This window comes from Sporolactobacillus vineae DSM 21990 = SL153 (assembly GCF_000377985.1).
GTDB classification, from domain to species: domain Bacteria; phylum Bacillota; class Bacilli; order Bacillales; family Sporolactobacillaceae; genus Sporolactobacillus; species Sporolactobacillus vineae.
The window spans coordinates 184,013-241,683 of the sequence record NZ_KB899045.1 but is presented as its reverse complement, the minus strand read 5'-3'; the positions used below and the strand labels follow the sequence as shown (position 1 = coordinate 241,683).

General features: G+C 50.8%; 53 protein-coding genes, 1 pseudogene and 3 riboswitches. Of the genes and pseudogenes, 20 read left to right on the top strand and 34 right to left on the bottom strand.

All coding sequences use genetic code 11. The annotated features are described in order from the left end of the window. Nucleotides 1–191 precede the first annotated feature (191 nt). Complete coding sequence (locus D889_RS0107250) at nucleotides 192–827, top strand: hypothetical protein (RefSeq protein ID WP_010631891.1); 636 nt, start codon at nucleotides 192–194, stop codon at nucleotides 825–827. Nucleotides 828–849: 22 nt separating this feature from the next. Here D889_RS0107250 and D889_RS0107245 read toward each other — a convergent pair whose 3' ends face one another. Next, nucleotides 850–1,101, bottom strand: a complete 252-nt coding sequence (locus D889_RS0107245; RefSeq protein ID WP_026039085.1) for a DUF6429 family protein — start codon at nucleotides 1,099–1,101, stop codon at nucleotides 850–852. A gap of 492 nt (nucleotides 1,102–1,593) precedes the next feature. Between D889_RS0107245 and D889_RS0107240 the strand changes: the two genes are divergently transcribed. From D889_RS0107240 to D889_RS0107210, 7 genes and pseudogenes are all read left to right on the top strand, one after another. Further along, on the top strand, nucleotides 1,594–2,460 hold the full coding sequence (locus tag D889_RS0107240) for an aldose epimerase family protein (RefSeq protein WP_010631889.1): 867 nt from the start codon (nucleotides 1,594–1,596) through the stop codon (nucleotides 2,458–2,460). Nucleotides 2,461–2,588: 128 nt separating this feature from the next. After that, nucleotides 2,589–3,036, top strand: a pseudogene (locus D889_RS15955) (cupin domain-containing protein); the annotation flags it as partial. Between the two features lie 177 nt (nucleotides 3,037–3,213). Beyond that, entirely contained in the window at nucleotides 3,214–3,762 is a 549-nt protein-coding gene (locus D889_RS0107230) for a DUF6944 family repetitive protein (RefSeq protein WP_010631887.1), read from the top strand. 868 nt (nucleotides 3,763–4,630) lie between these two features. Further along, nucleotides 4,631–5,410: a hypothetical protein gene (locus D889_RS0107225; RefSeq protein WP_010631886.1), complete on the top strand. Its 780-nt coding sequence runs from the start codon at nucleotides 4,631–4,633 to the stop codon at nucleotides 5,408–5,410. A gap of 174 nt (nucleotides 5,411–5,584) precedes the next feature. Beyond that, nucleotides 5,585–5,926 (top strand): DUF4064 domain-containing protein, encoded by a 342-nt coding sequence (locus tag D889_RS0107220; protein WP_010631885.1) that lies wholly within the window; start codon nucleotides 5,585–5,587, stop codon nucleotides 5,924–5,926. Nucleotides 5,927–6,060: 134 nt separating this feature from the next. Continuing rightward, nucleotides 6,061–6,468, top strand: coding sequence for a DUF6978 family protein (locus tag D889_RS0107215; RefSeq protein WP_010631884.1), 408 nt, complete (start codon nucleotides 6,061–6,063; stop codon nucleotides 6,466–6,468). Nucleotides 6,469–6,481: 13 nt separating this feature from the next. Beyond that, nucleotides 6,482–7,252 (top strand): DUF1828 domain-containing protein, encoded by a 771-nt coding sequence (locus D889_RS0107210; protein WP_010631883.1) that lies wholly within the window; start codon nucleotides 6,482–6,484, stop codon nucleotides 7,250–7,252. Between the two features lie 95 nt (nucleotides 7,253–7,347). Here the strand turns inward: D889_RS0107210 and D889_RS15595 are convergent, their stop codons facing one another. From D889_RS15595 to D889_RS0107155, 11 genes are all read right to left on the bottom strand, one after another. Further along, nucleotides 7,348–7,494, bottom strand: a complete 147-nt coding sequence (locus D889_RS15595; RefSeq protein ID WP_018962235.1) for a hypothetical protein — start codon at nucleotides 7,492–7,494, stop codon at nucleotides 7,348–7,350. 205 nt (nucleotides 7,495–7,699) lie between these two features. After that, nucleotides 7,700–8,041, bottom strand: coding sequence for a hypothetical protein (locus D889_RS0107200; RefSeq protein WP_010631882.1), 342 nt, complete (start codon nucleotides 8,039–8,041; stop codon nucleotides 7,700–7,702). A gap of 13 nt (nucleotides 8,042–8,054) precedes the next feature. Then, nucleotides 8,055–8,147: riboswitch (SAM riboswitch) on the bottom strand. Between the two features lie 88 nt (nucleotides 8,148–8,235). Beyond that, nucleotides 8,236–8,339: riboswitch (SAM riboswitch) on the bottom strand. A gap of 55 nt (nucleotides 8,340–8,394) precedes the next feature. Further along, the gene (locus D889_RS0107195) at nucleotides 8,395–8,664 is read right to left on the bottom strand and encodes a LysR family transcriptional regulator (RefSeq protein WP_010631881.1); all 270 of its coding nucleotides are present in this window, start codon (nucleotides 8,662–8,664) and stop codon (nucleotides 8,395–8,397) included. A 121-nt stretch (nucleotides 8,665–8,785) separates the two neighbouring features. Further along, nucleotides 8,786–8,889: riboswitch (SAM riboswitch) on the bottom strand. Nucleotides 8,890–9,011: 122 nt separating this feature from the next. After that, a complete protein-coding gene (csrA, locus tag D889_RS0107190) occupies nucleotides 9,012–9,248 on the bottom strand; it encodes a carbon storage regulator CsrA (RefSeq protein WP_010631880.1) in 237 nt (78 codons plus the stop codon). Between the two features lie 4 nt (nucleotides 9,249–9,252). Next, nucleotides 9,253–9,687, bottom strand: a complete 435-nt coding sequence (gene fliW / locus D889_RS0107185; RefSeq protein ID WP_010631879.1) for a flagellar assembly protein FliW — start codon at nucleotides 9,685–9,687, stop codon at nucleotides 9,253–9,255. Nucleotides 9,688–9,696: 9 nt separating this feature from the next. Then, a complete protein-coding gene (locus D889_RS0107180) occupies nucleotides 9,697–10,290 on the bottom strand; it encodes a DUF6470 family protein (RefSeq protein WP_010631878.1) in 594 nt (197 codons plus the stop codon). A 39-nt stretch (nucleotides 10,291–10,329) separates the two neighbouring features. After that, entirely contained in the window at nucleotides 10,330–11,223 is an 894-nt protein-coding gene (flgL, locus tag D889_RS0107175; RefSeq protein WP_010631877.1) for a flagellar hook-associated protein FlgL, read from the bottom strand. Nucleotides 11,224–11,254: 31 nt separating this feature from the next. Beyond that, nucleotides 11,255–12,763, bottom strand: a complete 1,509-nt coding sequence (gene flgK / locus D889_RS0107170) for a flagellar hook-associated protein FlgK (RefSeq protein ID WP_010631876.1) — start codon at nucleotides 12,761–12,763, stop codon at nucleotides 11,255–11,257. Between the two features lie 63 nt (nucleotides 12,764–12,826). After that, nucleotides 12,827–13,324 carry a flagellar protein FlgN gene (locus D889_RS0107165; protein ID WP_010631875.1) on the bottom strand — a complete coding sequence of 166 codons (498 nt, stop codon included), beginning with the start codon at nucleotides 13,322–13,324 and terminating at the stop codon, nucleotides 12,827–12,829. A 43-nt stretch (nucleotides 13,325–13,367) separates the two neighbouring features. Next, the gene (gene flgM, locus D889_RS0107160; RefSeq protein ID WP_010631874.1) at nucleotides 13,368–13,634 is read right to left on the bottom strand and encodes a flagellar biosynthesis anti-sigma factor FlgM; all 267 of its coding nucleotides are present in this window, start codon (nucleotides 13,632–13,634) and stop codon (nucleotides 13,368–13,370) included. A gap of 133 nt (nucleotides 13,635–13,767) precedes the next feature. Further along, nucleotides 13,768–14,160 (bottom strand): TIGR03826 family flagellar region protein, encoded by a 393-nt coding sequence (locus D889_RS0107155; RefSeq protein ID WP_010631873.1) that lies wholly within the window; start codon nucleotides 14,158–14,160, stop codon nucleotides 13,768–13,770. 336 nt (nucleotides 14,161–14,496) lie between these two features. On the opposite strand from D889_RS0107155, the gene D889_RS0107150 reads away from it, so the two are divergent. Further along, a complete protein-coding gene (locus D889_RS0107150; RefSeq protein ID WP_010631872.1) occupies nucleotides 14,497–15,291 on the top strand; it encodes a C39 family peptidase in 795 nt (264 codons plus the stop codon). Between the two features lie 16 nt (nucleotides 15,292–15,307). Here the strand turns inward: D889_RS0107150 and D889_RS0107145 are convergent, their stop codons facing one another. The 4 genes from D889_RS0107145 to D889_RS0107125 all read right to left on the bottom strand — a co-directional run bounded on the left by D889_RS0107145 (nucleotide 15,308) and on the right by D889_RS0107125 (nucleotide 19,986). Further along, complete coding sequence (locus D889_RS0107145) at nucleotides 15,308–16,075, bottom strand: ComF family protein (RefSeq protein ID WP_010631871.1); 768 nt, start codon at nucleotides 16,073–16,075, stop codon at nucleotides 15,308–15,310. Then, the gene (locus D889_RS0107140) at nucleotides 16,075–17,514 is read right to left on the bottom strand and encodes an ATP-dependent helicase ComFA (RefSeq protein WP_010631870.1); all 1,440 of its coding nucleotides are present in this window, start codon (nucleotides 17,512–17,514) and stop codon (nucleotides 16,075–16,077) included. The genes D889_RS0107145 and D889_RS0107140 overlap by 1 nt, the downstream gene beginning before the upstream one ends. A gap of 339 nt (nucleotides 17,515–17,853) precedes the next feature. Then, nucleotides 17,854–18,558, bottom strand: a complete 705-nt coding sequence (locus tag D889_RS0107130; protein ID WP_026039083.1) for a response regulator — start codon at nucleotides 18,556–18,558, stop codon at nucleotides 17,854–17,856. Nucleotides 18,559–18,813: 255 nt separating this feature from the next. Then, nucleotides 18,814–19,986: a sensor histidine kinase gene (locus D889_RS0107125; RefSeq protein ID WP_010631867.1), complete on the bottom strand. Its 1,173-nt coding sequence runs from the start codon at nucleotides 19,984–19,986 to the stop codon at nucleotides 18,814–18,816. Nucleotides 19,987–20,329: 343 nt separating this feature from the next. Between D889_RS0107125 and D889_RS0107120 the strand changes: the two genes are divergently transcribed. After that, complete coding sequence (locus tag D889_RS0107120) at nucleotides 20,330–20,992, top strand: YigZ family protein (RefSeq protein ID WP_010631866.1); 663 nt, start codon at nucleotides 20,330–20,332, stop codon at nucleotides 20,990–20,992. Nucleotides 20,993–21,102: 110 nt separating this feature from the next. After that, nucleotides 21,103–22,176 carry an LCP family protein gene (locus D889_RS0107115; protein WP_010631865.1) on the top strand — a complete coding sequence of 358 codons (1,074 nt, stop codon included), beginning with the start codon at nucleotides 21,103–21,105 and terminating at the stop codon, nucleotides 22,174–22,176. A gap of 232 nt (nucleotides 22,177–22,408) precedes the next feature. On the opposite strand, the gene D889_RS0107110 is transcribed toward D889_RS0107115, so the two are convergent. Further along, a complete protein-coding gene (locus D889_RS0107110) occupies nucleotides 22,409–23,467 on the bottom strand; it encodes a glycosyltransferase family 4 protein (protein WP_010631864.1) in 1,059 nt (352 codons plus the stop codon). Nucleotides 23,468–23,899: 432 nt separating this feature from the next. Here D889_RS0107110 and D889_RS0107105 point away from each other — a divergent pair, with 432 nt between their 5' ends. From D889_RS0107105 to D889_RS0107095, 3 genes are all read left to right on the top strand, one after another. Then, nucleotides 23,900–24,640 (top strand): WecB/TagA/CpsF family glycosyltransferase, encoded by a 741-nt coding sequence (locus tag D889_RS0107105; RefSeq protein WP_238537652.1) that lies wholly within the window; start codon nucleotides 23,900–23,902, stop codon nucleotides 24,638–24,640. Between the two features lie 225 nt (nucleotides 24,641–24,865). Beyond that, nucleotides 24,866–26,128 carry an aminopeptidase P family protein gene (locus D889_RS0107100; RefSeq protein WP_010631862.1) on the top strand — a complete coding sequence of 421 codons (1,263 nt, stop codon included), beginning with the start codon at nucleotides 24,866–24,868 and terminating at the stop codon, nucleotides 26,126–26,128. 118 nt (nucleotides 26,129–26,246) lie between these two features. Then, nucleotides 26,247–27,191: an aldo/keto reductase family protein gene (locus tag D889_RS0107095; RefSeq protein WP_010631861.1), complete on the top strand. Its 945-nt coding sequence runs from the start codon at nucleotides 26,247–26,249 to the stop codon at nucleotides 27,189–27,191. Nucleotides 27,192–27,341: 150 nt separating this feature from the next. On the opposite strand, the gene D889_RS0107090 is transcribed toward D889_RS0107095, so the two are convergent. Beyond that, nucleotides 27,342–28,310, bottom strand: coding sequence for a nuclease-related domain-containing protein (locus tag D889_RS0107090; RefSeq protein ID WP_010631860.1), 969 nt, complete (start codon nucleotides 28,308–28,310; stop codon nucleotides 27,342–27,344). A gap of 175 nt (nucleotides 28,311–28,485) precedes the next feature. Here D889_RS0107090 and D889_RS0107085 point away from each other — a divergent pair, with 175 nt between their 5' ends. Further along, nucleotides 28,486–29,631 carry a glycerate kinase gene (locus D889_RS0107085; protein WP_010631859.1) on the top strand — a complete coding sequence of 382 codons (1,146 nt, stop codon included), beginning with the start codon at nucleotides 28,486–28,488 and terminating at the stop codon, nucleotides 29,629–29,631. 44 nt (nucleotides 29,632–29,675) lie between these two features. On the opposite strand, the gene D889_RS0107080 is transcribed toward D889_RS0107085, so the two are convergent. From D889_RS0107080 to D889_RS0107070, 3 genes are all read right to left on the bottom strand, one after another. After that, nucleotides 29,676–30,458 (bottom strand): hypothetical protein, encoded by a 783-nt coding sequence (locus D889_RS0107080; RefSeq protein ID WP_010632648.1) that lies wholly within the window; start codon nucleotides 30,456–30,458, stop codon nucleotides 29,676–29,678. Nucleotides 30,459–30,556: 98 nt separating this feature from the next. Then, complete coding sequence (locus D889_RS0107075) at nucleotides 30,557–31,336, bottom strand: flagellar motor protein MotB (RefSeq protein WP_010632647.1); 780 nt, start codon at nucleotides 31,334–31,336, stop codon at nucleotides 30,557–30,559. Continuing rightward, nucleotides 31,329–32,174, bottom strand: a complete 846-nt coding sequence (locus D889_RS0107070; RefSeq protein ID WP_010632646.1) for a flagellar motor protein — start codon at nucleotides 32,172–32,174, stop codon at nucleotides 31,329–31,331. The genes D889_RS0107075 and D889_RS0107070 overlap by 8 nt, the downstream gene beginning before the upstream one ends. A gap of 367 nt (nucleotides 32,175–32,541) precedes the next feature. Between D889_RS0107070 and D889_RS0107065 the strand changes: the two genes are divergently transcribed. Then, nucleotides 32,542–34,272, top strand: a complete 1,731-nt coding sequence (locus D889_RS0107065; protein WP_010632645.1) for an HD domain-containing phosphohydrolase — start codon at nucleotides 32,542–32,544, stop codon at nucleotides 34,270–34,272. Nucleotides 34,273–34,382: 110 nt separating this feature from the next. Here D889_RS0107065 and D889_RS0107060 read toward each other — a convergent pair whose 3' ends face one another. From D889_RS0107060 to D889_RS14895, 5 genes are all read right to left on the bottom strand, one after another. Then, the gene (locus D889_RS0107060) at nucleotides 34,383–35,294 is read right to left on the bottom strand and encodes an LCP family glycopolymer transferase (RefSeq protein ID WP_010632644.1); all 912 of its coding nucleotides are present in this window, start codon (nucleotides 35,292–35,294) and stop codon (nucleotides 34,383–34,385) included. Nucleotides 35,295–35,631: 337 nt separating this feature from the next. Next, nucleotides 35,632–36,639: a tagatose-bisphosphate aldolase gene (gene lacD / locus D889_RS0107055; protein WP_010632643.1), complete on the bottom strand. Its 1,008-nt coding sequence runs from the start codon at nucleotides 36,637–36,639 to the stop codon at nucleotides 35,632–35,634. A 245-nt stretch (nucleotides 36,640–36,884) separates the two neighbouring features. After that, nucleotides 36,885–38,165, bottom strand: a complete 1,281-nt coding sequence (locus tag D889_RS0107050) for an Nramp family divalent metal transporter (protein ID WP_010632642.1) — start codon at nucleotides 38,163–38,165, stop codon at nucleotides 36,885–36,887. A gap of 248 nt (nucleotides 38,166–38,413) precedes the next feature. After that, nucleotides 38,414–39,439, bottom strand: coding sequence for a YkvI family membrane protein (locus tag D889_RS0107045; RefSeq protein ID WP_010632641.1), 1,026 nt, complete (start codon nucleotides 39,437–39,439; stop codon nucleotides 38,414–38,416). Between the two features lie 237 nt (nucleotides 39,440–39,676). Beyond that, on the bottom strand, nucleotides 39,677–39,775 hold the full coding sequence (locus D889_RS14895) for a YjcZ family sporulation protein (RefSeq protein WP_010632640.1): 99 nt from the start codon (nucleotides 39,773–39,775) through the stop codon (nucleotides 39,677–39,679). A 132-nt stretch (nucleotides 39,776–39,907) separates the two neighbouring features. On the opposite strand from D889_RS14895, the gene D889_RS0107030 reads away from it, so the two are divergent. After that, on the top strand, nucleotides 39,908–41,140 hold the full coding sequence (locus tag D889_RS0107030; RefSeq protein ID WP_010632639.1) for an aminopeptidase: 1,233 nt from the start codon (nucleotides 39,908–39,910) through the stop codon (nucleotides 41,138–41,140). 175 nt (nucleotides 41,141–41,315) lie between these two features. Here the strand turns inward: D889_RS0107030 and D889_RS0107025 are convergent, their stop codons facing one another. Continuing rightward, nucleotides 41,316–43,469: a methyl-accepting chemotaxis protein gene (locus D889_RS0107025; RefSeq protein WP_010632638.1), complete on the bottom strand. Its 2,154-nt coding sequence runs from the start codon at nucleotides 43,467–43,469 to the stop codon at nucleotides 41,316–41,318. A gap of 256 nt (nucleotides 43,470–43,725) precedes the next feature. Then, nucleotides 43,726–44,280, bottom strand: a complete 555-nt coding sequence (locus tag D889_RS0107015; RefSeq protein WP_010632636.1) for a VanZ family protein — start codon at nucleotides 44,278–44,280, stop codon at nucleotides 43,726–43,728. A 197-nt stretch (nucleotides 44,281–44,477) separates the two neighbouring features. Between D889_RS0107015 and D889_RS0107010 the strand changes: the two genes are divergently transcribed. Continuing rightward, nucleotides 44,478–44,873 carry an OsmC family protein gene (locus D889_RS0107010; protein WP_010632635.1) on the top strand — a complete coding sequence of 132 codons (396 nt, stop codon included), beginning with the start codon at nucleotides 44,478–44,480 and terminating at the stop codon, nucleotides 44,871–44,873. A gap of 89 nt (nucleotides 44,874–44,962) precedes the next feature. Here D889_RS0107010 and D889_RS15590 read toward each other — a convergent pair whose 3' ends face one another. The 5 genes from D889_RS15590 to D889_RS0106985 form a co-directional block, all read right to left on the bottom strand. After that, complete coding sequence (locus D889_RS15590; RefSeq protein ID WP_018962231.1) at nucleotides 44,963–45,136, bottom strand: hypothetical protein; 174 nt, start codon at nucleotides 45,134–45,136, stop codon at nucleotides 44,963–44,965. 414 nt (nucleotides 45,137–45,550) lie between these two features. Next, entirely contained in the window at nucleotides 45,551–48,748 is a 3,198-nt protein-coding gene (locus D889_RS0107000) for a coiled-coil domain-containing protein (RefSeq protein WP_010632634.1), read from the bottom strand. Further along, nucleotides 48,745–49,461, bottom strand: a complete 717-nt coding sequence (locus tag D889_RS0106995) for a hypothetical protein (RefSeq protein ID WP_010632633.1) — start codon at nucleotides 49,459–49,461, stop codon at nucleotides 48,745–48,747. The genes D889_RS0107000 and D889_RS0106995 overlap by 4 nt, the downstream gene beginning before the upstream one ends. Then, on the bottom strand, nucleotides 49,424–50,869 hold the full coding sequence (locus D889_RS0106990) for a hypothetical protein (protein ID WP_010632632.1): 1,446 nt from the start codon (nucleotides 50,867–50,869) through the stop codon (nucleotides 49,424–49,426). The genes D889_RS0106995 and D889_RS0106990 overlap by 38 nt, the downstream gene beginning before the upstream one ends. Continuing rightward, on the bottom strand, nucleotides 50,845–52,149 hold the full coding sequence (locus tag D889_RS0106985; protein WP_010632631.1) for a DUF2399 domain-containing protein: 1,305 nt from the start codon (nucleotides 52,147–52,149) through the stop codon (nucleotides 50,845–50,847). The genes D889_RS0106990 and D889_RS0106985 overlap by 25 nt, the downstream gene beginning before the upstream one ends. A 155-nt stretch (nucleotides 52,150–52,304) precedes the next feature. Here D889_RS0106985 and D889_RS0106980 point away from each other — a divergent pair, with 155 nt between their 5' ends. Both D889_RS0106980 and D889_RS0106975 read left to right on the top strand, forming a co-directional pair. Then, nucleotides 52,305–53,732 (top strand): C69 family dipeptidase, encoded by a 1,428-nt coding sequence (locus D889_RS0106980; RefSeq protein WP_010632630.1) that lies wholly within the window; start codon nucleotides 52,305–52,307, stop codon nucleotides 53,730–53,732. A 468-nt stretch (nucleotides 53,733–54,200) separates the two neighbouring features. Beyond that, nucleotides 54,201–54,593 carry a toxin-antitoxin system HicB family antitoxin gene (locus D889_RS0106975; RefSeq protein ID WP_010632629.1) on the top strand — a complete coding sequence of 131 codons (393 nt, stop codon included), beginning with the start codon at nucleotides 54,201–54,203 and terminating at the stop codon, nucleotides 54,591–54,593. A 448-nt stretch (nucleotides 54,594–55,041) separates the two neighbouring features. Here D889_RS0106975 and D889_RS0106970 read toward each other — a convergent pair whose 3' ends face one another. Beyond that, a complete protein-coding gene (locus D889_RS0106970; protein WP_010632628.1) occupies nucleotides 55,042–57,411 on the bottom strand; it encodes a TOTE conflict system archaeo-eukaryotic primase domain-containing protein in 2,370 nt (789 codons plus the stop codon). Nucleotides 57,412–57,671 lie beyond the last annotated feature (260 nt).

Below are 57,671 nucleotides of genomic sequence, written 5' to 3'. Positions count from 1 at the left end.
AAATCTATCTCCCTTCTTATATTTGCGACAGTGTGCTCCAGGCCAAACGGCTAGATATTCCTTACTCATTTTATCGACTCGATGAAAACTTTTTGCCACTTCTCAGCCAAGAGCCGGAAGAAGATGCAAGTTTCTTGTACGTTAACTACTTTGGCTTGAATCGTTTAAATGTGCAGAAGCTTTGCAAGGAAATGAATCATGTGATCATCGACAACACACAGGCGTTCTTTGAGCGGCCGCTGCCTCATGTCGATACGGTTTACTCGCCGCGCAAGTTTCTCGGTGTTGCCGATGGTGGGTATCTCTATACTGATGCTGAGGAACGGCTTGATCTTGAACCGGATCCTTCCTATTATCGTTACGATGCACTGCTGAAACAGATTGATCTCGGTAGCACGGCGGCTGAGCCGTTGTTCGAGCAGAATGAGGCGTATCTTGATACGTGCGGGATGCATGCGATGTCGCGTCTGACCCGGCGAATTTTAGAGAGCATCGATTATGCGAAAGTGATCGAGCGGAGGAATGCCAATTTTTTGTATCTGCATCAGCAAATTGGCCGGTGGAATCAGCTGCACCTTGATTTCAGCCATCCAAATGGGCCATTATGCTATCCTTTGCTTATCGATCATGGAGCGGGATTGAAAGACATTTTGCTTCAACATCACATTTACTGCAATGATTATTGGGATGACGTTCTGTCTCGGGTTTCACCTGCCAGTTTTGAGCATCATCTGGTCAGGGATCTGATTGCCCTGCCGATTGATCAGCGATACAACGAAGACGATATGCGTGTGATCGCGAAGATTATCCGGGAATTTCTGAACTGAACAATAGTGATTCGGTCAATCATTAATCTTCCAGCCGATATTTTTGCAGCAGTTTTTTTGCTTTGTTGATGCCTTCATCTGAGAAGTAAACGGATTTGGATTTTCTGCTGCCGCTGATTAGGCCTTGAGCCTCAAGTTCGTTTAGGCTGTTAAAGTTATATCCTTTCCAGCTCCTGAACGTTTTCAGCTCATTCTTGGCTTCTTCCCATGAAGTCAGATAGAGCAGGATCAGGGTAAGGTCCTTGATCTGCTGATTTCTTCCTTCCTGTGTCATTTTTTCCGCTCCCTTAAAATCCGTTTTTTGGGAAGTCTCCATGTGTTGACTACCCCATTATTTTATTTCATTATATAACGCGTAGGAACAGTAACACGAGGGCAAGGTGATTAATCATGATTCAACCAACTGAAACTTACATTTTTCGAGGACTCTCATCCGCCAGTCTGTTTGCGTATTGAGCAGACAGTAAGATGAATTTTGAAAAACTGCATGAACTCATCTAGTCTGCCTGGCAATGGGACAATCTGACACCGAATTCTTTTGAAATGCCGAATCCATCCTATAGTACTCTTGGAAAAAGGTTCCCTGTCAATTAAAACGATATCGACCGCTTTGCTCGAACTTATCTCGTACCAACCGTGATGATCCATCCAGTTGATCCTGTAATTGTTGTGGTTTTGTTAACTTCCCGGGAATCCTGTGTAAGCGCATTAATTATTTGTTAGAGTAGTGGATGGAAGAAATTTATCAGACAACCGAGGGACAGACATGTATCAGATTGAACAATTTGATAAACGGAACTTGCATTTTTACAGACTTAAAGGCAACGCATCATACGTGGATGTTTGCCCGGAGCGCGGCGGCATGGTGACGGCGTTCCATACGGCAGATGAAGATGTGCTGTTTATGAATGACGCGACACTTTTTGATCTCAGTAAGAATGTCCGCGGTGGGATTCCGGTGCTGTTCCCGATCGCCGGACAGCTGACGGATAAAAAGTATGCATGGCATGGCAAGACGTATACAATGGCCAATCATGGGCTCGTCCGGACGCGGGCGCTGACGGTTGCCGGAAAGACGTCTGATGCGCAGCGTGCTGCATTGACGCTTTCATTTTCGGCTACGGCAGAAACGAAAGCATCCTATCCGTTTGACTTCGAACTGCTGCTGACCTATGAACTAGCCGGCGGAAAACTGTCAATTCATGAAAAAATCAGCAATAAATCTTCAGAGCAGATGCCAGTCTACCCCGGCTATCACCCGTATTTCAACATCGGCAGCAAGCAGGTCAGTCTGAAATCGAAGGCAACCAAATATCTGGATTATAACGACAATAAGGAAAAGCCGTTTAACGGAGCGATTGACTTGAACGGCTTAAAGGAATCCGTGGTGCTCCTGGACGGCGCAGACACACAGATCGTTGCGGCATTTAATGAAGGTAAAAAGCTTGTCATTGATCAGGATCCAAAATATAAATACACGGTGCTGTGGGTCCAGGGCGATGCACATTTTGTCTGCATCGAACCATGGACGGCAAAGACCAATGCACTGAACGATGATCCGGACGGTTTGATTCTGGTCGATCCCGACGAGCCGTTGAATTTAGCCGTATCCTTCCATCTGGAAAACCGGTGAATGGATTTCACTGCTAGAGTTACTGATAGCCGCCTCGTTTTTTGAAGCGGCTTTTTTGATCCATCATGCACGCCTGTAACTGGGCGGCATACGCTGATATAATTAAAATCTGAACGGGAGTGCTGCCGATGGTTACCTCATATATGGATTACACGGATCCGAATGTCCAGTATTTTTTCGACTTGAACGAGAATCGGAGTATCACTCGTAATGCGCAAAATTATATTAACCGCCTTGGCCGCGACAATCTGAATACGTTGGGGAATGTCTCCCTGCTGGACATTTTTTTGAGCCGGGGCAGAGTCGTTGAGCCGCATTACCATCAGAATGCGGCTTTCCAACATCTCGGCAATTGTGTATCTGATCAATCTTTATCAGTCAAGTGATACAGATCCCTGTATCTCCCGGGCAAGTAGCTAATGTGCCCCAAGGCTGGTGGCACTGGGAAATTGCTTCACAGGACCGGACACATCTTCTGGCAATTTTCGATGCGCACCATACTCTGAAGTGATTTTCGGCTCCGAGATCCTGAGGAAGACGCCGGTCGAAGTGCTTGCCTATACCTATTGTCTCAACCCCGAACTGCTTCGCAGGCACTTGCCCTGCTGAACAACCAGACGATCGGAATCGGCCCGACTGATGAATGTCTGGCCTGTTTGAATACAGTTGAAACCAATGTACTGCACTGACAGTAACATTCCCAAGCTTTTTCGAATAGAATATGCGGGATGTTACTGGATTGGGGCTGGCCGTATGAACGAGAAAGAAGCAGCTGCGTCTTATGCGCTTCTCGGTGCGTTGGGAACGGCGACCGCGGCACTGGGAGCAACACCAACCATCCGATTAACGAAATCCGTAAAAACAGATTTAAGCATTATCGGTAATGCACTTCAGGCCGCAAGCAGCGGACTTCAGGCAAATATATCGGATACTGCTCCGGGCATATACGGGAATGGTCTGCAGTCGGCGGGAAACACTTTGGTCATTTATGGATTGATCGGCGATACAGAGAGTGATTTTCATCAACGCGTGCAGATCACCGGAAACTGGTTTCAGGCACTCGGCGGGAGCTATGCGTTAAAACCAAATTTTGACTCTGAGGAAAGAAATCTGGACCAGGCTTTGACAGTAATCGGCGGTCTGATGCAAGTGATTGGAAACTCCCTGCAGGCCGTGTCCGGTACCTTTTCACTGAGACAAGTCATGAATGAACGGGATACGAACGCAATTAATGCGACCGGAAGCTGGATTCAGGCAGCCGGTGCTTCTCTTGAATTTCTCGTTTCCGTCAGGCAGAGTTAAAAAGGTCACGACGCTCAAGCAGCCGCCACGGTAACACCGGTTCCATGAAAGCTTCAGAATTCCTGATTCAGGAAGGTGAATCCCATGGCGACCCATTGGACGAGTGATGTGCTTTACCTATGGAAAAACTCCCTTCAGTACTGATTTGCAACCTGCCTATGATTGATGATTCTATTTTTTTCGTTCTCATTTCGATACACTTATTCTTTCTTATATCGCCAAAAAGCAGAAAAAAATGTCTCTCATCGATTCAAAAACGATAAGAGAGGATCGCCTTCTAATTAGTAACTTTAATACTTATTGATATGTTCCTAATAAAAACAGATAAATAGATCTCCTTCTTTTAATAACATTTTATTTTAAGTTTCTGAAAGTAGCATTATAATTAAATAAATAATATAAGTTGGTGTTAATATGGATGATTTTTCATCCCGCTCTAGAGAAGAGAGCGCGAAGGAAAAGCAAAAACTCCAAAATGGACACAAGAATACATAGCAGACAAACTTGGAGTTGCAAACGTTACTTATACTGGCTTAACTAAAACGGAGCAGCTCCCACTTAATACAGCAGGTAAGATTGCAGATTTGTTTAGTGTAGCTCTGAATTATTTATCTGGGCATTCTGATGTTAAAAATCCTGAGCAGAAATCCGAAGAACACTTCTTTCATGACTTAGATAATGTTTTTTAAGACAATCTGGATGAACTAGAGAACTACTTTAGATATTTTTAGGAGCGAAGAAAAAAAGAGAAAATTAAGGACAGCAGAGTAAACCACACCTTAGATTGAATTTAGAGATTCCGTCTTAGTGTGGGATTTTTTATAATTATAGATAGAAATATAATACATATTTTCCAGGGGGAAGCATCATGGATTTTTTTTGGGGAACGATTGAATTCTTATCATTGGTCGCTTTAATCATTGGCTTGTTCTGGAGATTTTCCAAAAAGAATAAGGAAAACGTCGTAAAAAAGAAGCAAGGGCGCAATATTGCAATCATTGGCTTTGTTGCCCTTTTTGCGTCAGGGCTAATCATGTCAAATATACAGGATAGCAAAGCTCAGCAGACAAATATCAAAGGAAAAACTTTAACTTACAAACAGATGACTAAAGATATATCAGAATTGAAGGCAACAAAAAATGATTTAAATGATCAAAAGCTCCAATTGCAAACTGATATTTCGTCATTAAGCTCTAATCTTTCTGATCTAAAAAATAACCACAAGGACGTCATGAATGCTATTAAACATAAGGACACGCTAAGCCACCAGGTAGCTGCTGCTGAAGATTCGCTTTCAGGATTGAAAAGCGACATCAGCGATGCGAAAGATGAACTAAGCTCAGTAAACAATCAAATAAAATCTGCAAACGATAATCTGGCAAAAGCCAAGGGACAAGTAACCGCAGCAAAAGGAGCTCCGAAAGTATTACAAGCCGGCCAGTATGTTACAGGAAATGACGTACCTGCAGGCAGATACAAAGCAACACCAGTTGGATCAGGAAGCAACTTCATTATTCATGATTCTGACGGCATGCCGGTCGTCAATACCATACTTGGCAGCGACGGAGAAGCTTCTTACACATTTGAAACTACCGATGGTGATCAGATTCAAACTGAATCAGCCGTTAAATTGACACCGATAAAATAACAAATATTCTTGAACAGCCTTTTTCACTTTTAGCTAAAGAAGACTTTGATAATAACTATAGCGGTCTAAGTATCCGCTTTTATTTGATGACAACGCTTGAATAGTTGACACATTTTATTTGATGTTAACTCTCTATGAGTTTACATAAAAAAGATAATTTTGGGGGATTGCATCATGGCAGAGAAAAGTATGACCAGCCGAGTCGCAGAAATGGTGCTCGGCATTATTGGTGGCGTGTTTGGCGTCATCGGAGGAATTATCGCCCTGGCGATCGGTGGAGTTTCTGAAGCCATTTCAAAAGGAAGCTCACAAGGAGTTGGTGGACTAGGAGTCGCCTGCATTCTTGTTTCCATTCTTGCCATTATTTTTTCCTGCATCATCAACAAGAAACGGGTATTGTTTGGCATTCTCATTCTGCTATGCGGTATTCTGAATATTGTCTTTATCAGTTTCTACGGTATTCTGAGCGGCGTACTGATCATTGTCGCCGGTATTCTAGCATTGATAAGAAAATAAAGCTTTACCGCCCTTTTTGGGCGTACATACTGGAGAGCGGATCCCACAACTCAGACATTAAGTGGCACGTCGAAATATTTGTATGTGAAATGATTGCCAAATTACACAAACCATTTGGTTAGGAAGTGATTACTGTGGATGATCACTTGCAATTCTTATATACTTGTGATAAAGAACTATGTCATGGAAAGTTGGAATGGAAAGAAGAAAGAAATTTTATGCGTATTGAGAGCGATGTTATCGCTCAAAATGGAGAACATATTCTCTTTAAAGGAACTTACAGCCCACGAAGCCATGATTTCAGCTTTATTTTATTGTACAGAAGAAAGTACGTTATTCGTCGCTTTGATATGGAACCAAGGCATTGGAATCCGGGAAAGAAAGTTCTGATTACTGGAGAACATAAGCACTTTGATGATGGCACTGCGTACAATGTCCATGACATAAATACCAGTGATGTGAATCAAGCTATCTTTGACTTCTTTGAAGAATGTAATATCGATTATAAAAAGATTGAATATCACACGCTTATGATGATATGAAGAGGTGAGTTTAGTGACATATAAAACCCAGATCAAAGATTATTTAAGTTGGTTGAATAATGAAATAACCTTTAGGGAGACGGATCATGGATTATATGTCATCACTCCCTTTTTAACTATCGATAATGACTATATTGTACTAAGGATAGACTTAGATGTGTCTAATAAAAATAAGATCATTATCAGCGATGATGCAAAAACTATGCAGTATTTATTTTTACGTGATTATGATCTTAATCCTGACAGATTGAGAATAATAAATTCCATCGCCAATAAATTAGGATTAGACATAGAGAATAATGAATTAACTGCAAGAACTGATGCAAATAACTTTGGCCGAATGTTCACGAATATTATCAGTGGAATAAACAATGTAAGTAACTTGAGTTACACTGTTCGTGCAAGAGAACCTAGAACATTTCGTGATGATGTTAATGAATTTTTAATCAAAAATAAGGTAGTTTTTGATACCAATTATAAAATAATGGGAAAATCAGCTGAATATTATTATGAATTCATGATCCCCAAAAAAGCGGGCTTGCTTATTGACCCATTATCTGCACGATCCATTTCCAGTGCTCGTCGAATATCTAAATCTGTAGCATTTAAAACCATGGACATTAAACAGGCTTCTTCTTCAAAAGCAGAATTTGCTGTAATAATTGATGATATTGGAGAAGAAATTTGGGATGACAAAGAAACGCGAAATGTTTTGAGCAACTATATGGATCGTACTTTTAAATGGAAAAGAGACAAAGAAGAAATACTTAAATTTGTTTCGTAAGCTAATTATTGTAGATGCCCTTTACGGGCTTTTCTTTGGGCTTTAAGAGGAACATACGTTCTCATTAATCATGGAGATGGTCATAGGAAAGCGCCTTATAGCCCCCCACTTGTTGAAAAATGGGTGTCAGATACCTTTATCAAGGCATCACTGATTTTATTGAAGAGTGGCTCCATCATCATCATCATGTTCATCGGCATCATCATTGATTTGTTCATGTTCATCATGTCCATCTTTTCCATCTGAAGTCCCTCCGTAATGTGCTCTATTGTCGGAGATGATCGGATCTCTCCGCATTTTTAATGTAGCATGAACAGGGGACAAGGACAAAGCGATTCTGCATTTCAGGAAATTCCGGACACAGCAAACAGACGTGGATCGCTGATCTCACGCCAATTGTTCTGCTCAATTTATAAAAAAATTCAATGAATCCGTCTTACTGCCGACTCAGTGAAAGATCTGCTGATCCTTGTGTTTCAATGCATCGATCTCCCGTCCCAGTTCCAGTCTTCTCTCCTTCAATGCGTGAAGTCTGATCGAGACATCAACAGATGCCTGAATCGTGTGGCAGCGCAGTCGCTGATACAGGGTCAGTATCTGGCGATTGACTTCAATAAACTGCTGCTGCAGCTGATCCTCCTGACTGCCTTCTGTTTCAGCATCGCCAAGCTGCAGTCCCTTCAGCCGGTTAAGAATCTCGCCCTGCCATGCTGCATCATTCAGACTGCCTGCGAAGCGGTAAAGATCAAGATAATTATCAATCTGTGCGTATCTCGCCTGATTCAACATTTTGAAAATCCCCTTCTTATCTTCATTCCGGAATTAGCACGGTACCCTCATCGAGCCTGTTGCTGAGTGTTCATCGGGCCGGTCCCTCCGACTCTCTTGATAAGAATGTCCGGCAGTCATTTAACTTTACAAAATGAAAAGCGGTCATTTTTCTCAGATCAAGAAAAATAATCGCTGCAGTCGTCGCCTTATTTTTCTTATCTCTCAGATTACTCTGCTGGAATTAACACCATGCACCATTTTATGTGTTGGTTGTCGGGTTTCATCGGGCCAGTCCCTCCGCCACTCTGGATAAGATAATTATTCGATTAACGTTATCATACATTGCATTGGCCGGTCTGTCAATCAATAATTTAACAGCCGTTAGAATTGAGGCGCAGGTCGGACTGTGCCTTCTGATAGACCCTTCTCATCCGCTTCGCATAGGGGATAAAGATCCGTCCCTGTTCGGAAAGAACCACACCCCGGCCGTTGCGATTAAAAAGTGAGGTGCCGAGTTCACGCTCCAGCACCTGGATTCTTGACGAAAGCGATGGCTGAGAAATGAACAGTTTCTCAGCCGCCGCACGATAACTTTTGTATTCGGCCACAGCCAGAAATGCTTCAAGCTGATCCGTTGTCATTGGCTCCACTTTCCTTTACTTCTAAGCCCTGGGTGCCGTACTTTTCCCCGGAAGCAGAGACAACTGGAAAATAAGAGTGTCAATGACCCGCTGAATACTCTTTGAAGTCAAGTCCGATCCGTTCTTATCTTCCAGAATCTCTCTGCCGGAATTGACACCATACACCTGGACAGTGCTGGTTGTCGGGCTTCACCGGGCCGGTCCCTCCGCCACTCTGGATAAGAATCAGTAATTGACTTGATTTTAAATAAATAAACGTGATCAGTCAAGACTTTAATACAACTATTTTTCTATGTATTTAGGTTAATGGGACAGATAAAAAAGATGCAGCCTGTCTGATCACATTATTATTTCTTTTTCCGCAAATTTTTCATCGCCTGCAGCAGATCCTCGGAGAGCTTCTCTCGGGCTGCCTGGCTGTTTTGTTTCCTAATCGCCTCATAGATCTCGGAGCGGTGGATGTCGACAGACTTCGGGGCATTGATGCCCAGCTTCACCTGATCCCCTTCAACCGAAACAACCTTAAGCTCGATGTCGTTTCCGATTCGGATCGATTCGCCGGGTTTTCTGGTCAGAACAAGCATCTGCTCACGCCCTTTGTTCCGCTGCGGATACGAGCGGTTCATGGAGAGAATACGGCGAGTGGTCGGCAATGTACTGGGCACCGGTCTTCTTCACGCGGTTAATGACCACAGGCGCTTTCAGGTTTGCGGTCGACAGGGCGAAGGGGCGGCATACATTGACGATCACCTGGATTGACACATCCTTCTCCGAGGTAATCGCCAGCCGGCCGGTAAAATGTTCCGGCAGGTCCACACTGTAATTTTCAAAGAAGAGGAACGGGGACGTGACAATGAAGGCGACATTTACATGGTCTGCGGACTGGAGGACAGAAAAGGCTTCGCCGAACGGCTGAAGAATAAACCGTCTGTCGTCCGGAAAACCGGGGAGCCCGCTGGAAAAAGTGATGAGCTCCGCGCGGTCAATCTCCTGCACGCCGAAATACTTCGTCTGAATGTTCATATGGACACCTTACCCTCTCTGATCAACATAAAGGCCGACCGCCTGCATTTCCAGCCCGGGATACTGCTGCATCGACACCGCCACGCTGCCCGGGTGATACACGTACTCGGGCGGCTGCCCGGCCGACCGGATCTCCGGATCGTGCGTTTCCCAGCTGATGGCAAACTGCGCCGGCGTGACTTGATAAGTAACCGACTGAGACGCCGGCGTATCGCCTGTACTGTAGCGGGTTCCGATCACCGCTGCGGCCATATGTTCCTTAGCCTGTCTGGCGAACAGATTGACCCCTTTGTTCTTTTCAATATGTAAAAGTTCCCGGCCTTCCGTACTGCGGCGGGCAATGCCGTCCAGAACAGCCTGCTGTCCCGCCCGGGCGGCTTCGGCAATACGGACGCGGGGCGATTTCAGGTCGAGATTATGCCACGCCGCGCTCTGGTCGATCGCTACGGTCGCCGGGGTGCTGTGCACGGTCATCTGTGCCGGCGCCTGGCGGATCGTCAGGCCGGCACGCGGCTGCCGGATTTCCTGCGACGCATTGTTTGTCCGGATCGCGATCCTGCCGAAGACCTGATGCATCTCAAGATGCGGAAAAATTTGCGGCATTGCGGCACGACCTTCCGTTCTGTTCCGGTTTCCAGGCCATTATTTCAGAAAGTCGACGAGCGACGTCTGAATGATGCGGGCGCCGACAGACAGGGCAGCATTATACACGTTCTGCTGCTGATTCAAATCCACAATCGTCTGCGCATAGTCCGCATCTTCATTATTCGCCATCACATTGGTCGCCATCGTCTTCTGTGAATCCAGCCGGTTGCTGATCATCTTCACCCGGTCTTCTTTCGCCCCGACATCCGCCTGGGCGCTGGCTACTTCGTCGAGATGTCCGTCGACGGTACCGAGGAATCCGCTGATCCCGGCACTGGTCGATGAACTGCTTTTAAGTGCGGTGCTCAGGCTGTTTAAGTCGGAAAAAAGTGACGGCGTAAAGACCTTGCCCGGGTCTACATTGACGGAAATTTTCACGCCGTCGTTGACCTGAATCGGAACGTCCGGGCTGGTCATTTTCGCCGTCAACGTCACTGTTCCGCCGGCATCCTCGCTGAGCAGCGGGGTCGCCGTATCATTGCCGCTGAAAATATACTGGCCGCCGATCTGCGTGTTGCCGAGGGTGACCAGCTGCCGGGTGAGCTGATCAACTTCGACACCGGCTGCCGCCCGCTGATCGGCAGTATATGTATCATTGCTGGCTTCCGTCACCAGTTCGCGGACCCGCTGCAGCACATCATTCACCTGGCCGAGCGCACTGTCCGAACTGTCGAGCCATTTTTGAGCGGTGGTCACATTTTTCTGATACTGCGCGACATGGCTGACGTCCGTCCGGTAGGCAATGCCCATGGTCGCAACCACAGGATCCTGAGACGGGCGCGTGATCTTCTTTCCCGACGCCAGCTGATTCTGAAGGTCGGCAATCTTCCCGTAGCCATCGGAAAGATGCTGCAGAATGCCGTTTGTCATCATATTCTGTGTCACACGCATGATCATTCACTTCTTTCCGTTAATATCGCTGTCAGGACATTTTATTAATCAGCGTGTCCAGCAGGCTGTCGAGCGTCGTGACCACCCGGGCCGCCGATTCGTACGTGTGCTGATACTGGATCAGGTTCGTCAGTTCCTCATCCATCGACACGCCGCTGACCGACGACTGACGATTCTTTGCCGCCTGAAGCAGGGCGTTTGAGTTGTCTGTAAACTGCTGAGCAGACTGCGCATTCACACCGATCCGACCAATCAGGCCCTGAAGATAATTTTTCAAAGTGACCGGTGTGCTCGTCGTTCCGTCCACTGCATAGGTGTTCACTGCGATCACGTCGGCCATGTTCTGCGCACCGGTGTTGTCGCCGCTCGGACTGCCCTTCTCGTTTGAAAGTACAGCCTCACCGGTCAGGTTCGCATTGACGTGAATATTCGCCGCAGTAACCGTCCCGGAATGCGCCGGATCGGCTGAGTCGCCAATGAAAAAGGTGCCCTTTGTGCCGTCATAACCGGCATTCTGAGCGTACACCTGGTTGAAATTCTCGGCGAGTGTGTCGGCCATATGATTCAGGCTGTCTGTGACTTCCGAAAAATCGATCGTATAAGCATCGATCAGGCCCTGGAGTTTCCCCGACAAATGACCGAGGGATGCGGGACCTGCGGGTGTTTTGTCATCGGCTGCAGTCATGTTCAGCGTGACATTGGGATTATCGGATGGCGTTCTCTGAAGATGATTATTGGTCAGTCCGGTGCCGTCGACCAGCGTTGCAGCCGGCGAAAAAGAAGCGCCGTTTTTATCGACAATCTCAATCGTGTACAGACCTTCCGCCAGTGCCGACGGATTCCCGCCGCTCTTCGTTGTTGTCACTTGAATCGGAACAAGCTGCGCAAGTTTTTCCGTTAGGGCGTCGCGCTGGTCGTAGAGATCATTCGCCAGCAGTCCGTTGGCTTCCTGAGCGTTGATTTCCTTGTTTAATTCATTAATCTGATCCGAATAGTTATTGATCAGTCCGACATTTTCCGTGATCTGCTGGTTCAGGTTGTCCTGAACTTTTCCAAGCGACAGCGACAGATAGTTGAACGTGTCGGCGACCTCCGCGCCGTTCTGAAGCACCACAGTACCGGTGCCGGACGTGCCCGAGTTGCCGGCCAGATCCTGCAGCGACTGCCAGAAGTTGTCGAGCACGGCGGAAATCCCGGTGTCGGTCGGCTCATTGATGATGTCCTCCATCTGGCTGTACGCATCGCTGACCGCCGACCAGTAGCCGTTCTGGTTCGTATTATCCCGGACCTGAAGATCGACGAACCGGTCGCGGATCCGGACGACCGAATCGGCGTTGACGCCGGTACCCACCTGTCCGGCCCCGCGGTCGGCATTGATGCCGATTGCCGGGTAAGGCGTGGCCGCCGACAGGTTGACCCGCTGCCGCGAGTAGCCTTCTGTATTGGCGTTGGACACGTTGTGGCCGGTCGTCTGGATGGCTTCCTGAGCCACTTCAAGTGCCCGCTGCATCATATTCAGGCTTGAAAAAATCGGAATCATCGTGTCAGCCTCCATCTTCTTCTGTGAAAAAATTCAGGCATCGCCGGCGCTCCGGCCCAAAAATCACGCCCGGGAATCGATCCGGCCGCTGAAGCCCTGACCCGGATTCTGTCCGCTGCGCGGGTCTGTGTAGTTTCCCGGCTGCGGCTGCGGGCGAAGCAGATTCATGCTGAGCCGCACCCACTGAATCGACTGGCGGAGCAGCTCCTGATTAAGCGCATTCGCCTGTTTGAGCCGGAGCACACTGCCGGCCAGCTCCAGATATAGTTTCTTCCATTCCGGCCGCTCCCGTTCGGAGACGGCAACTGCTTCCCAGTCGCTGAACGTCGGCGCCGGATCGGTCGGTGCCCGGTCCGGAAGATCCGCGGCAACTTCAGCAATCCGCCGCTCTTCCAGCCGCTGCAGGCGGCTCACGAGCGGCATTTCCTCTTTTGAAAGCCGGGCCACCGCCTTCCCGTCGCCGGTCTTGATCGCTTCCGTTTTGGCCGCCGCGATCGTATACAGCTCCCGGTGAACAGAAATCAACTGGTTTATGAGTGCTTTCATGGATGAGACCGGCATCAGCTTCGCCCCCTGTCTGTGTGACTGAATCGACGTTTCATCGTCAGAATTTGTTCCAGTAGGCATACATCTTTTTCGCAATATCTTCTGCAGCGACGTGATAGGTTCCTGCGTCGACCTGTGCCTTCAGATCCGCGACCCTGGCTTTCCTGGCCTGACTGAATTTCTGAACATCCTGCATTCGCCGGGCTTCGGGTGAAATCTCGACCTGGTCGCTCTTCACCGGTGCCGCGCCCGGTTTCGTCTCCGCCGGCTTCGACGCGGGATAACCGGCATACGGCTGAATCGGCTGATAGCCATCGATTTTCATGATCCGCACTTCCTTCCTGAATCTCTTTCGGGGCAGGCATGATCCGATGCCGCCCGCTGTGCTTTCCAGTAACTAATATCGGCTGAAGCCGCTTTATGTTTAATAAGGCGATCGTCCGGTGCCGATCGGAGGATCACCGTGTATGATAGGTTTTGTTGTTCAGGCTCTGACGGACGTTCTCCTCTGCCTGCTCGCGTTCCAGATCACGCTTGAGCCCGCGGCGGCAGTCTTCGCAAATGGCGCCTTCGGTGATCAGTTTTCCGCACGACTTGCACGGGTAGCCGAGATTCGGGAAAAGCGTCGTGACCAGCCGTCCCTCCCGCACCCACTGGTAGATCAGTTCCGTTTCCACGCCCGTCGCTTCATGAACCTGAGGAACCGTCGCCGTCCGGTTACGCTGCTGGCGGATATAGGCGTAGACTTGATCAAATTTCTGATCCTGTTCCTTCAGGCATTCCGGACAGTACGGCGAACCGGTCCGGACGAAAAGCCGCCCGCAGCTCTTGCAGTTGGCAAGTTCCCCCATTCTGAAGTCACTCCTTTGCATGATTACATTCATTATAATGGAATCAGGGATCGAATACACCCTGCAGATTTATATCGGCATCGTTTGGAAAAATGTGAGCCGATTTCAGAGGAATTAAGGGATTTTTTTGACAGCTGCAGCAGCAAATTATGATAAAATGTGCTGGATATAAGGCTGATTTTCAGCGAAGGATGCAAAATAAACAGCGGGGCGGCGTCTTGCGTGTCGTATTGCCGGCACCACGCTTCGCGCAGAGGGCCGGCCCGCGCCGGGTGCGCCTTCAAATGAAAATCGGCACATGCCTTTTACCGGGCCTTTCTGGAAGGAGTTTTCGGCGTGCACTTTCTTCGAACCCACTGGATCCGGCTGTTTCTGATGCTGGATCTTTTTCTTCTGGCGGTGATCGCCGGACTTTATGCAAGCGGGCAGCCGGTTGTTTCCGGCGTTCTGAACAAAATAAGCGGGACGGTATCCGGAGCCGTCCGTCTGGCGCAAAGCGATCTGACCCATGCCAGCGCGGCGCAGCAGGAAAAATCGGTGCATCTTGACGTGCCGCTGATCCTTCAGAAGCCGGAGCTGCCGCGCGGCTGTGAAGTCACGTCGCTGGCGATGATGCTCGCTCAGGCCGGCGTCCGCGTCGATAAAATGGAGCTGGCTGCCAACCTGAAAAAACTGCCCTACCGTTCCGACGACAGGTACGGCGATCCGGATGACGGCTTCGTCGGCAACATGTATCATCTTAACCAGCCGGGATTCGGCGTCTATCACCGGCCGCTCGCGGACCTTGCCGGGCAGTATCTTCCGTTCCGGATTGACGACTTGAGCGGAAAGTCATTTGACGCCGTGCTGGCCAGTCTTGATAAAGGACGTTCCGTGGTCGTCTGGACAAACGTGACGTTCCGGCCGCTGCCGGACAGCGCTTTTGAGACGTGGCGGACCGGCAACGGCAAAATCCGGGTGACCCGCAGCGAACATGCGGTGCTCGTCACCGGTTATGATGGCGGCCACATTTATTTTAACAATCCGCTCGGCGGAAAAAATGAACGCGCCGACCGGACCGCGTTTATCCGGGCCTGGGAACAGATGGGCAGCCAGGCAGTCACCTACCGGACGATCCCGTTTATCAATTAGAAGTGGAGTCATACGCTCACCCGTGCGCGAGAGTCAGGGAGCGGATCCGCTGCGGACCGGCCGCTTCCAATACGGCTGCGGCATGGCGCAGCGTAGCGCCGGTCGTATAGATGTCGTCGATCAGCAGAATATTCTTCCCGCCAGGGCCTGTGCCGCAGTCCGGATTCAGCGCAAACGGACGCTCCGTCTGCATGATCCGCTCGCGGCGGCTGCGTTTACTCTGCCTCTGCTCGCCTCCGGTCCGGACGAGCACCGGCACAACCGGTTGTCCGGTCAGTCCGGCCAGGATCTCCGCCTGATTGAAGCCGCGCTCGTTCAGCCGCGCCGGACTGAGTGGAATCGGTACAATGAGCCACTGTTTCCGCCCTGAACCGAAAATCAGGCGTCGCCAGTGATTCTGCGCGTCGCCGCAGCACATTTTCCGGTATGCTTTTTGAAATGCGGCGCGAAATCCTTCGGCGAGAACGGCGTCGCCGCGGAATTTGAAGCGGGTGACGAGTTCTTTCATCGGCCCGGTATAGGTGAACAGGGCGACGTTTCCCTGGTAGGTGCCATCATGTCCGCGCGCTTTCCAGCGGATGCAGTCGGTACAGATGCCGTCCCGGATGAATTTGTCCTCAGTCAGAGTGAGATCGCGGCCGCAGAGCGGGCAGCTGTGACGGGGGTCGATCGGGGACAGGCTCGCCCGGCAGGACGGGCAGAATCCCGGTGCCGCGGAAGGCGATAGAAACGTGCGGAAGGCGGGCGGCTCCTGACGGTCGCCGCCGCAGATCAGGCAGGCCATCAGAATCCGCCCTCCCGGTTCATTTTCTCGATGTGTCGAACGGCGCGGATCATCTCCAGCGTCCGGCCGTTGTGAAAGAACACGATTTCGCCGTCGGGCTGATCGGCTGCACGCCCGGCACGGCCGGAGATCTGAACGAGCGCCCGCTCGTCGAAGACCGGATCATCGGCGCCAAAAACGGCAATGTCGACGCCGGGCACAGTGACGCCGCGTTCGAGGATCGTTGTCGTCACGAGGATGCGCAGCCGGCCTTCGCGGAACGCCGTGACTTTTTCATGCCGGTCCGGATCCTGCGCGTGGACACCGGCGGACGGCGACAGACCGGCTTTCTGAATCAGGCCGGTCAGTTTAAGGCAGAGCGCCACCGACGGCACGAAACAGAAGAGCTGCTTCTGCTCCTCGCTCTTTTTCTGAAGCCAGGCAAAGAAGCTGCGCGGGAGGCGGGATTTGCGAACGGCATGCGCCCAGTTTCCGGCCCATTGGCAGCGGGGCACCGGCAGCGGATGGCCGTGGTAGCGCCGGGCAATCTTCGTCCCGGCCAGGCGTCCGGATTCGTACGCATATTTCAGGTCATGAGGCGGCGTTGCGCTGAGGTAGCCGATCGGCGCACCGGGTTTGCCTGCTTTCCGGACGGCAAAATCAAGCATCGGATCAAAGTGAAACGGAAAAGCATCAACTTCATCGATAAAAATTTTATCAAAGCAGTGGTAATAGCGGATCAGCTGATGCGCCGTCGCGAGCACAAGCGGTGCGCCGGGTACCAGATGCTCGCTGCCGCCGTACAGCGCGCTGACCGGCACATCGGGAAACGCCGCCCGGATCCGCGGGTACAGTTCGCGCACGACGTCGATGCGCGGTGCGGCGATCGTGACGCTTTCCCCGCGGCGCAGCGCATGACCGATTGCCGGGAAAAGGAGCTCCGTTTTGCCGGCACCGGTAACTGCCCAGACGAGGAACGAATCACCGGCGTTCAGCGCCTGATCGAGACGGATGGCAGCCTGCTCCTGTTCCGGAGACAGCCGGCCGTTCCAGACGCAGAGCGGTTTGCCGCTTTCCAGATAGCTGTGCGGCTGTTCCGGCTCAGGGCCGCTCCAGCTTGCCAGCCGGGTGCAGCTGCGAATCACACCCATCGGCAGGCAGTGGCGGCAGTAGACACAGGCTTTGCCGCAGTGCGCGCAGGTGCAGGTGCCGAACCCGTTTTCCCGGGTGTTGCCGCAGCGCCGGCAGATCCAGGATTTTCGTCCGGTCAGTGCGGTGATCAGCCCCTCATCGCGCGCCTCAATTCCGGGTCTCAGACTGATCCAGCCGGCGCGGATATGGCTGTTGATGATTTCCGGCGGAAAGGGCAATTCTTCAAGCGGCAGTTCTTTTCCAAAGAGAAAGCTCTGAAGCGTTGGGTTGATCGTTCGTTTTGCGGAAAATTCCTGAGTAAACAGCATCGTGGTTAAGCCCTCTTTCGTGGTTTGGAGTTGGGGCTCTGAAATTGACCGGGGAAATGGTTCGGTTCAGGATCGGGGAACACTCTTATTAAATTCGCCGCAGTGACTGAATCTCCTGCTTTTTATTTTGTAAAAAGACGTGCGAGCCATGGATTCGGAGCACTTTTTCGCTGATTCGGAGGAACTTTCCAGTGTTTCGGGTAAACTGTTTCCTGATTCGGGGGAACTCTCCGGCATTTCGGGTGAACTTTTTCCTGATTCGGGGAAACTTTGCGCGATCCGTCCGACCATTAATCAAAAAGAGCCTTCTCGCTTCTGCAAAAAGGCTCTCTCATGGGGTTAATTCAATTTTACCCAGCCGTTCTTAATGGCGATGACGACGGCCTGAGTTCGGTCATCGGCATTCATTTTCTGGAGAATGTTGCTGACGTGGTTCTTGACTGTTTTTTCGCTGATGTAAAGTAGTTCGCCGATTGCCCGGTTGCTCTTGCCGTCGGCCATCAGCTGCAGCACTTCGCATTCGCGGCGAGTGAGCAAATGAAGCGGCGGCCGGTATTCGAGATCGCGGAAGCCGGACGGCTCGCTCGTGTATCCCTGGGTCGCGAGCCGGCGGAATTCGTTGACCAGATTGTGGGTGACTTTCGGGTGGATATAGGCGCCGCCCTGGGACACAATGCGGACGGCGTTGACCATCGAATCGGCATCCATTTCTTTAAGCAGATAGCCCAGTGCGCCGGACTTGAGCACATGGGTGACGTAGCTTTCATCATCGTGAATGGACAGAATGATGACTTTCAGTCCGGGATGGTTCTTAATCAGCTGCCGGGTGGCTTCAACACCATTGAGCTTCGGCATGTTGATATCCATCAGAACCACATCCGGGTTGGTTTCCTCGATCAGTTTCTCCGCGACGCTGCCGTCATCGCCTTCAGCGACAACCTGAAAATCCGGCTCCATATCCAATATTCGTTTGACGCCTTCCCGGAACAACCGGTGATCGTCAACCAGCGCAATTGTTGTAATCTTCGGACGTACATTTGTCACGATCTTCTGCCGCAGGAGCAAGGAGTCACAATGCGCAGCGTTAAGGCGGCCTCCTCTCCCGAATCATCGACGGCCCGGGGGACGGCCGGAATTCCGGAAAAACGCTGTCATTATGAAACACAAAATTTCTCTTCCCGCTTTCTCCGTGCATCCCGGTCTGCGGCAGTGGCTCACCTCACTTTTTTTATCGATCAATATCTGCAATGCTGCACGGGATACGCGGCACCCGATAAGTATTCTGATTGCTGCTTGCCGTTATTCGCCGACAATATCGCCGGGCTGAAGCGGAATCTCCACCATGACGGATGTGCCTTTACCGGGCGTCGACAGGATGGTCAGCTCGCCGTTAAGGAGATCGGCCCGTTCGTGCATGCCGATCAGGCCATAGCTGCCTTCCTTTTTCAAAGATGGATCAAATCCGTCGCCGTCATCCTTGACCAGGATGACGATCTTGTCCTTCCGGTAGTCGATGCGGATCCGGATTGCCTTAGGGCGGGCGTGGATGCAGGCATTCTGAACCGCTTCCTGAATCAGCCGGAACAGTGCCGCTTCGATGCGTGACTGAAGACGGCGGACCGTGCCCATACTGTTAAAACTGATGGCGATTGCCGGATAATCGCTGTCCACACGGTGAAAATATTTCTGCAGTGTCGGGACAAGGCCGAGATCGTCCAGACTCATCGGCCGCAGATCATAGATGATCCGCCGCACTTCAGCCAGCGCGTCCTTAACCATGACCCGGTACTTCACCAGTTCGCGCCGTGCCGCCTCATCGCCTTCACGCTGACCGACACGCTCGACCACATCCAGGCCGAGCAGGACCTGGGCCAGAGTCTGTGCCGGTCCGTCGTGAATTTCTCTGGAGAGTCGCTTGCGCTCCTCTTCCAGCGCTTCAATGATCTTCAGGCCGAGGGCGCGCTGTTCGCGGGCACTGGCGACCACTTCACCGACCTGCTGCAAATCACTGGTCAGATAATTCAGGACGACGGTGACCTGTCCCACCAGGTGGTCGGCTTTCTGGATCGTCGCTTTAAGCTGGACCAGCCGGCGCTCCAGATCGTTGCGTCTCGCCTTCATTTCCTTTTCCATCTGGCGGACAACGGACAGATCGTTCTGAATCGTGTTTGCCTGTTCATAGGCAGTTTGAATATCTTTTTCGCCATATTTATTAAAATCCCTGCTTATTTCGGCAAGATGGCTGCGCGATTTGCGCGCATCGATTTCGAGCTGATCGCTCCGTCGGATGGTTTCAGCGAGACGCTGCTTCATCTGTCGCAGTTCTTTCGTCAGCGATTCGTACTCTTTCCGGGATCCTTCGCCAATCTCGAAGATCTGCGTCTTACTGTCACTGACATTTTCAATCATGCTTTGGACAATCTTATCAAGATGTTTTTCATCGATGGATACATTTCGTTTGCCGACTGTCATGTCTACCTCCATTATCACTCTAGCCGAACAGGACGGCCGTTACCAGCCACCTTTATACCTATCTACTGTTAGGCCGAAAGGACCATTTTGTCATAAATTTCTTTTTTCTCTATTTTTCGTACCGGTAACTTTTTTCCCGATCCTTAATATTCCGCCATTTATCGACAGATTATTTCCATTCTTATATAATAATATATCGTAGTTCCTTTCATTTTCGTTAGCATAAAGCTGTATCCGGTATATTTTCCCAGATATTTTGTATAGATATCCCCGCTGCTTTCTTCACAGAGCATGTCATTCGGCCCTGTGAAGAAAATGCACGGAGACACGGAGGTGATGCACCATGACTCTGCCGCTTTACCGCACGGTTGAGAAAAAGTCGGATTCAGAGTTTGAGATTCGCAAGTCCCGGTTCATCACACACGTCCACCCTGTCGAAACAGCCGGTCAGGCCGAGACAGTGATTGATTCATTGAAAAAGGACACATGGAAGGCCAATCATCATTGTTACGCCTATATTCTTGGCACGAAGCAGGAGATTCAGAAAGCGAGCGACGACGGAGAACCGGCAGGAACAGCCGGCGTGCCGATTCTGGATGTGCTGAGGAAGCGCGCCGTCTGCAACACGCTGATCGTCGTCACCCGTTTCTTCGGAGGCATCAAGCTGGGCGCCGGCGGCCTGATCCGCGCCTATACCCGCGCCGCTGCCGACGGGCTTGATACGGCGACCGTGATTGACCGGATTCCCGCCGACCGCTGGGAGGTGACCGTCGACTATCATCTCAGCGGAATGCTGGACAACCGGCTGAACGAGTCGCCCTACCTGGTCCGGCATGTCCGTTACACGGATCGCGTAAACTATGATATTTGCACCCGCCAGACGGAACGCACCGCTTTTCAGGACTGGATCCGCAATCTGACCGGCGACCGGGCCAAAGTTCGGAAAACGGAAGAACTCTATCTCGATGAAAAAGTCGCTGGAAATGATGATGAAGGCCATAAGTAAACGGATTCCATCTGTTTTCGAGAAACAGCCGCAATTTTTCCAATAAATAGACAATGAAGAGGCAGATTACCCCATATACCGCTACGGCAGACGAAGGAGTCGATCCGCACATGGAAGGAACCAGGCATGACCGAAACATCAGCAGGAAGCATCAGAAGCGCCGGAGAATCACGTTGATTCTTCTGTCTGTCGTGCTCATCGCCGCGCTCGGCGTCACGGCATACGGCTATTTTCTCTATGTCAAGGCGGAAAAAGTCGCCACCGTCGCCCATAAGACGCTGACCCGCGGCAGCAAATCCGATCTGCGCACCGCAAAGGTGGACCCGGTTAAGGACAACTTCTCCATCCTGTTCATCGGGATCGACAAGCGAGAGAACGAACCGTCCCGTTCCGATGCGCTGGTGCTGGCCACGTTCAACCACGAAAACAATCAGGTAAAAATGGTCAGCATTCCGCGTGATTCAAAGGTGCAGATCATTGATCCGACGCAGAGCAGGGATTACGGCGAAACAAAAATTACCCACGCCCACGCGTTCGGCGATGCCAACGACGGTCAGGGCGCCGATTATACGATTGCCACGGTCGAGCACCTGTTTCAGGTACCGGTCGACTACTATGTCCAGGTCGACTTTCAGGCGTTTGTCAGGATCATCGACGCCCTGGACGGTGTTACGGTCGATGTCCCTGTCAAACTGGTCACACAGAACAGCCACGATCAGACCGGGAAAAACAAGATTGTGCTGGAACCGGGAAAGCAGAATCTTAACGGCGAGCAGGCACTGGCATTCGTCCGCAACCGCAAATCCCCCGGATCCGGCAGCGACTTCGGCCGTGGCCGCCGCCAGATGGCCGTGATTCAGGCGATCGCTCAGAAGAGCAAGCAGATCACCTCAGTGGGTAAGTACGGACAGGTGATGGATTCGCTCTCAGGACACTTCGAAACCAACCTGACATTCGGCCAGCTGGTTAATCTCACCCGGTACGCCGCCAAACTTCAGGGTACCAAAACGATGCAGCTGAAGGGCAGTGACAACATGAGCACCGGCGTCTACTACTATGCGCTTGACGATCTGTATCTGCAGAAAGTCCGGACGGAACTCCGCCGGCAGCTTGATCTTCCGGCTACCTCCGGCACGGAAAGCAGCAACCCGGACAGCGCCGGATCCGCAGATACGAATCCCTAAAATACTGTTTCACGCAACAGGCGCCCTTCCGGCTCGACACGGAAGGACGCCTGTTTTGTATTTACAAGGTTTTACAAGTAGAAAGTGCGCGGGCTGCTGCGGCATAGCGAGCGGTCCGGCCTCACAGCGAATACGGACCGCCCGCGGTACCGGGCGCCGGGTCTGCGTGCAAAACGAACCCGCCGGACAGCGGGTTCGAAAAAAGTTTTTTTAAGTTAAATGTGTTACGAAATTACTTAACTCTCCCGCCGAAGCTGACGATCCGCTTGTACATATTCAGCAACGGCCTGTAGCTGGCGCTGACCAGACCGACAATTTCCACGACCAGCTCGATCACGACCATGACGGCGATGATAATCATCAGCGAACCAAGCAGCGTCGATGTCGACAGCAGAATAGCCGCCAGTGCGAACAGCGCGCTCATTCCGTAGATCAGGACAACGGTCTGGCTCTGCGTAAAGCCGAACCGGAGCAGGCAGTGATGCAGGTGCGACTTATCCGGAGCTGTCAGCGGCTTCTTATTGACAATCCGGCGAATGATCGCGAACAGTGTGTCGGAGATCGGCACCGCCAGAATAATAATCGGGACGACCAGCGAGAACAGCGTGACGTTTTTGAAACCAAGCAGTGCCAGTACCGCAATCACATAGCCGAGAAAGTTGCTCCCGGTATCACCCATGAAAATTTTCGCCGGATGAAAATTATACGGCAGAAAGCCCAGCGTGCCGCCCAGTACGATCGTGCTGACCGCGAAAACGAAGGCATTTCCCTCAGTCAGCGCCAGACCGGCGACCGTCAGCAGGACAATGCTGGAAACGCCTGCCGCCAGGCCGTCCAGGCCGTCGATCAGGTTGATCGCATTGGTGATGCCGACGATCCAGAGAATCGTCAGCGGAATGCTCAGCCAGTGGAGATAGAGTACTCCGTTAAACGGGAGATTAATAAACGTCACACTGATTCCGCCCTGAACAATGACCAGGGCGGCCATCAGGTGACCGATAATTTTAAGTTTCGGAGACAGTGTATAAATATCATCCAGAATGCCGGTCGCGATAATGATCACACTGCCGATCAGCAGCGGCAGCGTGAAACTGCTGTCGGGCCGGACAATCAGCATGCCGATGACAAAAGCTATATAGAATGCCAGCCCGCCAAGCCGCGGCATGATCGTTTTATGCACTTTACGGGCATTCGGCACATCCGTTGCGCCGACACGGATGGCGAGTTTCTTAACCAGCGGTGTCAGCCCGGCCGCAATCAGAAAACAGATGACAAAGGATAGATAAACCATACCATGTCCGCCTTTCTTTTTTTAGGGCTTCGGACGGCAGTTGTCTTCGCTCTTCGATGAACCTGACGCGACAGGCTGCTGCCGGCTTCTTTACCCTTTTCATACGGAACGCCGTACGCCGGATCGTACGGGCGCCGCAATCGTCGTTTAACCCATCAGACTCACAGTCCCCCGGTTTTATCAATCTGCATTATATCACATTGTAAATACTGTGCCACTAGTTTCTTAATTGTTCCTTAAATCTCTTCATCTTTCCTTAATAAGTAGTTTAATATACAATCGGTAGCAGTGGATAAATATCGGCAAATTTTTGACGATTGGCACCAGCTGAAGTCTGTCAGCCTCCGTGTTAAGCAGATGCCCAGGTACCTGCAGAAGACAGCCGGCAGAAATGATATAATGAAGAAATCAGTCTGGAAAGAAGGATGGTTTGTGGCTGAAAAGAAACGGATCGGCAATATATATATGAACACATTCCGGTCGCAGGCAGAAGCGATCGATGCCTGCATGAGCCGTCTGGGCGCCGGGCAGAAAGTGGACCTTTATTTTCTGAATGATCATGGATTCAACATCGCTCAGTCAGACCCGGAATACCTGAATGCACTGAACCGGGCGGACTTCCTGCTGAACGACGGCATCGGCGTCAAACTCGGAGCGAAAATCTGGGGCATCAGGCTCGACCAGAACTTGAACGGGACCGACCTGATTCCGAAACTGCTGGCCATTTTTCAGCAGAAGGGTGAATCGGTCTTCCTGCTCGGCGCCTCCAAACAGGCTGTCCGCGCTGCCGCAGAGCGGATCAGAGCAAATTTTCCCGGGCTGAATGTTGCCGACTTCCATCACGGATACTTCCGTTCGCCGGAGGATATGGTGCGGCGGATCAACGCTTCCGGCGCCAGCGTGCTGCTGGTCGGCATGGGCATGCCGCTGCAGGAAAAATTTATTGACGTACATAACCGGGAACTCAGGCCAAAGCTGCGCATTGCCGGCGGCGGTTATATTGATTTTGCCTCCGGGCTCAAGCCGCGCGCGCCGAAAATCATGCGGCGGCTGAACCTCGAGTGGCTGTTCCGGATGATTCTCGAGCCGCGGCGAATGTGGAAACGCAATGTCGTCGGGCACCTCCAGTTTTTCATCACGATCTTCCGGTTGAAATTTGCAAAGAAGAAATAGTTGATTGGCGCATAAGGCCCGGGACGCCTGCAGTAAGTGGAGGATCACGGATCGGCCGGGGAAAGCGAGTGCCTGAATCGGTAATCAGGCAAGTTGAACAGAGCCGGAATTAAAATTTTTACCGGCAGTGGCAAAACTTCCCGTTTCTTTTGGAAGTATGCGACTGTCTGTTCCTGTCATGTTAGAATAGAGGCATAACGAACATCACAGGAAAGAAGGATTTTTATGGATCAGCATTTCTTCATTCAGAACCGTAAGAAACTCTATGAAACACTTGAGGATCAGTCGCTGACGATTCTGTTTGCCGGCGAGCCCGCACATCAGTCGTCGGACGAGAGTTATCCTTTTTATCCGAACCGCAACTTTTACTATCTGACCGGCATTACCGAGCCGAAAGTCATCTTCGTCGCGACCAAATTCAACGGAGAAGTTAAGGAGAAGCTGTTTATCCAGCGTGCGGATCCGTGGATGGCCAGGTGGTACGGCGAAACGATCACCCCAAACGAAGCGCAGGACGCTTCCGGGATTGAGGACATCGAACTGCTGGACAAACTGGACAGTTTTATCAACGGTCAGTTCGACAGCCGCGACTACAGACATCTGTACGCCGACCTGGAAGCCAAATCATGGGAATTTCCGGCGAAACCGGCCAATAAATTCGCCGCCGCGGCAGCGACGAATTACCCTTATCTGTCGATCCACAATCTCTATCCGGTCCTCAGCAACTTCCGTGTCGTCAAGTCGCCGGAGGAAATTGAGCTGATCCGCGAGGCCGGTAAAATTACTGCCGACGGCATCCGCAATGTGCTGGCGAACGCGAAACCGGGCATGAAGGAATATCAGCTGGAAGCCTACTTCAATTTTGTACTCAAAAGCCGCGGCGTGACGGAGTTTGCCTTCCCGACGATCCTGGCGAGCGGCTACAACGGGACAGTACTGCACTATTCGGCAAATACCGGAACCGCGGCCGATGGCGATCTGGTGCTGCTTGACCTCGGCGCGCAGTATAAATATTACAACGGCGATATCAGCTTCACCTTTCCGGTCAGCGGCAAATTCACGAAACGTCAGAAAACGATCTATGACATCGTCCACCGCTGCAACCGGGCGATCACCAAAAAGATCCGTCCGGGGATTCCGTTTCAGGAACTCAACACATTTACCAACTCGTTCTTCGCTAAGGAGCTGCAGAAGATCGGTTTGATCAACAAGCCGGAAGAATTGCGAAAATATTATTTCCACGGCGTCAGCCATTCGCTTGGCCTTGATACGCACGACGTCGGCAATTACCGTGATATCAAACTGGTTCCGGGCGAAGTCGTCACGAACGAACCGGGCCTGTACATTCCGGAAGAGAGCATCGGCATCCGGATCGAGGATGATGTGCTTGTCACCGATGACGGCCATGAAGTCCTGACGTCCGGCCTGCCGAGAACGACCGAAGAGATTGAAGCTTATATGGCGGATAACAATAAAAATTTGAACTGAATCCCCGGGTGAGGCGTCTTCTCTGGCAATCACCGGTACCTGGGCTTATGATAAGGGCGGACATGTTCTGCCCGCTTTTTTTTGGAAGCGGTCACCTATTTCAGAGGAGGTTTTTTCTGTGAGGTATCGTCATCTTGGCCATACCGGTGTGAAAGTCAGCACCGTCAGTCTCGGCAGCTGGCTGACTTACGGCGGTTATGTCGCCAATGAAAACGCGGTGAACACGATTCACCAGGCTTATGATCTCGGCATCAATTTCTTCGACACGGCGAACGTCTATATGCGCGGCGAAGCGGAAAAAGTCGTTGGCAAAGCGATCAAGGCTTTTCCGCGCGACTCGATCGTGCTGTCGACAAAAGTCTTCTTTCCGATGGGTGACGGACCGAATGACCGCGGTCTGTCGCGGAAACACATCATGGAACAGGCGAACGCCAGTCTGAAGCGGCTGGACGTCGACTATGTCGATCTTTATTACTGCCACCGTTTCGATCCGGAGACACCGATCGAAGAAACGCTGCGTGCGTTTGACGATCTGATCCACCAGGGCAAGGTGAACTATATCGGCGTCAGCGAGTGGACAGCCGCCCAGATCACCGAAGCGGCGCACATCGCCGACGAACAGCTGCTGAACCACTTTGTCGCCAACCAGTCGCAGTACAGCATGCTCGACCGGAAAATCGAAAGCGAAGTCATCCCTGCAAGTAGCGCACACGGCGTCAGCCAGGTTTGCTGGTCGCCGCTCGCCCAGGGTGTCCTGACCGGAAAATACACCGCTCTGGATAAAATTCCGGCCGGCAGCCGCGCAGCAGAAGGAAAAGGCGGCATCAAGCGGTTCCTCACTCAGGCCAACCTGGACAAAGTCGCCCGGCTGAAGAAAATTGCTGAGGAACTCGGCATCACGATGGCCCAGCTCGCTCTGGCCTGGATTCTGCGCCAGAAGAACGTTGCCAGCACAGTCGTCGGCGCCAGCAGACCGGCACAGATCGTCGACAATGCGAAAGCTGCCGACATTGATCTCGATGCCGAGACACTGGACCGGATTGAAAGAATTCTCGACGAATAACCACCTGTGTTGCGTGAGGGCCGGACGCCTTTTTGAGGGTCCGGCCTTTAATTTTTATGATGCGTCCGAAAAATCCAGCCGTCAGGAGCGAAAATCCAGCCGTCGCGCGCCAAAATCCAGCCGTCAGGAACAAAAATCCAGCAGCGAACCTTATTTTTCCAGCTGCTTTAGCACCTGATCATTAATATAATAGACCCGATCTCTCGTACTTCCTTCATAAGGTAACTGATTCGTCGTCAATAGTTTTCTGGCGACTGAATCAGAGTCCAATCTGAGAAATTCCCGGCAGCTTCGATTGGTGATCGCACTCCCGAATAAATGCCGGTATTCGATCAGCGCATCCTCCCCGGCATATTTCGGTCGATGGGCACAATTCATGCAAAGCCATGTACGGAAACTCCGAACGACAGAAAAGCGCCCGCAGGCCGGACAGCGCACACCCCTGATCAGTTCTGTCCGCGACACTTTCGCATGATGCAGCAGATCGAGTTCAAGTGGCTGATGATCCGCCAGTAAAAAATGTTTCAGCTGTCCGCACTCACTTTCGGACAGCATCGTTTTCTGGAAACGATCGCTCAATTCCGCGATGCGAAACGGTACTGTGTCCGGCATGACACACTGGGCGGCACGGGTTTTGTCTTCAAAGTTCAGCACCGATCTGGTACCGAATACAACCAGCGACTTAACCGGCAGCCCGCTGAAATTCCTCCGGCTCAACCAGTCATTCAGCTGACACTGATGACGGAGCGCCTGAATGACCGGATCCGGATAAGCCTCCACCTCATTGTTGAGACTTCGGATCATCTGCCGGCCGTTCAACATGACTTTACCCTTCAGATTTTTCACCTCCAGGATCATCAGGAAAGATCGGGTCAGAACAAGAAAATCAAGCTGAAAAAAATTTGCACGATCCGGGAAGCGCAAATTATGGAAAAGCAAATCGTCAGGGGGGACAAACTGAAGAGGATAATTAAGCGCTGCTTCACCGTGAAAACCGGTCGTATATCTGGCCAGCTGTGCTTCCACAGCTTTCTTTCGGGGGCTCGACGCGATCAGACGCTTATTGAGGTAATCGTATTGCCTGACGTGAAAAGGAACTTCTATCGGTTTGACAAACACAAATGCCCTCCTCTGTTTCCTAAAATTGGGGCTCTCTTAATCAGATTCGACATGAGCCGACTGATTCCTGCTTCTATTTCCCGGGGAATCTTTTTCACCGGCCACACTCTTTATCCTTGCCTGCACAAAAAGCGGTAAAATAAAGAGGAGTACTAATTCGGGAGATGGATCAGCTATGAAAATTGTGATCGCACCAGACTCATTTAAGGAGTCCATGACCGCCCTCGAAGCGGCCAAAGCGGTAAAAGCCGGAATGGCCCGTGTCTGGCCCGAAGCCGACTATCTGCTCGTGCCGATGGCGGACGGCGGCGAAGGTACGGTGCAATCTCTGATCGACGCGACAGATGGTAAGCGGATCGAGGTCGCGGTGACCGGACCGGCCGGGAAACCGGTCCCCGGCTTTTTCGGCATGCTTGGTGGCGGAAAAACGGCGGTCATCGAGATGGCCGCCGCAGCCGGGCTCGAATACCTCACCCCTTCTGAGCGCCGTCCGCCGGAGACCACCACTTACGGGGTCGGCCAGCTGATTCTTGCGGCGCTGGACCGGGGCGCCCGCCACATCCTGCTCGGACTGGGCGGCAGTGCGACAAACGATGGCGGCGCCGGTATGGCCGAAGCACTGGGCGCGCGCCTGCTCGATGCTGCCGGGAAGCCGGTCGGGCCCGGTGGCGCTGCGCTCAGCCGGCTCGCTTCCATCGACATGACCGGTTTTGATCCGAGAATCGCCGAGACCCGTTTTGAGATCGCTTCGGATGTCACCAATCCGCTCACCGGAGTCAGCGGTGCTTCCGCCGTATTCGGCCCTCAGAAGGGCGCTTCCCCGGAAGACGTCCGGCTGCTGGACCAGGCGCTGGACCATTATGCCGCCGTTATCGAAAAAGATCTGCATACGTCTGTAAAAGATGTCCCCGGTGCGGGTGCGGCCGGCGGACTTGGCGCGGGGGCTCTCTGCTTCCTTAAAGGCGTCATCCGTCCAGGCGTTGATCTGGTCATCCGGCAGACGCAACTGGACAGGAAAATAGCCGGTGCCGCGCTTGTTATCACCGGTGAAGGCCGGATCGACAGTCAGACTATATTTGGGAAAACACCGATTGGCGTCGCGCGTACGGCAAAAAGGGCACAGATACCCGTTATTGCCCTGGCCGGTTCGATCGGCGCAGGTTACGAAGCGGTTTTCCGGCATGGGATTGATGCTGTCTTCCCGATTGTTCCCGGTGTGACATCACTTGATGAAGCACTGCACTCGGGCGCCGCAAATCTGTCATGTACGGCAGAAAATGTCGCCCGGATCTGGAAACTGGCGATGAATTGCCGGCCATAATAAAAAAATCAACCGTCAGATTCACGGTTGATTTTTTTATCCGATTATTTTTTCAGTCCCCATTGCCGAGTCAGGTAATTGATCCAGATCTGCCGTCCTGCAGCGCTCATCGTGTGGCCGTCCAATCCGACCAGGTGCGCTCTTTTCGCCCCTTTCGGCCATTGAGACAGGTAGTTGATCGACGCCATCTTCTCCTTTGACACATACCCTTTCAAACTGTCAATCCGGCTGTTCATATAGCCTAGATTAGAAGAATAATTGGGCAGCGAAACGAAAAATGCCGCGTGCGGATACTTGATCTTTACTTTTTCCTGGAAAAGCCCGGTAACCGTCTGTGTGTCGTCCGAGCTGACCTGATGGTCGTCATTATAAAGCAGCGGAGTATAGATAATTCCATCCGGCCTGGCGTTTAGATTCTGAAACAGTGTGTTGGCCGGTATCTGGTTGAAACTAAGAGAATTCTTCTTCCCGACGTCAAGTGCCGTGACCTTGAAAAACAGCTCGCCGAAGGTTTTGTCGAGCTGATTCTGGAGCAGCAGGGCAAGCGACTGAACGTTATCGTGCCCGACCATCACCAGCTGCACCTGTTTGCTGTTCTTCGATGCCGATCTGGCTGCCTTCTGTAATGATTTCGGTAATTGGTTGATTTGCTTGTCCAGCGAAGAACCGGAACTGCCGGATGTTTCCGCAGCAGCAGCGGATGCACCGACACTATCTGCGCCACTTGCAGAAATGACGGAACCGATCCGGTGCTGATAGTAAATCCTGCCGCCGAGAATTGCGGCAATACATACGATCAATGCGACAATGATCCAGAATTTTTTCAACGATGTCCACCCTCAGCAAATATTCAAAAATGATCAACTGTATTTTCAGCATATCTGTTCTCAGCTGAAAAATCAATTCCATTCGAACGATACCGGCATCAGTCTGCCTGATTGCCCGCCCGCAATACAACGATGTTGACACGCCGGTTGATCGCCTTGTGCGCTGGCGTATCATTCTTCACGATAGGCTGATATTCGCCATAACCGATAAAGTGAAAACGGTTTGGCGCCAGATGATCTTTTTTGATCAGAAACAGCATAACGTTCTGTGCATGTACGCCGGAAAGTTCCCAGTTGGAATGGATCGCCGAATGGCTGTTCCGGTAGGGCGTGTTGTCCGTGTGCCCTTCGACACTGATTTCATTCGGCACCTCTTTGAGAATACCGCCGATTTTTTCCAGCAGCGGTGTCGCGTGAGGCTTAAGCTGAGCGCTGCCGAGATCGAACAGAATCTTCTCCCGGAACGTCAGCTGCACCCCCCGCTGTGTGGCCACCAGTGAGACCTGCGGACTGAGTCGGTTAGCTTTTATGTATTTGTTCAGCCGGACGTACAGGGCGTCCAGCTGGCGAACATCTTTCTTCTTCTGGTCGGCAGTCAGCTGATTCGTCTTTTTGATATTCGGAATGGTCGGGCTGGCCTGATTCTTGTCCGTCGCCACATAGCCCATCGACTGGAGTATCGAATCCCCCTGAAATGAATTCTTCAATGAGGAAATCAGTGCGTTAAAACGCTGATTTTCGATCGTACTCATGGAGAACATGACGATAAAAAAGACCAGCAGCAGCGTAATCAGGTCAGAATAGGTGATCAGCCATCTTCCCGAATTGTCCGGCTCTTCGACCTTTTTCAGACGGCGCCGGTTCCGCCGCTCACTCATGGCTGCCTGCCTCCTGGTATGGGGCACCATTCATGCCGCGATCTTCACCGCCGTCTTCGCTGCCCATCTCCCGCTCCGCCTCCTCGCGTTCCTGCGGGCTTAGGAAGGCAAACAGCTTCTGGCGGAGGATCATCGTATTTTCACCGAACTGGACCGAGAGAATGCCTTCTGCCTTGATCTGCCGGATCAGCACATCCTGCGCCAGGTGCGCCTTAATTTTATTGAACATCGGCAGGAAAACCACATTGGCGGAAGCGACGCCGTACAGCGTGGCGATAAACGCCACCGCGATCGACGGTCCCAGGTCGGACGGACTGCTCAGGTTGCCAAGCACGTGCACAAGGCCCATCACCGTGCCGATGATCCCCATCGTCGGTGAAAAGCCGCCGGCAGCTTCATACATCCGGCCGATTGACAGCATCTTCTGCTCATACAACTCGATGTCCCGGTTAAGAATATCATCGATGACATCCGAATCGACACCGTCGACGACCATCTGAATGCCGTTGGTCATAAATTCATCATCAGCAAACTCTTCCTGGCGGCCTTCAAGAGCAAGCAGGCCTTCACGCCGCGACACATTCGCCAGGTCCATCAGCATGGAGATCGTTGCCCCGGCACTGGAATCGGGCTTTGAAAAAGCATATTTTGTGATAAACGGAAGCTTTCTCAGCGTTTTCCCGGGTGTACTGACGATCACCGCACCGATGGTTCCTCCGAACACGATCATCATTGCCGTTACCTGGAACAGCGAACCCAGCGTCCCGCCTTCCATAGTAAACCCGAGGATCAGAGATAAAATGCCAAACAGCAGGCCTATCAAAGTCGCTAAATCCATGCCGGTCAACCCTTTCAGATACTCTACGTTCTTATTATCGTCACGTCGCCCGGGATGTTGAAGTGATGCCTGTAAGTAGGGACTTCGGTCACTTTTAAGCCATTTAAAAGAACCGTGACTTATGGCCCGCTTATCGTGACGCTTATTCAAAGGACGGCGGCGGCTGTCCTTTATGGAACAAGGAAAAATGCCATTGCACCGGCGTTTATGCAGCCTGGCTGAATGACATAGTGCTTCATCTTCCGTTTTTTCGCTACCATTTTCCTAAAACACTTGATAGAATAACAAATGTTAATTATTTCCGTATCGACCGGAAGGCGCAGCATAAAAAATAACGGATTTCTCCGACCAGCCGGGAGTGACTGAGATGGCAACGAAGATGCGTACGGAACAACTGGAAGACGGGATGCTCCTCGCCAGAGATATTTACATCAATTCGAATGTGCTGTTTCAGGAAGGGACCTACATTACACCCGAAATCACCACGACTCTGATCCATTTCGGTGTCCGGGAAACCATGGTACACCAGGAACGTGCGACGTCTTTTCACACGCGGCACGCGTCGCTGACGGATCACGAACTGCAGATCCTGAGCGACCGCTTCAAGACGGATGTCCGTTCCGTCGCCAATGAGCTGCGCTGCGGCCGAATTCTTCATTCAGAGGCCTCGTACCTGTGGCTGCGGTCAGTCTACATCCGCTTCTTCTCTAACCCGACGGTGGCGCTGCTGATGAACAGCCTGAAACAATGGGATCCCGCCTGCTACATCCACTCGATCGATGTGTTCGTTTTATGCAGCCTGTACAGCCGCCATGCGAAATGGAAGGCGCCGGACGATTTCATGCTCGGCTGTCTGCTTCATGATATCGGCAAACTGTATACACCACGTGCCATTTTGCTGAAAAGTCAGAAGCTGACGCAGCGCGAATTTGAACGGGTTAAAGAGCACTGCGCCCGGGGTGCCGGCCTGCTCCGGAAATTAGGATTTCCTGACGAGACGTGCCGGATCGCCCGCTCTCATCATGAGCGGATGAACCGGACCGGCTATCCGGAAAAAAAAGCGATCAGTGATGCGGATCAGGATCTGAAACTGATGATGATCACCGATATTTATTCAGCGCTGACGCTGAAACGGTCGTATCGTCAACCGCTGCCGGCGACCCGTGCGCTTCAGCTGATCCTCTCATCCTGCATTCAGCCTCCACTTTTTGACTTAAAGAGCTGTTTCAGCTTTATCAATTTTATACATATTTTTCCACCGGCAACGCAGGTGCTTCTGACGGACGGCCGGACCGGCACCGTCCTCTCTTCGGAAGAGGGTTCCGTCATCCTCCCGCGCATCTTCATGAAGGATTCCTCCCTGGTCAGGCAGCTGCCCAGGGACCTGTCGGTAACGATCAAGAAAGTGATCGGCTGGGATAACAGCCAGATGGAAAGGCAGCGGAAAGAAGCATGGAACGGCTTCGTCACCTGTCTGATCGACGGCAATACCTTTCAGGCGATGGAACTGCTGGATACACTGTCGGACGGCCTGCGTATCGAAGAAATTTTCATCAAGCTGTTCGAGCGGTCGATGAACCAGATCGAATCCGGTCTGGCGCAGCATCGCTATGAAACCGCAGATCGATTGATCGCCGCATCGACACTGGTCATGCTGCTTAACTGGAAAATGATCTCGTTCATCCGCGAACAGAGACAGCCGATCGGTAAAACGGTTGTCGCCAATCTCGGTTCGATCGGCGAATTCACTCAGATGAAATTGCTCGATGATTTGTTTCAGATCAACGGCTGGAAAACCTATTATCTGGCGGAAAATGCCGATGCAGCAGTAATCGCTGAAATCGTCCGGCGAAAGAAGCCGGATTTCCTGGCCATTTCCTGCCCGGCACCGGAAAAACTTTTCACGATCAGCAACACTCTGAAACAGCTCCGCAGCGAGTTTCCGGAGCTGATCCTTTTTGTCCACGGGAAAAAAACTCATCGGCTGTCCGGACAGCCTTCGGAAAGAACATTGATCAGCACCAACATCCAGGATTTCACGGAAAACCTCCGCTCGGTGTTCCGCGTAAAATCTGCCGCAAACGCCCGGCAGCAATAATCCGTGAAATGTTTTGCAGAATTACGGAACGCACCCTGCCTCTTCAGACAAAAAAACGATCTCCGGAAAGCCTGGCCCGGCCTTTCGGAGATCGTTTTTATTCCACTAAATCAGTTTGTCAGTTGCTGTTCGACCATATCTTTAACGCGCTGCTTTTCCGCGTTGCCGACGACAAGATAATAGATACCGTTGATCATCCTGCCCTGACCCTTGACCTCATAGTCGATCGAGTGCTGGCGGGCATCGCGGTAATTGAGCGCGATGTTCTTCATATCGTCGTAGTTCATGTTTGTCTTCACATTGTTTCCGAGCGCGCTCAGGATGTCGGAAAAATGACTGATTGAGGAGACCCCGGACATCTTTTTCACGATCGCATTGATCACATCGCGCTGGCGCTGATTCCGCCCGAAATCACCCTGCGGATCCAGATGGCGCATCCGGATATACCCCATCGCCTTGGCACCGGTATCCAGAGTGATCGTGCCGCGGGCATAGTGGTAGCCCTTCTGATAGTAGCCCTCATCGTGCCAGTCGAGCTTGTTGTACACCGTGACGCCGCCGACCGCATCGACCAGGGCGCTCATGCCCTCCATGTTGATCTTAATGTAAAAATCGGGCTTGGTGCCGCCGATAAACTGCTGCACCGTATCCTGTGCCATTTTGATACCGCCATAGGCATAGGCTGCGTTGATTTTGTCCATTGTACCGCGGCCGACAATCTCCGTCCGGGTATCACGCGGAATCGAGATCATCTGCATCGTTTTCGTCTTCGGATTCAGCGTCATGACAATCAGCGTATCGGAACGCCCGCGATCATTCGCGCGCTCGTCGACCCCCATCATCAGGATGGAAATCGGCTTCTTTTCAGAGATGGCCGCGTGGTTGCCCGAACCGCCGGCCGTTTCGTACATTTTTCCGGCCGTCGACTGGACCGAATGCAGCATGTACCAGGCATAACCGCCCACCGCTGCCACCAGAACCACAATGATGCCGCCGAGGGTCAGCAGAATTTTCTTTTTCATACACTCTTCCCTTTTCTGATAAAATAGATCAGCCGGCCTGCCGAACAGACCCTGTAATAGACCTATCATACCATGCGGAAAGTCCAAAAGAAACGTGCTTAACCAGGAATCAGCCGCGCATTCAGCCAAATCGGGGTGCCATTCAGCCAAATCCGGCACTGATTCAGCCAATTCCGCACCTGATTCAGCCAAAGTACATTTTATGGAATAAATTCAGTCCATCGTCCGGACCGCCCCAACGGTTTACAGCAATTGATAACGAGCCGCATGTCGATTTTTTTCCTAAAGCAAAACGGACCCGGTTTCCCGGATCCGCTTTGCTGCACGTATCAATATGTCAGTCGACGACTTCGATCTTGTCCTTGCCGCCGTATTTTTCGTACCAGGGAGTCGCATTCTCAGCGAGGATGGCGTTGAGTTCTTCAACGTTCTTTTTGCCCTGAGTCGACAACCATTCTTTGGCACCCTTGTCTCCGCCCTTGCCGTAAGCCGCGACGCCTTCGCGCCAGGTTGCACGGCCGCAAAGAACACCGTTATACTTCGAGCCGGCGTCATGTGCAAAGACCAGCGTCTTCTGGAACAGTTCAGTTGAAACACCGGCACTCAGCCAGATGTACGGAACCGTCGTCAGTTTGTCAACTTCCTGGAAGTATTTCTTTGCTTCGTCAGCTGTATAAACCGGCTTGTTTTCGCCGACGCCTTCAACACGGCTCATGTCAACAGGAACTTCAAGCTTCAGAACGTCGATGCCATAACGAGGCTGTGTGAAGACTTTGATTGAATCAAGAACCTTCTGCGGTTTAACTTTTGCATAAGCTTCTTTGTCAGTGATCTTCTCATCGTAGGTAACGATTTCGAAGAACAACGGAATATCTTCAGCCTTGCATTCAGAGCCGACACGTTCAACAAATGCCTTCTTGACATCGTTGATCGAATCCGGTTCATCCGGATCATAATAAACGAGCAGTTTGACTGCGTCGCCGCCGTTTTCCTTGATCCGTTTTACCGACCAGTTCGGCAGAAGATCCGGGATACGTCCCGGTTCCGTTGCATCATAGCCAGTCTTTTCATAAGAAGTCAGAAGGCCGCTGTTTGCGTCGCGAACCTTGCCGGCCGGAAGGCCATATTCAGGGTCGAGCAGAATAGCGCTCGCGTATTTTGTCAGTTCTTCAGATACAAGGGACTTGAAATCGCTCAGTTCCTGATCTGTTGCGTCTTTGCCCTGAGCCGCACCGATCATTCTCTTCAGAGAACCACGCTGGTCGATCGCAAGAGCAGCAATGACGCCGTCCTTGTTGGAAAGCTTGTTGAGAAAGTCAACTTTGCCCTTACTCAGTTTAACCATTATTTATTCCTCCACAGCTAAGATTTTCGGTGTTCTTACGCACCGCAATAGCCAACCCGGCGAATACAAAGCGTGAAAGCAATCACTTACCATCACAAAACCCGCCGCTTTTCTCTCACAAATTCCATTTTACGTCACTTTCAGTTGCAAAGTCAATTTGACAATTTTAATAAATGTGTGAACAAAATTTCCGCGAATCCAAAAAAGAAGCCCTTCTCGGACTTCCGGAAATCTTTTCTAATGGTTCAGCCGAAAAAGGTCTGATAGAGCAGGAACACGTTCAGGCTCACGACGACACCGGCTATGGCCCAGGCGGTGATGGTCGTCAGCTTGTGATTCACCAGCTCGCCCATAATTCGCTTTTTACTCGTAAAGAGAACCAGGGGAATAATCGCCAGCGCAATGCCGAATGACAGGACGACCTGGCTCATGACCAGTGCCTGTGTCGCATTGACCCCGGAGATGATGATAATCAGCGGCGGCATCATGGTGATCAGCCGGCGAATGAATACCGGTATTCTCCGGTGAATGAAGCCTTGCATCATGATATCGCCGGCCAGCGTACCGACTGAAGAGCTCGACAAACCGGCCGACAGCAGCCCGATGCCGAAGAACAGCGCGGCACTCGGTGCAATGTAGTTGCTGAATCCATTGAACGCCACAGTCAGATCGGAAATGACTTCCTTGCCGAAGAAAGTCGATCCGGCAACCGCCAGCATGACGGCATTGATGAACCCGGCGATCAGCATGGCAATCAGAATGTCATATTGTTCAAAGCGGAAGATTTTTTTCCGTTCACCGGGCGTATGCCCGATGACGCGCCGGCAGGTCAGTCCCGAATGCATGTAGATCGCATGCGGCATCACCGTGGCGCCGAGAATTCCGGCGGCCAGGAGAACACTGCTCGTGCCCTGGAACTGAGGAACAAAGCCCTTCATCAGCGGACCGAATGCCGGCATTGAGAAGATAATTTCGCAACTGAAGGCGATCACGATGATAAATACCATTGAGGCGATCACCATCTCCAGCGGCCGGAACCCTCTGACCTGAAACGTCAGAATCAGCATGGCGCAGATCGCCGTCAGGATCGCCGCCGGAATCATCGGCATCCCGAACACCAGATGGAAACCCAGGGCAGCACCGATGAACTCCGCCAGGTCGGTCGCGATGACCATCACTTCGCCTTGCAGCCAGTAAAAAATGGTTAACTTCCGCGGCCACTCCTTCCGGACAATTTCCGGAAGATTATGCGCCGTTGCAATACCCAGTTTTGCAGACAACATTTGAATCAGAATCGCCATCAGGTTTGAAATCACAACCACCCAGAGCAGCATATAACCGTACTGGGAACCGGCCTGGATGTTGGTCGCGTAGTTGCCCGGGTCGATATAGGCAACCGCCGCGATGAACGCCGGTCCGATGAACGGCAGCAGCTGCCGCCATCCTTTTGCTTTGCCGACAGCACTTTGAAAAGATTGCGAATGCTTATTCTCAAGCTTTTCAAAGCGCGGCATTTTCTCAATCATTGCGTCTCCTTCAACCAGCGGTACGTGCATCCGACTCTCCTGCCGCTCGGACATCTGACCATCTCCCATTTGCTTTGTGAATATTTGTTTCCTTAATGCAACATCTCTTCTATAATCAATGTACGACATTTACCCAGTAATTGCAACTAAAAGAAAACAAATTTCACAACATTTTCGGGATTAAACGTTTACAAATGATTCGGGTTGAAAATGAGCCCGTCGGCAGGCAACCTGTGCGGCCGATACGCTCATCTTTCAGGGATGCGGACAAAGCTGAGGCAGATCAGAAGAAACATGCAGAGGAATCCGTAAAATGGGTAGAGTACGCGGATTAAGGCGGAATAACCGGCGATCCCGACGGCCGCCGACCCGACAATCAGCACGGCGACCGCGCGCCAGCCCGGGAGAACCGACGGAAAAACATTACTTAACTGCCGGGACAACCCGAAAATATTTCCCACATACGTTGTCAGAATCTCGCCGAAAATCACGGCAGTAAAAGCCAGATGCATGGCTGCGCCGACCGGGCGCACCAGTTCAGCCGTCGGCATGTCGTACAGCATGACGCCCGGATGAGCGAGAATCAGCTGATGGGCAATCAGCAGCAGCACAGTGAAACCGGCCCCGCCGACCAGCCCGCCGGCAACCAGAACGCGTTCGCTTTTTACCTCTGAGGCCAGCGGGACGAACACCACGAGTGCTGTCGACAGATTGAAGGCAGCATAGGCAAAAGCAGACAGCATCCAGCCGCTCTGCCACGGGGCAGGCGATTGCGGCGGCCGGCCGCCCTCGTGGATAAAAAGGATAATGAGAAAAAGCGTCAGCACCGGAACAACCAGCGAGTTCACCCAGAGCAGTCCGCGTGCCTTTTTTACGATAAAAAAGAGGCTTAGCACGATTGACAACCCCATCCCAAGCCACCGGTTCCAGCCGAGCTGTTCCTGAAAAACCGCGCCCGATCCGGCCAGCATCACCCCGTTGACGCCGAAAATTATCAGGAATACGAGACTGTGAATCACTAGGCCTGTCCGCACGCCAAACACGCGGACAATCAGCACATCAAACGATCCGGCATGAATCCGGCGGGCATAGAGCATCAGCCGGGTTCCGATCAGCGCCATCAGCAGGCCGCTGAACAGAACGCCGGCCGTCCCCCAGGATCCGAAGCGGGTGAAGAACTGGATCACTTCCCGTCCGGAGGCAAAGCCGGCGCCGACAATCGTGCCGATAAATGTGGCCGCAATCTGGAGAACCAGTCCTGCCTTTTTTAACATACCGAAGTCCTCCTCCCTGCTGCGGGTGAACAGCCGTCTCTTCTATTTTATGTAACGCCTGTCCCGGTCATGACGCGCTTTACAATCCGCCGGGGCTCAGGGAACAGCGTCATATGGCGATGCGAAAAAAAAAGCACTAAAAAAATGAAGGAACGGCGCCGCATAGGGTGCCATTCCTTCATTTTTTTGCATCTTAACGGTCCGATGGAAATGGTTCACCATTTCCGGCCGGAGTTCTCAATAACACCAGCTGGCGCCGATGATGATCAAAAGGATAAACAGAACCACTAACAGCGCAAAACCGGAGCTGTGGCCAATACCTGCAGAAGCACCCATGACTGCTGTCACCTCCACCACGTTTTCCCTATCAGTCTATGCAGATGCCCGGATACGGTCCGCCTATTCCCGCTGTGATAGAATGAATGAGGTTAACAACACTTGTGTCATGAGCCAATCGGAGGGAAGACTATGGAGAATTTTGAGCAATTATTAGACCATTATGCCGACATCACCGTCAACGTCGGCCTGAATGTCCAGAAAGGTCAGGATGTCCTGATCCTTGCCCCTGTCGAATCACCGGAATTTGTGCGCCGGACGGTAAAGAAAGCCTATCAGGCCGGCGCAAAGAATGTCTATGTCGAATGGACCGATGAAGCAATCACCCGGGCCCGTTTCGAACTGGCGCCGGATGAGGCCTTTCAGTCCTATCCGGCCTGGCGTGCCGGCGGCTATCAGGCACTGGTCGACAGCAACGCCGCTTTTCTCTACATCTATTCACCAAATCCGGATCTGCTCAGCGGCATCGATCCGGCTCGCATCGCCACGGCGCAGAAAGTCAGCGCTCAGGCGAACAAGAAATTTTCTGAAGCCAAGATCAGCGCGACGGTCAGCTGGTCGATCGTGTCCGTGCCGACCGACGCCTGGGCAGCAAAAATTTTCCCTGATCTCGATGCATCCGAACGGATCGATGCCCTGTGGAAACAGATTTTCACCATCACCCGGTCGGACCGGGAAGATCCGGAAAAAGCCTGGACCGACCATCTGAATAATCTCCGCAATAAAATGGGCGTGCTCAACGATAAGCGGTTCAAGGCCCTGCACTATACAGCGCCGGGCACCGATCTGACGATTGAACTGCCGGCCGAGCACCTCTGGATCAGCGGTGAGATGACGAATGGAAAAGGTACCCCGTTCCGCCCGAATCTGCCAACCGAAGAAGTCTTCACCATGCCGCTGAAAAGCGGTGTCAACGGGACGGTATCCAGCACCAAACCGCTGAATTTTTCCGGAAATCTGATCGACCGCTTCTCACTGACCTTCAAAAACGGACGTGTCGTTGACTTTCAAGCGGAAAAAGGCTACGACACACTGAAACAGATCGTTCAAACGGACGAAGGTGCCCACTATCTCGGCGAAGTGTCGCTCGTGCCGCATCACTCGCCGATTTCCGATACCGGCCTGATTTTTTACAATACACTCTATGATGAAAATGCCTCCTGCCATCTGGCGCTCGGCACCTCCTTCCCGTTCAACTACCGCGGCGGCCGTGAGATGACTGAAAAAGAGCTTGCGGCAAACGGCGCCAATTACAGCCTGACCCACGTTGACTTCATGGTCGGCTCCGGTGAACTGGACATCGACGGCGAATCCGCCGACGGCTCACGGACACCGATCTTTCGCAAAGGTGCCTGGGTGATCTGAATTAGAGAAAGGAACCGGATTTCGGAGCGCCTTTCGGGTATTTCAGAGTGCTTCAGGGTGTCTGCTCATCCCGATTTTCAGCATCCCCGCACCTGTTCCATGTCCCCGCAAAATCAAATTTCTTCCTTTATAAAAAGGCCGGCGGATATCCGCCGGCCTTCCACTTTTCTCTTTTTCAGATTTTGTAACGGCTGATGGCGTCGCGCATCAGCTGAGCCTGCTCATCCAGGTCGCCGGCCAGCTTGTTCAGCTCTTCCATCGCCGCGGTCTGCTCTTCAACGGACGCGCTGACTTCCTCGGTGCTGGCGGCGGTTTCTTCACTCGTCGATGCAATCGTCTGCATCCCCTGACTGATCTGTCCGGTATGTTCCTGGGTCAGCCTGATGGATTCGGCAATTGACCGGATCCCTTTTACATTTTCCTCAATGGTCGCTTCAATCTGCTTGAAGGTGTTGCTCGTCGCTTCGACGGCTTCGCCCTGTGCCTTAACCGATTCCGTTGTCTGTTCGCAGAGTGCAACGGCATGCGCCGTTTCTTTGGTCATCGACGCAATCGTCTGCGTTACTTGCTGCAGCGATTCATTGGTCTGCCGCGCCAGTTTGCGGATCTCGCTGGCAACCACTGCGAAGCCCTTGCCCTGCTCCCCGGCATGGGCCGCTTCGATGCTTGCATTCAGGGAGAGGAGGTTGGTCCGGCGGGCGATACTGTCCAGCACATCGATGATCTGGTTGATGTTCTTTGTATGTTTTTCCAGATGATTGACGGCTTCGATGATCTGACCGGTAGTTTCCGCCGCGGCCTTCGACTGAGTGAACAGGTGGCTCATCGCCTTCTCGCCGCCTTTTGATGTTGTACTCATCTGATTGGCGCCGGTGAGGACTTTCTTACTGCTTTCATCTATCTTTCTGATCTGTGTGACAAGAGATTCCAGTGAATTCCGGTTTTCATCAAGTGCTGTCGACTGGTTCGTCGCCCCGGTGGCAATCTCCTGAACCGTCGCACTGATTTCATTGGTTGAGGCGACATTTTCCTCAGCACTCGCAACCAGTGTCTGCGAGGCCCCGGCGACCTGCCGGGTCACCTCTGTCATTTTCCGGAAAGCCGCCCGGTTGACTTTCGCCATGGTGTTGATACTGGTCGTCAGTTCCGAGAGTTCATCGTTGCCGATGACAGGCAGAGAAACAGTCAGATCACCCTGCTCGACTTTCCTTGCCGCCTGCTGGATCGTTCTGAGCCGGAAAACGACACTTCGCAGCAGGAAGGTCGTGACACAAATCGCAATGAGCAGAATCAGCAGCACCGTCACTGCCGACGGTAAGGTGATCAGATTAGCCTGACCGGAAATTTCACTGCGGTCGATCGCCCCGATCAGAATCCAGCCTGTCGTGGCATTTCGCTGGAAACAGATCAGCTTGTCCCGGCCATTAATTTTTCCATAAAAACTGCCGCTCTTCCCCATCTGGATCAGTTTCTGGTAAAAAGGCTGTTTCGCCAGGCTGGTGCCGATCAGCTTATTCTTCGGCGCGGCGATATACGTCCCGGACGGATCCAGCAAAAATGCATATCCGGTCCGGCCAAACCGAGTGTTGTTGACCTCATTCACAATCGACTGGATAAACAGATCGAGTTTCAGAACCCCTTTGATCTGCGAATTCCCGCTGCTCATCACTGCCTGAGTGACGCTGACAACATACTCTTTGGTTACATTGTCCAGATAAGGATCGGTCCAGCCCGCTTTGCCTGCCCCATTGGCTCCGACCGTATACCAGAACTGTTTCGTCGGATCATAGCTTTTATCAAAAAAGTAAAGTGGTGCGCGAATGATCTTCTTATCCGGCATCGCGTAAGTCAGCGCCTGATATTTGGTGTTGGTACTGATCACATTCTGGAACGACTTATTGATCTGATCCTGATTCTTCACCGGCTGATTCAGAAGCTCGCTTCCGCTAAACTGCCCGACCACCGATTGAGCATCCGAGAAATAGGTCTCAAAATTCTGGTTGGTTGCTTTCAACTGTGCGATTGTGGACTGCTTCAGCTGATTTTCCGTAACTTTGGCTCCGTAAAAATAGCTGAAAAGTCCGCCCGCCAGACCAATGATCACAATCGCCGTGATAAACGGGATCAGAAACTGCTTCCGGATACTGAGCCGAGTCAGCGGCCCGTGGATCAGGTGCTTCTCCCGGAAATGGCTTAGGCGTACCCTGCCGATCCAGGAAAACGGTCCCTTTTCAACATGTCTCCCGGCTTCAGGAGCAGAAACCTTTTGGCTCTGTTGCGCCTTCTGATCGGGAATTTGCTGTTCAGACTTGCTGCTGTCGTTCTTCATCGTCAAATACCCTCACTTCTATGTAGATAATGAATTATTTATCTTTCGGACTACCGGTGTACAGCCGGCAAACAGTCCCGGAATCCCGGGCCTTTAAGCCTATATGAAGCAAAAAAAGAGACACCGGCAGAACGGTCGAACCCTGCCGAATCATGGAACGATCCGGCAAATCCGTCCTGCGGTTTCTCTGCAGAACCTGATTCATATTTTTTATCGGAAAAATCCCGGAAACTTTTAGCGGATGGTCCAAAAAGGATTAGCCTTCACTGTGCGCATGCCGCGGACGCGGACGTGAAGATGAGTGATGATGGCCGCTGCCTGTGTAAAGCAGCTTGAAATAAAGGTCGAGAAGAAAGACAAGGATCATCGCCAGAATCATACCGCTCAGGTCAAAGGTCAGCGAATCGATCAGGTGCCCTGTTCTTCCGGCAATGAACGTCTGGTGATATTCATCGAAGAAAGAATAGCAGAGTGCCGCACCGGGGCCGAATAAATAGCAGAAAAAGCGCGGCAGAATCGTGGTCATGAACATATTGATCAGCATGAACGTCAGCAGCATATACTCCATCACATGGCTGGCCTTGCGCACCGCAAATTCGAAAAAGGCGTAGGGGTCGGCCGACGTAATTTGTTCTCCACTGTAATTAAAACTGATATGGGGAAATGTCTCGGAAGTCCATTGAAAGTGTGCTCTTAAAAAAGGCTGAATATCCTGCTGAGAATACGGCATCGCCGATCCCCGGTAGATCATGGCTATAATAAAAAGACTGAGCACCATCCAGATCCAGAACGCTTTTTTATTTTTCAGCAAGACAATGACCTCCTCCCGCAAATCTATGACTGTCCTCTGTCTTTACACTAAATTAATATTATTTTTCCATTATAGCGCAGATTGTGTATTTTTTTCATTGATTTGCGGATAATCTTATTATTAAAAGTGCCGCCAGGGGCAGTGTCTTTGACAATTCCGCCGGAACTTGCTATTTTCAGAGGCAGGGGGAATGGGAAATGACATTAAAAGCTGTGGATGACGGATTTGTCCTGAATCATGAACATGGAACGATGAAGATCAACAAAAGCGGCGACTTCCGGCCCGGTGATCTGCTGGAAATTTCAATCGGTGCATGCAGCGCCATGACATTCCGGACGCTGCTCGACCGCCGCAAGATCCAGTACAGCGAGCTGACAGTGGATACGGACAAGGTACGCGCCAAAGAGGAACCGCTGCCGATCCGAAAAGTCGGTGTGCACTTCACACTGAAAGGAACCGATCTTGACGAAAAGCTGATCCGGCGCCTGTTCAATCATGTATACTCGAACTGCACCATTGCCCAGTCGGTCAAAGGTGCGATTGAAGTTGAGGAAACGCTGGACATCGTTCAGGAACAGACGGCATCCAGATAAACATAAAACGTGTAACAGCGAAGCCGGAGAGGCCCTTCTCTCCGGCTTTTGTTTTTCCGCAGATTGGAGAAGCGGTCCGACTCCCCCGTTTAATCCCCGCTCTCATTTTTTCTGATCGACTCATGAATCATCTTGTTGTTGCGATAGGCGTTCTTCAATGCGGTCAGCATGGGTTCATGCTTCCGGTTGTTAAGATAAATATTGAGGAAACGGCTCTTAATCACAAATTTCCGACCGGAAGTATCTGACTTGCTGAAAAACATATACGAATCATTCCTTTAATTTTAGTTTAACTGATTATTCCGTCAGCCCATAACCCATCATTGTCTGTTTTCGCGAAAGGCGATATATTCCGCTGAACGTCGATATATTTTCACGAAGGGCGATATATTCTGCTGAGATGTCGATCTATTTTCGGCATTTTATCAGTGTGTCCATTCATGCGGCTGTTAACCCTCACGCACATACAAATCATGACGTTTTCCTATTTTAACGCCTCTATGGCTATCATGCAAAAGTGGATTCGACATTGAACGACCATTTAACTGTGACTATTATAACAAATTTTCCCGTGTGCTGAGGAAAAAGGCACCGTCTGTCTGCCAGGTCGATCGGATCATTCCTCATTCCTTTTATTCCGACCGTTCCGACTGGAAAAGGCCAGGACCCGGGAAAAATCACTTCATATAAATCCCAATCACCCTGCTTCTCGGGATCCGCGGATCGTGCTGAACCACAAATGCTTTGTTGAATCGATCGACATAATCTTTCTCATGCGTCTTCGGCGTCAGGACGATCAAGCGCCGCTGCAGCTGATCGACATAAAGGTCAAATACTTTGTTTTTCCGCTGCTCATCAAGCGCACTGTCGAATTCATCAAGAACAATAAAGCTGGGGGCCGTTTCAAGATTCCGCAGAAGGGCCAGTGCGAACAGCAGCGAGCTCAGTGATTCCTCACCGCCTGAAACACCTCTTCCGACCCGGCCGCCGCGCGCTTTGACACTGACATCTTCCATCGACCCCCGATGCCCCTCTTTTCGCGCTTTAACATAGAGTTTAAAATGTGTTCGGTCCCTTTTGTCCGTCAGCGATTCCCAGCTGATTTCGCCCTGAAACTGAAATACCCCCATATAGACAGTAAAACGGTTCTTGATTTCCAGAATCCGCATATTTACGGTCGTCTCCAGATTCTCCCTGACCTTCTCTACTGTCGCTTTGTTGCCTTCCAGCAGCACCATCGTCTGCTGGTACTCTTTTTCCAGCCGGTCGAACTCCTCAAGTGCCTTTTGATAGTTTTCCTGTGCCGCCGGATCAATACCCGTTTCATTTTTCGCCGTATTAAAGGTAATCTCACCGTCTTCCAGACTTTTCTTCAGCTGAATTTCGGAACTGTTCGTGTCCGGCTCAAAAGCCGCCGTCAGCTCTTTATATAAGTCCGGAACTGTTTTCTGAAAATCCTGAAGTCCCTGGATCACCTTCACCCGATCACTTTTGGCGTTTTCCAGATGTTCCTGAGCCTGCTTTCGATGAGCTTCCCTGGTTTCCATTTCCTGCGACAGCCGTTCCCACGTGCGCTGCGTGACGCTTTGCCGCCGGTTCAGATTGCTCAGCGACCGCTCACATTCATCGGTCATCCGCTCCAGCCGGTTAATCTCCGACTTCAGTGATTCGATCTCCCTGGATTTCTCGGCTTCCTTTTCCTGTAACTGATGAAGCGCTTCATACTTCAGTTTGCTCTCGCCCAGGGCACGATAGAAATCGAGTTCCTTCTCAACAAGACCGATCCGATGCTCCTGTTCAATCCGGTCTTGAGACAGCTGCTGAAACGCTGCCCCGACGTCACGCAGCTGACTGATGATCCCAGTCAGTGCCTCTTCTGCATCATCCAGATCCTCTCTGCACTTAATCCGTTCCTGACGCCGGGTCATAAACAGTTCAGCTTCTTTGACCTGTTGAATCCGGCCATTTAGGAACTGGTACTGTTTTGTCTCCTGATCATACTGCCCTTTCAGCTCGTCAACCTGTCCTGACACTTTATCGAGAAGCCGGGCAACTTCAGCCCTTCTCAGCCGGATCGCCTGCTCGCTTAAAATGTATCCTTGTTTCTCCTGTCTGCCGCGCAAGCCCCTTGGATCATGAAGGGTGTTGTGCTCAATATAAATACCGGTTTTCTGAAAAAACTGCTGCACCCAGTACAGCGCCTTGGCCGCATAAGGGTAGTTCCGGTCGTCAAGATTCTCTCTGATCCGCAAATGAATTTTTGGAATCCGGTCGATCAGTTTCTCCGGCACCATACCTTTCAGCGGCACATGATAGAGATCATTCGGCGGCTCAGCTGTTTCGTCATTAAAGAAAATGGTGTATTTGATCGTATCGAACAGGCTTTCATCACTCAGCCGGGCCGTATCGTCCAGTTCAACAAGTTCTCTCAGCGGCCATGCTTCGACACCCCTGGCTTTAAAATAATCCAATGACTGCTGCTGCCGTTCTGAGAGCGTCCGGCCTTTGGCAAGCGCTGCCTGCTCTTTTTGCAGCGCATCAAGCTGACGCATCGTCTGCATCAATGCCTCTTTATGCCGGTTTGACGATTTCCCAAGCTGATCGATGGCAGCCTGCACTTGATAGCTGCTCTGAAACTTTGAAAGCAACGCCTGAAAGAACTGTTTCTGTTTCTCCTGTTCTTTAATCTCCTGCTGCAGACCGGCAACCGTTCTCAGCAAATCGGACTGCCGGCCGGTTAAGGATTCCCTTGCCGAATCATTCTCCGCCAGCTTCGTGAGCGTGGCCTGGTGCGTCTGCTGTAAATCATACCGAAGTGCTCTGGCCCCGGCTTCGGTATGCTCAATCTGTTTCTGCCGGTCCAGCAGCCCCTTCAGCTCATTTTTTAATTTCACCGTTTCCGTCTGGATCTGTGTCCGCTCGTGCTCAGCCTGTGCGCGCTGCCGGCCGGTCTCTTCGGTTGCGGCCTCCGCTTGCTTCAACTGCATCTGCAGGGCCTGCTCTTTCTTCTGCTGTTCCTCTTTTCTCGACTGCAGACCGGACAGGCGCTCCTGATCAGCGTGTATTGCTTTATGAAGATCCGCGATCGACTGCCGATCCGCCTCAATCCGGTGCTGATAGACGATTTCCAGATTTTTCAGCGCCGACAGGGATTGCCCGGCACCTTTTTTCAGTCTCCGCTGCTGGTCGATCAGCCGGTCACGGCTCGTTTTCAGCAGATTCAGATTCATCTTATGCCGGTTTCTGTTCGTTTCCGCCGACTGCAGTAAATCCTTGTTCTCCTTCAGCCTTTGCACGCTTTCTTCCCACTGTTTCTGAATTTTGTCGATTTGATACATTTCACTGAATATCCGGAAGCGTTCCTCCGGATCCATCACCGCAAACTGATTAATCTCCTGCTGATACCAGATCAGATAGAATTGATCAGGATCGATTTTATAGTGATACTTCAATGCGGATTTGTACGCGGAGAAATTGAACGAGCTGTCGCCCGATATGTATTTGACCGTCTCACTCCATTGATCGGGCTGGTCGCCTTTCATCACCAGAAATTCCTTGATCATCGGCTGGCCGGGATATTGGATAATGTGAAGGCTGAATTCAATCCAGGCGGGCTCATCGATCTTCGTCTGGCCGTCATTTTTAAATAGCAGCCCGATCGTTGCCTTCCAGGTCTGATCAGGCGGTAGATTTCTTGACCTCAGTCCTTCAACATCAACCTTTGATGAATACAAAACGGCACCCATGCAAAAGGTGATCGTTGACTTGCCCGAACCGTTCGGGCCTGTGATCATAATATGTCCGTTTGTTCCGAGGTCAAGTTCCGTCGGCTCAAAATCACGAATCCCTGAGAACTGCAAGCGACACGGAATCATGCTTCCCCTCCTTGCTCGTACAGATTATAGCGTTTGAAAAATTTGAGTACTTCTTCTTTGTTCAGCTGGTGCGACTGACTGAATTCTGCCGTTCGCCGCAGAAAAGAGTCGGAAAACATCTGGGCACCGATCGCTGTTAACTGATAAGCACGCTCACCGGAATCCGACGGATAGTTTTCCAGCGCGCCGATTTTCTTCAGCTGGTCAATGCTCACCAGGATCTTCTGATTGGCCTTCCTTGTTTCATGGCCTAATGCCTCCAGCAGCTGATCGAATAAAGTGAGGTCCTGCTGCAGCACTTCCTGCTGGTAAAACATAAACAGCAGCACGGCCAGACTCTCTCTGGACAATGTGTTTCTGGCGGCACGGGCCGGCACATGCATCATGACCACAGCCTGATCGCGCCGCTGATCATAAATGAGCTTAAAATAACGGCCGACTGCCTGATTGACGCGTTTCAGAAATGAGAAGAATTCCGGATCGTCCGGTTTCAGTTTCAGCTGCTTTTCAATCTCTTTGCGCGGCAGCCCGAAATTAGCCGACCGGATTGAAGCAGACGATGAGAACAGAATATTCATAAAGGCCAGTTCTTCATCCTCCGACAGCACGCCGTGCAGGGAAGCCATGGCATTGAGTGTATTCACGTTGCGCTTTACTGAATCAGACCCGCCGGATTCATTCTTCACCGGATTTTTCTGTTCCCTTTCCGTCATGGCTGCTCTTCTCCTCCTTCAGTGAAATCATCTGTTTTCCATCTTCAGGGTTCATCCAGTCCCATTCCTGTTTCCCGGACACTGATGAATTCTGTTCTGACAGCGGTCCCGCGACGACCTTCTTATTGCCGATTAGTGCAGCGATGGCGGTCACCGTGTTCACGGCATCGTGCCATTGATGAGGCGTTGCTTCGAAGACGATCTGTTCCCTGCTTGCCTTTTGCACCTGATCCAGATACTTTTCAACCGTTTCCGTCTGAATCATCGATTTCGTCAGCAGCCAGGATGTATCTCCCAGCAGCGAGGTCATATCCTCTCTGGTGCCCTCCGCTTTGTTGTACTGAATATCTGCCTCTTCTTCAATCGGCCGGACATAAGGCTCATAATGTTCCAGATAATCAACGCCTTCCTGTATCCCCTCTCCGGAAAGCGGCGATGCAAATTTTACCGGAATCCAGAGACCATCGAGCGCTTCCCCTGCGTATTGATCCTGCTCCATAAAACTGAACATCTGATAGGCATCGGGAATATCTGAATCCAGCGGCGGATCAAACATCGAGATGATGAACTTCCGGACGAGCTCAGGCCGGATTGCCGAAGCAATCGGAGTCTGACGCATGGCCGTAAATTTCAGATATCGGTTGATCATTCCCAGACTGAGGTTTGTCCCTTCTGATAAAACGCGGGTCCCCTTCTGCATCAGATTCGTCAGGACCAGACTTTCATCCAGTGTCTTGAATTTCTGAATTCGTTCATTCAATTTGGTCTGAAGTTCCGTCATCAGATGATGCACCTTCTGCAGCTGCGGCAGCGCATTTCTATCGGCCAGCAGTTCAAGTTCCCGTGCTTTTAACTGGGACACAGCGTCCTCAACATTCCGGATCAGACTGGCAATTTTATTCCCGCCTGAAATGCCATGGTCGTCGTACGCTTCACTGAGCTCCGCATCACGGCGCGCCTGAAAGAGGGAACGGCCGATGTCGTCCTCCAGATAATACGCCAGTGAATCATTCGCCAGCCGGATCAGGACGTCCATCATTCGTTTCCCGAGATCGCGCATTTTTAACTGGGTGGACTGGCGCGAGATCCAGTTGTTGGTCACCAGTACATTAACGACATGGGCGACCCGCTTTCTGGAAGGCGGTTCCGGATCCGGGAAGCGGTTCTGATAGCGATAGAACAATGTATCTGAATTAATGATCGGTTCATCCAGACCGAGTGCTTCTTCATTCAGCAGTTGCAGGATTCTTAAAAAGCGCAGCACTTCCTGAGGCGAGTTGAATGCCTGCGGCCCGAGTTCTCCGAGTACGGCGGACAGGGTCGCCACGTCCCGCATGGATTGCAGCACCGCGGGCGAATCCTGTTGCTCTGTAAAAACAGAAATCAATCGGTGATCCATTGGGTCCATAATGCGGCATCTCCCATCTTTTCTTCCTGCTCCCTGTTCTTCTCAGCCAGGAATGCAGCCATCTTCTGCTGATAGTCGTCGGGATCAGGCAAGGCTTTCTGATCCGGACCGATCCATTTGACAGGAATTTCAGAATCGGTCGTCCGGATGATCTGAAAGAGTTCATTGGCAATCAGCAACCCGTCCCGGTCATAATCGGTCCAGATGAGAACCTGATGCAAATGGCTGCCCTTCAGCAATTGTTCGATAAAATGACAGTGTGCGGACCGGACATGGCCGTCACAGCCAACAAGCAGGACAGCCCTTCTCTTTAGAAAATGATCCTCCGCAGCCATTCGGGTCAAAATGGCGCGATTTTCAACCAGCCACAGGGTCCGTGCCTGTGTTTTATAGCAATCTGTTGTGAGCGACACGCTGGTTACCGCATGAACCGTTCCATAATCATAGACTGACTGTTTTCCCCGAACCGCTCCGGAAAAATAAACCGGTGTGATGCTGCCGAGACTGGTCAGTCCAAGCAGTTCTGCCGAGAACCCGAACCTGTCCGTGAACTGCTGCAGAAAATCCGGCTTGTCCCGGTCGAACTGTTTCGACCCGCCGATTTTCTTAAAGTAAGCGGCGCCGATCTGTTTCCAGTCGAACTGATCCTGCACCGCACTGATCCGGACAAGCGCCAGTAAAAAGCGCAAATATCTGATCCGCTTTTCCGCCGGCCACGTCTTTACAAATCGATCATTCAAATGCATGACATCCGTCGTGTTCTCGTTGAGGACATCCTCCCTTATTTTTTCAATGAGCTTTAGTCGAATGGATGGAAGTGCCGCGGGGATGGCGGTGCTGTCGAAAGCGGTCCGGATCCGGCTCAGTTGTTCCGACCGTTGTCTTGCCTGATCCGACGCCTGCTTTTCAAGGAAGGCAAACAGACGAGGACCCATCCGGTAATCGCTGTGGTCAACGGTCCGGCCATCGCGCTTCAGCCGGATCTCTTTAATGATCCATCCTTCCTCCAGCCAGTTCAGGGTTAGGGGATCGTCGTCTTTCAACGTCATCTTTTTTCGCGGTGTCAGTTGCCGTTTCAGCAATCGCCTGTCCACAGGTTCCGACTGGTGATTCTGGTTCCGGCTTAATGTCAGAACACCCGTCTGGCGGCGTGTCCGCGCCGTGGATTTCACCACCGGGAGCTGCATCAGGGTAGCGGAAAGCATACTGCCGCTTTCAAATGCTTCATCTTTTCGTAAAAAATACGCGCTCAGGAATGTCAGCGACTGCGAATCCAGCATTTCCGATCTTCACCTCTGTTCTTATTGTATCAGAACGTAAAGCCTGGTGGATTTCGCTTTATCACCAGCGCGCACTGTTTATTTCGGCGGCTGTTCCATTATAATAGAAGAAAAAGGTTCATTTAAAATCATTCATAGAGGGATGGCAAAACAGAATGCAGAAGAATAAACGCACATCCTGCACCTCGGTGCTCGTCGGCCGGAAAGCCACGCTGGACGGCGCGACATTGATCGCGCGCAATGAAGATAATTATACCGTGCTCGGGCCGAAACGGATGGTCATTCATCCGCACCAGGTTCTGGATGAAGAGGAAACCTTCGTTTCACCCGATAATCAGTTTACGATGAAACTGCCGCGGGAACGGCTCCGCTATACGGCCACTCCGGACGGGGAAACAAAGTATGACACATTTGAAGAAGACGGGATTAATGAAAAAAATGTTGCGATGAGCGCCACAGAGAGCATTTACGCGAACGACCGTGTGCTCGGCTATGATCCGCTTGTAGCTAACGGCATCGCCGAAGACAGCATGGTCACCGTCGTGCTCCCTTACATCCATTCTGCCCGCGAAGGCATCCGGCGGCTCGGTGCCATTATCGAAAAACACGGTACCGCCGAGTCGAACGGGATCCTTTTTTCAGACAAAAAAGAAGTCTGGTACATGGAAACGGTGACCGGCCACCACTGGGCGGCGCAGCGAATCCCCGATGACTGTTATGCCGTCTGTGCCAATCAGATGGCCATCCAGGAAATCGATCCCGGCAACGCTGACTTTTTCATGACTTCCACGGGTCTGGTTGAATTTATTCAAAAATATCACCTGAACACCGGCGACGACACCATAAATCTCAGGAAGATCTTCGGCACGTCGACGGTTTTTGACCGCCACTACAACACCTCACGCGTCTGGTACGGCCAGCGCTATCTCAATCCGGAAATTGATCAGGATCCGATGTCGGAAGACCTGCCGTTCCTGAGAAAAGCCAATCGCCGAATCGGTGTCGAAGATGTTGGCTATATCCTGAGCTCCCACTACCAGGAAACGCCTTACGATCCGCTCGGCGGCGGTAATGACGCAGATCGACTGGCATTCCGGCCCATCTCGCTCAATCGCAATCAGGAATCCCATATTCTCCAGATCCGCCCCGGCGTACCGGACGGCATCGCCGCCATCCACTGGCTGAACTTCGGCGTCATGGCCTTCAGCCCCTATGTGCCGTTCTATGCCAACGCGACGGCCGTTCCGCAAGCCTACGCACATGCACCGGAAAAATTCTCAATCGATTCCGCCTACTGGCTGTTCAAATTCGTCCCCGTCATCGTCGAGCCGCACTATCAAGCCTTTCTGAAGCAGCTGACCGATTACCTCGGCAGCCTGCACAGCAGTTTTCTCGGCAGTCTGGCGAAAACCGATGAACAGGCAGCCGGACTGGATTCTGAGAAGCTGATTGAGCTGCTCAACAAAACCAACGAGCAAAACGCCGGCCTCGCACTGGAGAAGACACACGAACTGCTACGCGAACTGGCAACCGATGCCATGGGGCTGTCGAAGCTGACATTTACGATGGATAAGAATTTGTGACAAGATCGTCCCGGAAGTTGAGCCTCTGCCGGGGCGATTTACATAAAAACTATCGGTAATCAATTCTATGACAGATTAAGAATAGACATAATCTCAGCCGTGTCCTCGAAACGCGGCTTTTTTTTTATAGCCGGAGAAAACGGCAACACACACTTTTCTAGAATATAGCCTGCTCATTTCAGCGCTTACTCGCATGTCATCCAGGTCGGAAATTCGGTAACCCATTGTCGTAGGCATCGCTCGTTTCAATACATCCAGGTTCAAGTTCGACAACCAGCGCGAAAGGACTCGTTTCGTCACATGACCATTTATAGAATGCGAACAGTATTAATTTTTTAGGTTAATTATGCGTTGTATTTTGGTACTTCATATGGTACTATTCTAATAAAGGATGAAATCAGATGGCTGGAACGGGGATCCTGTTAAGACGGTTTATGTAAAAGATGTCCTGAGGAGAATAGGCATATAATGCCTGAAATTAACACTATGTCTTACCTGACGGAGGAAAAAATGAAAAAGGATCTTAATTACTATTTGAATCTTCCATACACAGAAATGGTTCAAAAAATCAAAGATGAATCCGGAGAATATTATTATGCGCAAGTTCTTGAACTTGACGGATGCCAAAGTGATGGAAAAACGGTTCCTGAAGCTTTAAATAATGTTCACGAAGCTATGGAAGGATATATCGCAGCTAAATTAGAATATGGTGATCATATTCCTGAACCGAAAAGTCCTAATGAATATTCAGGAAGATTAAATCTCAGATTGCCAAAGTCCTTGCATCAGCGTCTCGCAGCAGAAGCAGAACGTGAAGGAGTCAGTTTGAATCAATATATGGTGATGAAGTTAAGCAGATGATATGCGTAGAGAATCAATGTAATGTAGGGCTTGCCCTTCATTAGCTAATGTTCCTATCTTCCTTTGTGATCAAAGCGAACCATTTTACGATGAAAAGTCTGCTTCTGCTAAGGCGCCCGAAAAATTCTCAATGAACTCCTCCTTTTGGCTGTTCATGTTTGATACTGACGGCCTTCACATGAACAAAACCGGATATTATTTACTATCAAAAGGAATAGCCGGACGTCTGCTGACAGGTTGATCCTAAAACAAGATGTCCATTTAAATTATCATCAGCTACGTCATCAAGACATGGCTGACTCTTTTATTGGAAACCTTTTCACCTCAGACATCTTTCCTTCGAAAAAATCAGTGGCAAATTTTTTTAAAAAAGTCAAATCAATCACAACGCTCGGTTTTTTTTGTATGTTCAGTAGCGCTATCTATCTGTCAAACGAAGTACTCGCTTTCAAAATAGCTCCATCTGCTCGCTTTCTGATTTTGATGGATCAGCAATACGATACCCCATTGTTGTGTAACGTTTGTTTCTTCTCTGGAACATCCGATTCAGCACAGGAATTTTGATGTCAACATAGTCGTAAACACGAACTTCTTTTTTATTCATGTATTGACGATGCAGCCTGCCAACATACTGTTCAAGGATTCCTTTCGAGGATACCGGCATGACAAGGAAAAGTGTGTCCAGACCAGGATCATCGAAACCTTCTCCAATATATTTTCCAGTTGCGATCACCAGGCATTCTTCATGGTCTGGAAGTGCAGCCAAATCTTTCAGTTCCTTTTGTCTGTCTTTTTTCTTCCCCTGGCCTGTCAGCTCAAAAACATTTTTAACGAATGGATCAAAGCGTTTTCTAAGCAGATGCGCATGCGCAACCCGTTCCGTAATAATGATTGGCTTACGTTTTTCTTCCATTACGTGCAGGACATCATTAAAAATTTGATCATTTCGTCGCTCGTCAGTAGCTAACTCATTCAGGAGAGGTTGAATTTCTTTTGTCTCCGAAACAAAGCTCGTTTTTCTTAGGATTAGCAGATGTTTGAAACTCTGAACTTTTGACTGTGTCCTGGCATTGACCCGATAACGGATGGGACCGCACTGCATCTCAATAATCGGATGAAATCCATCTCTTCGAACAGGTGTGGCAGTTAGTCCAATCACATATTTAGCCCGAATCTGACGCAGAACGTGTTCAAAACTAATTGCAGCCACATGATGGCATTCGTCGACGATCACCTGTCCATATTGAGTGATAAATGATTTCAAGCCGCTTTTTCCATTTATCGATTGCAACATTGCTACATCAATCTTTCCTGTAACCTGCTTTTTACCTCCGCCGATCTGTCCGATTTCCTTCTTTGGCAATCCAAGCCAAATTGATAATTGTTCCACCCATTGGTCCAGTAGTTGCAGGCGATGGACAACAATCAGCGTATTAATTCTACGTCTGGCTATTAATGCGGGAGATACTACCGTTTTTCCAAAACCCGGAACCGCAGAGAGAATTCCTGTATCATTTTTGATCAGTTCATCAAGTGCGTCCTTCTGCCGTGACGTTAATTCTCCCTGAAATTCTACGCTGACAGATGAGCCGGAAAACTTTTGATCATCAATATGTAAAATTGAATCATGCTGCGTCATAAGTTCTTGAAGTTTGTCCAGACATCCTCTGGGAAGAATCAACTGTTGATCTGTTTCATCAACACAATTGATCACTCTTGGTGTTCCGGATGTAGACATCCTTCTTGCCTGTTTTCGATAAAAGTCAGGGTTAGAGAAGCGCCCCAGACGAGTCACTCGGGACAAAACTTCAGATGGGAGCTGCTGCTTATCAATATAGATCCCATTCTTGAGCACCGCAGAAATTTCCTTAGGCCATGGACTGGTGGCTGTTAGCTTCAATTCGTCATTATTTGCGACGGCTTTTTTAAGTTCGTCGAGAGTTAATTTTCGTATTGACGATAAGAAAAGCCACTGATCCGGGTAAGGTCTCCAGTCTTCATTCACAAAAACACTGTTTCCAAGCAACCTTTTATGTCTTTGTAAAGGCAAAGCAATCAAGTTGCCAAACCCACCGCTGGGCATCGTATCCTGATCAGGTAAAAGGCGATCATAGGAATCAAGACCCATGTCATGGCGCACTTCCAGTGTCTTTGAAATAAGCATCGTGCCCAATTTTCTTGCCGTCTTGGCTGGAACCGGTTCTGAAAAAAAGAGCCACAAGTGGGCACCTTGTCCCGACCGCGACCGTTCTATATTAAAAGGTAGATTCAATTTTTTACTGATTTTCAAAAATGCCAGGACATCTTCCTGCCAATTCTTCTTATCAAAATCAACAGCAAGAAACCAGCACTTATCATTTTTTAAAAGGGGATAGAGACCAATTGTCTTCTCACCGCTTAAGTGTTCAAAGATCACTTCATCTGTCAATGGCAGCAATATTCTATGCTTACTTACATGACACTTAACTGCTGGTTTCTGGCAAATAGGTCGTTGCCATTCATATTTACAAGCAGGACTGTAACCTGATGTTCCTTTACTTGATTCCCAACGCTTTGCATAGGTATCATCCCTGCCACGAAAAAGAGACCGGTATAATCTTATTTTTTCCACAGAAGTGGCATATCGAGAGATAAGTTGCTTCTCGCTGGTCATTGGTTCGTAATCAGAAAGATGTTCTGTCACCCTTTCCGGAGTGACACTTGTTTTGTCCGGCGTTTCCCTCATGAGTTTTGCATTCAAACGCTTTAAATAAGCATTTTCTTTTCCCAGACGTTTATTTTCCATCATTAATTTTTGAATTTGCTCATTATTGTCCATCGTGAAAACCTCTGTTGTTTTTTAAAGAGATTGACTATCTTTTTTCGGATAGAAAAGAATATGAAAATTCGGAAGACAACTAATTAAATTATATCTGAGAAAAATGATCATTGCCAACCACCTCAGTTAATGAGAAGACTGTCTAATTTCTCAGGACTCCAAAAATTATAAAATATATGATAAACTGACTGAGTGATTCAATCCCTCATAGGTGAGATAGCCATACTGCCCCTATAAAACTTGATGTGATACGATACGAA

What these genes read in the sequence shown, in the direction of transcription:
- D889_RS0107250 (WP_010631891.1), top strand. Translation starts at nt 192, where the DNA reads ATGAATCATGTGATCATCGACAACACACAGGCGTTCTTTGAGCGGCCG.
- D889_RS0107245 (WP_026039085.1), bottom strand. Translation starts at nt 1,101, where the DNA reads ATGACACAGGAAGGAAGAAATCAGCAGATCAAGGACCTTACCCTGATC.
- D889_RS0107240 (WP_010631889.1), top strand. Translation starts at nt 1,594, where the DNA reads ATGTATCAGATTGAACAATTTGATAAACGGAACTTGCATTTTTACAGA.
- D889_RS0107230 (WP_010631887.1), top strand. Translation starts at nt 3,214, where the DNA reads ATGAACGAGAAAGAAGCAGCTGCGTCTTATGCGCTTCTCGGTGCGTTG.
- D889_RS0107225 (WP_010631886.1), top strand. Translation starts at nt 4,631, where the DNA reads ATGGATTTTTTTTGGGGAACGATTGAATTCTTATCATTGGTCGCTTTA.
- D889_RS0107220 (WP_010631885.1), top strand. Translation starts at nt 5,585, where the DNA reads ATGGCAGAGAAAAGTATGACCAGCCGAGTCGCAGAAATGGTGCTCGGC.
- D889_RS15595 (WP_018962235.1), bottom strand. Translation starts at nt 7,494, where the DNA reads ATGGAAAAGATGGACATGATGAACATGAACAAATCAATGATGATGCCG.
- D889_RS0107200 (WP_010631882.1), bottom strand. Translation starts at nt 8,041, where the DNA reads ATGTTGAATCAGGCGAGATACGCACAGATTGATAATTATCTTGATCTT.
- D889_RS0107195 (WP_010631881.1), bottom strand. Translation starts at nt 8,664, where the DNA reads ATGACAACGGATCAGCTTGAAGCATTTCTGGCTGTGGCCGAATACAAA.
- csrA (WP_010631880.1), bottom strand. Translation starts at nt 9,248, where the DNA reads ATGCTTGTTCTGACCAGAAAACCCGGCGAATCGATCCGAATCGGAAAC.
- fliW (WP_010631879.1), bottom strand. Translation starts at nt 9,687, where the DNA reads ATGAACATTCAGACGAAGTATTTCGGCGTGCAGGAGATTGACCGCGCG.
- D889_RS0107180 (WP_010631878.1), bottom strand. Translation starts at nt 10,290, where the DNA reads ATGCCGCAAATTTTTCCGCATCTTGAGATGCATCAGGTCTTCGGCAGG.
- flgL (WP_010631877.1), bottom strand. Translation starts at nt 11,223, where the DNA reads ATGCGTGTGACACAGAATATGATGACAAACGGCATTCTGCAGCATCTT.
- flgK (WP_010631876.1), bottom strand. Translation starts at nt 12,763, where the DNA reads ATGATTCCGATTTTTTCAAGCCTGAATATGATGCAGCGGGCACTTGAA.
- D889_RS0107165 (WP_010631875.1), bottom strand. Translation starts at nt 13,324, where the DNA reads ATGCCGGTCTCATCCATGAAAGCACTCATAAACCAGTTGATTTCTGTT.
- flgM (WP_010631874.1), bottom strand. Translation starts at nt 13,634, where the DNA reads ATGAAAATCGATGGCTATCAGCCGATTCAGCCGTATGCCGGTTATCCC.
- D889_RS0107155 (WP_010631873.1), bottom strand. Translation starts at nt 14,160, where the DNA reads ATGGGGGAACTTGCCAACTGCAAGAGCTGCGGGCGGCTTTTCGTCCGG.
- D889_RS0107145 (WP_010631871.1), bottom strand. Translation starts at nt 16,075, where the DNA reads ATGGCCTGCCTGATCTGCGGCGGCGACCGTCAGGAGCCGCCCGCCTTC.
- D889_RS0107140 (WP_010631870.1), bottom strand. Translation starts at nt 17,514, where the DNA reads ATGCTGTTTACTCAGGAATTTTCCGCAAAACGAACGATCAACCCAACG.
- D889_RS0107125 (WP_010631867.1), bottom strand. Translation starts at nt 19,986, where the DNA reads ATGACAGTCGGCAAACGAAATGTATCCATCGATGAAAAACATCTTGAT.
- D889_RS0107120 (WP_010631866.1), top strand. Translation starts at nt 20,330, where the DNA reads ATGACTCTGCCGCTTTACCGCACGGTTGAGAAAAAGTCGGATTCAGAG.
- D889_RS0107115 (WP_010631865.1), top strand. Translation starts at nt 21,103, where the DNA reads ATGGAAGGAACCAGGCATGACCGAAACATCAGCAGGAAGCATCAGAAG.
- D889_RS0107110 (WP_010631864.1), bottom strand. Translation starts at nt 23,467, where the DNA reads ATGGTTTATCTATCCTTTGTCATCTGTTTTCTGATTGCGGCCGGGCTG.
- D889_RS0107100 (WP_010631862.1), top strand. Translation starts at nt 24,866, where the DNA reads ATGGATCAGCATTTCTTCATTCAGAACCGTAAGAAACTCTATGAAACA.
- D889_RS0107085 (WP_010631859.1), top strand. Translation starts at nt 28,486, where the DNA reads ATGAAAATTGTGATCGCACCAGACTCATTTAAGGAGTCCATGACCGCC.
- D889_RS0107075 (WP_010632647.1), bottom strand. Translation starts at nt 31,336, where the DNA reads ATGAGTGAGCGGCGGAACCGGCGCCGTCTGAAAAAGGTCGAAGAGCCG.
- D889_RS0107070 (WP_010632646.1), bottom strand. Translation starts at nt 32,174, where the DNA reads ATGGATTTAGCGACTTTGATAGGCCTGCTGTTTGGCATTTTATCTCTG.
- D889_RS0107065 (WP_010632645.1), top strand. Translation starts at nt 32,542, where the DNA reads ATGGCAACGAAGATGCGTACGGAACAACTGGAAGACGGGATGCTCCTC.
- D889_RS0107060 (WP_010632644.1), bottom strand. Translation starts at nt 35,294, where the DNA reads ATGAAAAAGAAAATTCTGCTGACCCTCGGCGGCATCATTGTGGTTCTG.
- lacD (WP_010632643.1), bottom strand. Translation starts at nt 36,639, where the DNA reads ATGGTTAAACTGAGTAAGGGCAAAGTTGACTTTCTCAACAAGCTTTCC.
- D889_RS0107050 (WP_010632642.1), bottom strand. Translation starts at nt 38,165, where the DNA reads ATGATTGAGAAAATGCCGCGCTTTGAAAAGCTTGAGAATAAGCATTCG.
- D889_RS0107045 (WP_010632641.1), bottom strand. Translation starts at nt 39,439, where the DNA reads ATGTTAAAAAAGGCAGGACTGGTTCTCCAGATTGCGGCCACATTTATC.
- D889_RS14895 (WP_010632640.1), bottom strand. Translation starts at nt 39,775, where the DNA reads ATGGGTGCTTCTGCAGGTATTGGCCACAGCTCCGGTTTTGCGCTGTTA.
- D889_RS0107030 (WP_010632639.1), top strand. Translation starts at nt 39,908, where the DNA reads ATGGAGAATTTTGAGCAATTATTAGACCATTATGCCGACATCACCGTC.
- D889_RS0107025 (WP_010632638.1), bottom strand. Translation starts at nt 43,469, where the DNA reads ATGAAGAACGACAGCAGCAAGTCTGAACAGCAAATTCCCGATCAGAAG.
- D889_RS0107010 (WP_010632635.1), top strand. Translation starts at nt 44,478, where the DNA reads ATGACATTAAAAGCTGTGGATGACGGATTTGTCCTGAATCATGAACAT.
- D889_RS15590 (WP_018962231.1), bottom strand. Translation starts at nt 45,136, where the DNA reads ATGTTTTTCAGCAAGTCAGATACTTCCGGTCGGAAATTTGTGATTAAG.
- D889_RS0107000 (WP_010632634.1), bottom strand. Translation starts at nt 48,748, where the DNA reads ATGATTCCGTGTCGCTTGCAGTTCTCAGGGATTCGTGATTTTGAGCCG.
- D889_RS0106995 (WP_010632633.1), bottom strand. Translation starts at nt 49,461, where the DNA reads ATGACGGAAAGGGAACAGAAAAATCCGGTGAAGAATGAATCCGGCGGG.
- D889_RS0106990 (WP_010632632.1), bottom strand. Translation starts at nt 50,869, where the DNA reads ATGGACCCAATGGATCACCGATTGATTTCTGTTTTTACAGAGCAACAG.
- D889_RS0106985 (WP_010632631.1), bottom strand. Translation starts at nt 52,149, where the DNA reads ATGCTGGATTCGCAGTCGCTGACATTCCTGAGCGCGTATTTTTTACGA.
- D889_RS0106980 (WP_010632630.1), top strand. Translation starts at nt 52,305, where the DNA reads ATGCAGAAGAATAAACGCACATCCTGCACCTCGGTGCTCGTCGGCCGG.
- D889_RS0106975 (WP_010632629.1), top strand. Translation starts at nt 54,201, where the DNA reads ATGCCTGAAATTAACACTATGTCTTACCTGACGGAGGAAAAAATGAAA.
- D889_RS0106970 (WP_010632628.1), bottom strand. Translation starts at nt 57,411, where the DNA reads ATGGACAATAATGAGCAAATTCAAAAATTAATGATGGAAAATAAACGT.